Annotated in this window: 52 protein-coding genes and 2 pseudogenes (1 of these 54 cut by a window edge); 40 read left to right on the top strand and 14 right to left on the bottom strand. The window is 63.4% G+C overall.

The genetic code is table 11. The annotated features are described in order from the left end of the window. The 15 genes from ACIP1U_RS14985 to ACIP1U_RS14915 form a co-directional block, all read left to right on the top strand. Positions 1-251 carry the 3' end of a biotin-dependent carboxyltransferase family protein gene (locus tag ACIP1U_RS14985; protein ID WP_400316198.1) on the top strand. Its footprint begins 763 nt before the window's first position, so 251 of the gene's 1,014 nt are visible here — the last part of the coding sequence; the start codon falls outside the window, past its left edge; the stop codon is at positions 249-251. 26 nt (positions 252-277) lie between these two features. Then, positions 278-1,030 carry a LamB/YcsF family protein gene (locus ACIP1U_RS14980; protein ID WP_400316196.1) on the top strand — a complete coding sequence of 251 codons (753 nt, stop codon included), beginning with the start codon at positions 278-280 and terminating at the stop codon, positions 1,028-1,030. Positions 1,031-1,059: 29 nt separating this feature from the next. After that, positions 1,060-2,649 (top strand): ABC transporter substrate-binding protein, encoded by a 1,590-nt coding sequence (locus tag ACIP1U_RS14975; protein WP_400316194.1) that lies wholly within the window; start codon positions 1,060-1,062, stop codon positions 2,647-2,649. 74 nt (positions 2,650-2,723) lie between these two features. Further along, on the top strand, positions 2,724-3,713 hold the full coding sequence (locus tag ACIP1U_RS14970; RefSeq protein ID WP_400316192.1) for an ABC transporter permease: 990 nt from the start codon (positions 2,724-2,726) through the stop codon (positions 3,711-3,713). 11 nt (positions 3,714-3,724) lie between these two features. Next, positions 3,725-4,561, top strand: a complete 837-nt coding sequence (locus ACIP1U_RS14965) for an ABC transporter permease (RefSeq protein ID WP_400316190.1) — start codon at positions 3,725-3,727, stop codon at positions 4,559-4,561. A gap of 3 nt (positions 4,562-4,564) precedes the next feature. Then, a complete protein-coding gene (locus ACIP1U_RS14960; protein ID WP_400316189.1) occupies positions 4,565-6,244 on the top strand; it encodes an ABC transporter ATP-binding protein in 1,680 nt (559 codons plus the stop codon). Next, positions 6,241-7,548 (top strand): Zn-dependent hydrolase, encoded by a 1,308-nt coding sequence (locus ACIP1U_RS14955; protein WP_400316187.1) that lies wholly within the window; start codon positions 6,241-6,243, stop codon positions 7,546-7,548. Before ACIP1U_RS14960 ends, ACIP1U_RS14955 begins: the two co-directional genes overlap by 4 nt. After that, positions 7,533-8,537, top strand: a complete 1,005-nt coding sequence (locus tag ACIP1U_RS14950; protein ID WP_400316185.1) for a hydroxyacid dehydrogenase — start codon at positions 7,533-7,535, stop codon at positions 8,535-8,537. The genes ACIP1U_RS14955 and ACIP1U_RS14950 overlap by 16 nt, the downstream gene beginning before the upstream one ends. Further along, positions 8,534-9,331: an N-formylglutamate deformylase gene (gene hutG, locus ACIP1U_RS14945; RefSeq protein ID WP_400316183.1), complete on the top strand. Its 798-nt coding sequence runs from the start codon at positions 8,534-8,536 to the stop codon at positions 9,329-9,331. Before ACIP1U_RS14950 ends, hutG begins: the two co-directional genes overlap by 4 nt. A 67-nt stretch (positions 9,332-9,398) precedes the next feature. Then, the gene (locus tag ACIP1U_RS14940) at positions 9,399-10,334 is read left to right on the top strand and encodes a LysR substrate-binding domain-containing protein (RefSeq protein ID WP_400316181.1); all 936 of its coding nucleotides are present in this window, start codon (positions 9,399-9,401) and stop codon (positions 10,332-10,334) included. 254 nt (positions 10,335-10,588) lie between these two features. After that, on the top strand, positions 10,589-11,578 hold the full coding sequence (locus tag ACIP1U_RS14935; RefSeq protein ID WP_400316180.1) for an N-carbamoyl-D-amino-acid hydrolase: 990 nt from the start codon (positions 10,589-10,591) through the stop codon (positions 11,576-11,578). Next, positions 11,557-12,660: a threonine/serine dehydratase gene (locus ACIP1U_RS14930; RefSeq protein WP_400316178.1), complete on the top strand. Its 1,104-nt coding sequence runs from the start codon at positions 11,557-11,559 to the stop codon at positions 12,658-12,660. The genes ACIP1U_RS14935 and ACIP1U_RS14930 overlap by 22 nt, the downstream gene beginning before the upstream one ends. A 76-nt stretch (positions 12,661-12,736) precedes the next feature. Beyond that, positions 12,737-13,723, top strand: a complete 987-nt coding sequence (locus tag ACIP1U_RS14925; protein ID WP_400316176.1) for a Bug family tripartite tricarboxylate transporter substrate binding protein — start codon at positions 12,737-12,739, stop codon at positions 13,721-13,723. Between the two features lie 5 nt (positions 13,724-13,728). After that, positions 13,729-15,183, top strand: a complete 1,455-nt coding sequence (locus ACIP1U_RS14920; RefSeq protein ID WP_400316174.1) for an amidohydrolase family protein — start codon at positions 13,729-13,731, stop codon at positions 15,181-15,183. Positions 15,184-15,217: 34 nt separating this feature from the next. Continuing rightward, the gene (locus ACIP1U_RS14915) at positions 15,218-15,634 is read left to right on the top strand and encodes a VOC family protein (RefSeq protein ID WP_400316172.1); all 417 of its coding nucleotides are present in this window, start codon (positions 15,218-15,220) and stop codon (positions 15,632-15,634) included. Between the two features lie 552 nt (positions 15,635-16,186). Here the strand turns inward: ACIP1U_RS14915 and ACIP1U_RS14910 are convergent. Both ACIP1U_RS14910 and ACIP1U_RS14905 read right to left on the bottom strand, forming a co-directional pair. Next, a complete protein-coding gene (locus ACIP1U_RS14910; RefSeq protein ID WP_400316170.1) occupies positions 16,187-16,399 on the bottom strand; it encodes a hypothetical protein in 213 nt (70 codons plus the stop codon). Positions 16,400-16,787: 388 nt separating this feature from the next. Next, a pseudogene (locus ACIP1U_RS14905) lies at positions 16,788-18,002 on the bottom strand (CoA-acylating methylmalonate-semialdehyde dehydrogenase); the annotation flags it as partial. Positions 18,003-18,005: 3 nt separating this feature from the next. Here ACIP1U_RS14905 and ACIP1U_RS14900 point away from each other — a divergent pair. From ACIP1U_RS14900 to ACIP1U_RS14890, 3 genes and pseudogenes are all read left to right on the top strand, one after another. Further along, positions 18,006-18,656 (top strand): annotated as a pseudogene (locus ACIP1U_RS14900) (substrate binding domain-containing protein); the annotation flags it as partial. Between the two features lie 162 nt (positions 18,657-18,818). Next, a complete protein-coding gene (locus ACIP1U_RS14895; RefSeq protein ID WP_400316168.1) occupies positions 18,819-19,244 on the top strand; it encodes a FadR/GntR family transcriptional regulator in 426 nt (141 codons plus the stop codon). Beyond that, the gene (locus ACIP1U_RS14890) at positions 19,241-19,576 is read left to right on the top strand and encodes an FCD domain-containing protein (RefSeq protein ID WP_400316166.1); all 336 of its coding nucleotides are present in this window, start codon (positions 19,241-19,243) and stop codon (positions 19,574-19,576) included. The genes ACIP1U_RS14895 and ACIP1U_RS14890 overlap by 4 nt, the downstream gene beginning before the upstream one ends. 24 nt (positions 19,577-19,600) lie before the next feature. On the opposite strand, the gene ACIP1U_RS14885 is transcribed toward ACIP1U_RS14890, so the two are convergent. Continuing rightward, on the bottom strand, positions 19,601-20,506 hold the full coding sequence (locus tag ACIP1U_RS14885) for a MurR/RpiR family transcriptional regulator (protein ID WP_400316165.1): 906 nt from the start codon (positions 20,504-20,506) through the stop codon (positions 19,601-19,603). Between the two features lie 240 nt (positions 20,507-20,746). Here ACIP1U_RS14885 and iolC point away from each other — a divergent pair, with 240 nt between their 5' ends. The 4 genes from iolC (at position 20,747) to ACIP1U_RS14865 (ending at position 25,690) form a co-directional block, all read left to right on the top strand. Beyond that, entirely contained in the window at positions 20,747-22,717 is a 1,971-nt protein-coding gene (iolC, locus tag ACIP1U_RS14880; protein ID WP_400316163.1) for a 5-dehydro-2-deoxygluconokinase, read from the top strand. Continuing rightward, complete coding sequence (gene iolB / locus ACIP1U_RS14875; RefSeq protein ID WP_400316161.1) at positions 22,714-23,553, top strand: 5-deoxy-glucuronate isomerase; 840 nt, start codon at positions 22,714-22,716, stop codon at positions 23,551-23,553. Before iolC ends, iolB begins: the two co-directional genes overlap by 4 nt. An 89-nt stretch (positions 23,554-23,642) precedes the next feature. After that, positions 23,643-24,626: a Bug family tripartite tricarboxylate transporter substrate binding protein gene (locus ACIP1U_RS14870; RefSeq protein ID WP_400316159.1), complete on the top strand. Its 984-nt coding sequence runs from the start codon at positions 23,643-23,645 to the stop codon at positions 24,624-24,626. Positions 24,627-24,700: 74 nt separating this feature from the next. Continuing rightward, positions 24,701-25,690 carry a tripartite tricarboxylate transporter substrate binding protein gene (locus ACIP1U_RS14865; RefSeq protein WP_400316158.1) on the top strand — a complete coding sequence of 330 codons (990 nt, stop codon included), beginning with the start codon at positions 24,701-24,703 and terminating at the stop codon, positions 25,688-25,690. 99 nt (positions 25,691-25,789) lie between these two features. Here ACIP1U_RS14865 and araD read toward each other — a convergent pair whose 3' ends face one another. The 4 genes from araD to ACIP1U_RS14845 form a co-directional block, all read right to left on the bottom strand. Then, positions 25,790-27,517 (bottom strand): L-arabinonate dehydratase, encoded by a 1,728-nt coding sequence (gene araD, locus ACIP1U_RS14860; protein WP_400316156.1) that lies wholly within the window; start codon positions 27,515-27,517, stop codon positions 25,790-25,792. A 65-nt stretch (positions 27,518-27,582) separates the two neighbouring features. After that, on the bottom strand, positions 27,583-29,013 hold the full coding sequence (locus tag ACIP1U_RS14855) for an FAD-binding oxidoreductase (RefSeq protein ID WP_400316154.1): 1,431 nt from the start codon (positions 29,011-29,013) through the stop codon (positions 27,583-27,585). 11 nt (positions 29,014-29,024) lie between these two features. Further along, positions 29,025-29,852, bottom strand: coding sequence for an HpcH/HpaI aldolase/citrate lyase family protein (locus ACIP1U_RS14850; RefSeq protein WP_400316629.1), 828 nt, complete (start codon positions 29,850-29,852; stop codon positions 29,025-29,027). A gap of 3 nt (positions 29,853-29,855) precedes the next feature. Beyond that, a complete protein-coding gene (locus ACIP1U_RS14845) occupies positions 29,856-30,848 on the bottom strand; it encodes a Bug family tripartite tricarboxylate transporter substrate binding protein (protein WP_400316152.1) in 993 nt (330 codons plus the stop codon). A 98-nt stretch (positions 30,849-30,946) separates the two neighbouring features. Here ACIP1U_RS14845 and ACIP1U_RS14840 point away from each other — a divergent pair, with 98 nt between their 5' ends. After that, entirely contained in the window at positions 30,947-32,014 is a 1,068-nt protein-coding gene (locus ACIP1U_RS14840; RefSeq protein ID WP_400316150.1) for a LacI family DNA-binding transcriptional regulator, read from the top strand. A 314-nt stretch (positions 32,015-32,328) separates the two neighbouring features. On the opposite strand, the gene ACIP1U_RS14835 is transcribed toward ACIP1U_RS14840, so the two are convergent. Then, positions 32,329-33,849 (bottom strand): CoA-acylating methylmalonate-semialdehyde dehydrogenase, encoded by a 1,521-nt coding sequence (locus tag ACIP1U_RS14835; RefSeq protein ID WP_400316148.1) that lies wholly within the window; start codon positions 33,847-33,849, stop codon positions 32,329-32,331. A gap of 179 nt (positions 33,850-34,028) precedes the next feature. Between ACIP1U_RS14835 and ACIP1U_RS14830 the strand changes: the two genes are divergently transcribed. From ACIP1U_RS14830 to ACIP1U_RS14770, 13 genes are all read left to right on the top strand, one after another. Continuing rightward, positions 34,029-34,994 (top strand): LysR family transcriptional regulator, encoded by a 966-nt coding sequence (locus tag ACIP1U_RS14830; RefSeq protein WP_400316147.1) that lies wholly within the window; start codon positions 34,029-34,031, stop codon positions 34,992-34,994. Positions 34,995-35,256: 262 nt separating this feature from the next. Next, positions 35,257-35,451, top strand: coding sequence for a hypothetical protein (locus ACIP1U_RS14825; RefSeq protein ID WP_400316145.1), 195 nt, complete (start codon positions 35,257-35,259; stop codon positions 35,449-35,451). A 19-nt stretch (positions 35,452-35,470) separates the two neighbouring features. Next, positions 35,471-36,205 (top strand): succinate dehydrogenase/fumarate reductase iron-sulfur subunit, encoded by a 735-nt coding sequence (locus ACIP1U_RS14820; RefSeq protein ID WP_400316143.1) that lies wholly within the window; start codon positions 35,471-35,473, stop codon positions 36,203-36,205. 2 nt (positions 36,206-36,207) lie between these two features. Then, complete coding sequence (locus tag ACIP1U_RS14815; RefSeq protein ID WP_400316142.1) at positions 36,208-36,543, top strand: succinate dehydrogenase; 336 nt, start codon at positions 36,208-36,210, stop codon at positions 36,541-36,543. Continuing rightward, a complete protein-coding gene (locus ACIP1U_RS14810; protein ID WP_400316140.1) occupies positions 36,540-36,887 on the top strand; it encodes a succinate dehydrogenase in 348 nt (115 codons plus the stop codon). Before ACIP1U_RS14815 ends, ACIP1U_RS14810 begins: the two co-directional genes overlap by 4 nt. 1 nt (position 36,888) lies before the next feature. Further along, positions 36,889-38,637 (top strand): L-aspartate oxidase, encoded by a 1,749-nt coding sequence (locus tag ACIP1U_RS14805; protein ID WP_400316138.1) that lies wholly within the window; start codon positions 36,889-36,891, stop codon positions 38,635-38,637. A 12-nt stretch (positions 38,638-38,649) separates the two neighbouring features. After that, positions 38,650-39,585 (top strand): fumarate hydratase, encoded by a 936-nt coding sequence (locus tag ACIP1U_RS14800; RefSeq protein ID WP_400316136.1) that lies wholly within the window; start codon positions 38,650-38,652, stop codon positions 39,583-39,585. Beyond that, positions 39,579-40,262, top strand: coding sequence for a fumarate hydratase C-terminal domain-containing protein (locus tag ACIP1U_RS14795; protein WP_400316134.1), 684 nt, complete (start codon positions 39,579-39,581; stop codon positions 40,260-40,262). Before ACIP1U_RS14800 ends, ACIP1U_RS14795 begins: the two co-directional genes overlap by 7 nt. Positions 40,263-40,299: 37 nt before the next feature. Continuing rightward, positions 40,300-41,133, top strand: coding sequence for an amidohydrolase family protein (locus ACIP1U_RS14790; RefSeq protein WP_400316132.1), 834 nt, complete (start codon positions 40,300-40,302; stop codon positions 41,131-41,133). A gap of 77 nt (positions 41,134-41,210) precedes the next feature. Beyond that, positions 41,211-42,125, top strand: coding sequence for a LysR family transcriptional regulator (locus tag ACIP1U_RS14785; protein ID WP_400316130.1), 915 nt, complete (start codon positions 41,211-41,213; stop codon positions 42,123-42,125). A 2-nt stretch (positions 42,126-42,127) separates the two neighbouring features. Continuing rightward, positions 42,128-43,030, top strand: coding sequence for a LysR substrate-binding domain-containing protein (locus tag ACIP1U_RS14780; protein WP_400316128.1), 903 nt, complete (start codon positions 42,128-42,130; stop codon positions 43,028-43,030). A 224-nt stretch (positions 43,031-43,254) separates the two neighbouring features. After that, positions 43,255-44,349, top strand: a complete 1,095-nt coding sequence (locus ACIP1U_RS14775) for a Bug family tripartite tricarboxylate transporter substrate binding protein (protein WP_400316126.1) — start codon at positions 43,255-43,257, stop codon at positions 44,347-44,349. A gap of 250 nt (positions 44,350-44,599) precedes the next feature. Beyond that, on the top strand, positions 44,600-45,343 hold the full coding sequence (locus tag ACIP1U_RS14770) for a sulfite exporter TauE/SafE family protein (protein WP_400316124.1): 744 nt from the start codon (positions 44,600-44,602) through the stop codon (positions 45,341-45,343). A 587-nt stretch (positions 45,344-45,930) separates the two neighbouring features. On the opposite strand, the gene ACIP1U_RS14765 is transcribed toward ACIP1U_RS14770, so the two are convergent. Beyond that, positions 45,931-46,815, bottom strand: coding sequence for a LysR family transcriptional regulator (locus ACIP1U_RS14765; RefSeq protein WP_400316122.1), 885 nt, complete (start codon positions 46,813-46,815; stop codon positions 45,931-45,933). 158 nt (positions 46,816-46,973) lie between these two features. Between ACIP1U_RS14765 and ACIP1U_RS14760 the strand changes: the two genes are divergently transcribed. From ACIP1U_RS14760 to ACIP1U_RS14745, 4 genes are all read left to right on the top strand, one after another. Next, positions 46,974-47,906: a dihydrodipicolinate synthase family protein gene (locus ACIP1U_RS14760; RefSeq protein WP_400316120.1), complete on the top strand. Its 933-nt coding sequence runs from the start codon at positions 46,974-46,976 to the stop codon at positions 47,904-47,906. A 77-nt stretch (positions 47,907-47,983) separates the two neighbouring features. Further along, on the top strand, positions 47,984-48,982 hold the full coding sequence (locus tag ACIP1U_RS14755) for a Bug family tripartite tricarboxylate transporter substrate binding protein (protein ID WP_400316118.1): 999 nt from the start codon (positions 47,984-47,986) through the stop codon (positions 48,980-48,982). Between the two features lie 62 nt (positions 48,983-49,044). Further along, entirely contained in the window at positions 49,045-50,589 is a 1,545-nt protein-coding gene (locus tag ACIP1U_RS14750) for a UxaA family hydrolase (protein ID WP_400316116.1), read from the top strand. Between the two features lie 46 nt (positions 50,590-50,635). After that, positions 50,636-51,331 (top strand): fumarylacetoacetate hydrolase family protein, encoded by a 696-nt coding sequence (locus ACIP1U_RS14745; protein ID WP_400316115.1) that lies wholly within the window; start codon positions 50,636-50,638, stop codon positions 51,329-51,331. A gap of 65 nt (positions 51,332-51,396) precedes the next feature. Here the strand turns inward: ACIP1U_RS14745 and ACIP1U_RS14740 are convergent, their stop codons facing one another. The 5 genes from ACIP1U_RS14740 to ACIP1U_RS14720 form a co-directional block, all read right to left on the bottom strand. Further along, complete coding sequence (locus tag ACIP1U_RS14740) at positions 51,397-52,047, bottom strand: ABC transporter ATP-binding protein (protein WP_400316113.1); 651 nt, start codon at positions 52,045-52,047, stop codon at positions 51,397-51,399. Between the two features lie 5 nt (positions 52,048-52,052). Next, complete coding sequence (locus ACIP1U_RS14735) at positions 52,053-52,808, bottom strand: ABC transporter ATP-binding protein (RefSeq protein ID WP_400316111.1); 756 nt, start codon at positions 52,806-52,808, stop codon at positions 52,053-52,055. Then, on the bottom strand, positions 52,805-53,785 hold the full coding sequence (locus tag ACIP1U_RS14730) for a branched-chain amino acid ABC transporter permease (protein ID WP_400316109.1): 981 nt from the start codon (positions 53,783-53,785) through the stop codon (positions 52,805-52,807). The genes ACIP1U_RS14735 and ACIP1U_RS14730 overlap by 4 nt, the downstream gene beginning before the upstream one ends. Before the next feature lie 11 nt (positions 53,786-53,796). Continuing rightward, on the bottom strand, positions 53,797-54,693 hold the full coding sequence (locus ACIP1U_RS14725; protein WP_400316107.1) for a branched-chain amino acid ABC transporter permease: 897 nt from the start codon (positions 54,691-54,693) through the stop codon (positions 53,797-53,799). A 67-nt stretch (positions 54,694-54,760) separates the two neighbouring features. Further along, positions 54,761-56,086: an ABC transporter substrate-binding protein gene (locus tag ACIP1U_RS14720; RefSeq protein WP_400316105.1), complete on the bottom strand. Its 1,326-nt coding sequence runs from the start codon at positions 56,084-56,086 to the stop codon at positions 54,761-54,763. Positions 56,087-57,133: the final 1,047 nt, after the last annotated feature.

The following is a 57,133-nucleotide window of genomic DNA, read 5'->3' as shown; positions in this document are numbered from 1 at the left end:
CCGTGCAGGTGCCGCCCCGCGGCGCCCCCATCGTGCTGATGGCCGACCGCCAGAGCGTGGGCGGCTACCCGAAGATCGCCTACGTGATCAGCGCTGACCTGCCGCGGCTGGCCCAGGCCATGCCGGGCACAGCGCTGCGGTTCCGCGCCGTGACGGCCGAGGCCGCCCAACGCGAACTGCTTGCCACGGAAGACCGCTTGCGCGCCGTCGCCCTCGACGCCGCACACCTGCTAGGCCTTTCCCCCCAATAACACGAGGAACACGAGGAATCCAATCGATGCCGACTCTCGATATCAACTGCGACATGGGCGAAAGCTTTGGCGCCTGGCGCATGGGCGACGACGAAGCGATCCTGCGCCACGTCACGTCTGCCAACATTGCCTGCGGCTTTCACGCCGGCGATCCCGACGTCATGCTGGCCACGGTGCGAGCTGCCGCCAATGCCGGCGTCGCCGTCGGCGCGCACCCGGGCCTGCCCGACCTGCAGGGTTTTGGCCGCCGCGCGATGGCGATGAGCGCGGCCGAGGTCTACGCGCTGACCGTCTATCAGGTGGGTGCCATGCTCGGCGTGACGCGCGCCGCTGGCGTACCGCTGCACCACGTGAAGACGCATGGCGCCCTCTACAACATGACTGCCCGCGATGCCGCGCTGTCCACCGCCGTGGCCGAGGCCGTGCGCGACGTGGTGCCCGGCACGCTGATCTATGTCGCCAACGCCAATATGGCCGCGGCCGCAAAGGCCGCGGGCCTGCGCGTGGCCAACGAGGTCTATGCCGACCGCTCCTATCAGGACGATGCCACGCTGACGCCGCGCTCGATGCCGCACGCGATGATCGAAGATGTCGAGGCGTCGATCGCCCAGGTTCGTCGCATGGTGCTCGATGGCAGCGTGCTCGCGCTGTCCGGCAAGTCGGTGCCGATCGCGGCCGACACGCTGTGCATCCACGGCGACCAGCCCGGCGCCGTGCTGTTCGCCGAACGTATCCGCAAGGCCCTCGCAGCCGACGGCATCGCCGTCCAACCGCTTTAATTTCCCCCGCTTCCACAGGTAACCGATCCATGTCCTCCAAGCTGCCCCTGTCCGCCACGCGTCTGCTCAAGATCGCTGCATGTTCGCTCGCCCTGACCCTCGGCGTTGCCGCCACTGCCCACGCCCAGACCCGCGGCGGCACGCTGCGCGCCATCGCCCAGCCTGAGCCGCCCACGCTGATGCTGGGCCTGAACCAGCAGACGCCCACACAGTACGTGGCAGGCAAGATCTACGAAAGCCTGCTGACGTGGTCGCCAGACATGAAGCCGCAGCCGGGCCTGGCCAAGTCGTGGACCATCTCGCCGGATGGCAAGGTCTACACGTTCGAGCTGCAGCAGAACGTCAAGTGGCACGACGGCAGGCCGTTCTCGTCCGACGACGTGGTGTTCTCGATCGACAAGTTCCTGCGCACGGTACACCCGCGCGCCCGCGTGGTGATCGACCAGTTCGTGCAGTCCGTGCAAGCGCAGGGCCCGAACAAGGTGGTCATCACGCTCAAGGAGCCCTTCGCGCCATTCCTGAAGTCGTTTGTCAGCGATAACATGCCGATGGTGCCGAAGCACATCTATGACGGCACCGACTACGCGAAGAACCCGGCCAACCAGACGCCGGTGGGCACCGGTCCGTTCATGTTCAAGGAATGGAAGAAGGGCGCCTACATCGTGCTCGCACGCAATCCGAACTACTGGCAGAAGGGCAAGCCCTACCTGGACGAAATCGTCTTCAACGTGATCCCGGATGCCGCATCGCGCGCCGTGGCATTCGAGCGTGGCGACGTGCAGGTGGTGAGCGCCGGCGACGTGGACAACGTCGATATCAAGCGTCTGCGCGCGCTGCCGAACGTGCAGTACACGACCAAGGGCTGGGAGATGTTCTCGAAGCTGGCCTATATCCAGATGAACCAGCGCAAGGCGCCGTTCAACAACGTGAAGGTGCGCCAAGCCATCATGGAGGCCATCAATCGCAAGTTCGTGGTGAACAGCATCTTCTTCGGGCTGGGCAAGGTGGCCACCGGCCCGATCTCGTCGACGACGCCGTTCTACGACGGCAAGGTGCCGGCCTACGGCTTCGACCTCAAGAAGGCGCGTGCGCTGATCAAGGAGTCGGGCATCGATCCGTCGAAGCACACGATCCGCATCCTGTCCTATCCGTACGGCGCAACGTGGGACCGCCTCGGCGAGTACACGCACCAGTGCCTGGAGCAGCTCGGCTTCAAGGTCGAGATCGAGTCCGCCGATGCCGGCACCTGGGCCAAGCGCGTGTCCGACTTCGACTTCGACCTGACGTTCAGCTTCACGTCGCAGTATGGCGACCCGGCCCTCGGTGTGTCCCGGCTCTACCTTGCGCGCAACCAGGTCAAGGGCTCGGCCTTCGTGAACAACCAGGGCTATGTGAACCCGGCCATGGATGCGTTGTGGGACAAGGCTGCCGCGGCAACGTCGGACAGCGAGCGGCAGCAGCTCTACTCGAACATCCAGAAGACGCTGGTGCAGGAGGTGGCCAACGGATACCTGTTCGAGATGGAGCTGCCCACGCTCTATAGCGGCAAGGTGCACAACCTGATCCAGACGGCCATCGGCCTGAACGACACCTTCGCCGACGTCTACCTCAGCAAGTAATGCCCGTTGCAGGACGATGCACCGCCAAGGCGGCGGTGCATCGGATGTTCCAGTCCCAAGAAGGATACGATCGCGTGGAAAAGGCACTCTCCATCCTGATCGCCAGGCTAGGCAAGGCGTTGTTCGTCGTGCTGGGCGTGGTCATCATCAATTTCATGCTGGTGCGCATGGCGCCCGGCGACCCGGCCGCGGTGCTGGCCGGTGAGTCCGGCGCGTCAGACCCGGCCTATGTGGAAGAACTGCGCAAGGAGTTCGGCCTTGACCAGCCGCTGCCGGTGCAGCTTGGCCGCTATCTCTGGGGCGTGGCCCATCTCGACCTCGGCTACTCGTATCGCGAGCGCCTGCCGGTGCTCGACCTGATCCTCGACCGGCTGCCGGCCACGCTGTTGCTGATGTCGTGTGCGTTCGTGTTTGCGTTGGGATTCGGCGTGCTGTTCGGCGTCATTGCGTCGCGTGCGCGTTATGCGGGACGGCGGACCTGGCTCGACAGCGTGCTGATGACGGGATCGCTGCTGATCTATGCGACCCCGCAGTTCTGGCTTGCACTGCTGGCCATCCTGTTCTTCTCGCTCCATCTCGGCTGGCTGCCGCCGTATGGCATGGAGGCGGTGGGCGGCAACCTGTCGGGCTGGGCGCGCGTGTGCGATATCGCCCACCACCTGGTGCTGCCGACGGTGTCGCTCGGCTGCTTCTTCATGGCCGTCTACGCGCGGCTGACCCGCGCGTCGATGCTCGAAGTGCTTGGCATGGACTTTATCAAGACCGCGCGCGCCAAGGGCGTGCCGCTTGGCGAGACCATCCGCCGCCACGCCTTGCGCAATGCGCTGCTGCCCGTGGTGACGTTCGCCGGGATCCAGCTCGGCCAGATGGCCGGGGGCGCCGTGCTGACCGAGACCGTGTTCGGCTGGCCGGGCATCGGCCGGCTGATGTTCGATGCGCTGATCCAGCGCGACTACCAGCTGCTGCTGGGCGTATTCCTGGTCACCTCGACGATGGTGGTCGTCTTCAACCTGCTGACCGACCTGGTCTATCGCCTGATCGACCCGCGCATTAGCCGGGCCTGAGGAGCTGCAAGATGTCCTTACTGAAACCCTTTGGCGCCAACCGCGGCGCGGCCGTGGGCCTGGTGCTGCTGCTCGTCGTGATGGTGACCGCGGCACTGGCAACCACATTCTATGAAGATCCGCCGTGGATGATGGTGGCGGACCCGCTGCTGGCGCCGTTCCAGGACAGCGCCTATCCGCTGGGCACCGACATGCTCGGGCGCGATATCGCCGCGGGCATTGCCTATGGCGCCCGCGTCTCGCTGATGATCGGTGTGATCTCGACGCTGGTTGCCGTGCTGATCGGCATTGTGGTCGGCGCGCTGGCTGGCTACTACGGCGGCCGCACCGACGACTGTCTGATGCGCGGCACCGAGTTCTTCCAGACCATTCCGCAGCTCGCGATGGCACTGGTGCTGGTGGCAATCTTCAAGCCCTCGCTTTATTCGATCGTGGGTGCAATCGCGATCGTGTCGTGGCCACCCGTGGCGCGGCTGGTGCGCTCCGAGTTCATGACGCTCAAGGAGCGCGAATTTGTGCAGGCAGCCGTTGTGATCGGGCAATCGCCGGCACGGATCATCTTCACGCAGATCCTGCCGAATGCCGCGTCGCCCGTCATCGTCACGGCGTCGCTCATTACAGCGACGGCAATCCTGACCGAGTCGGCGTTGTCTTTCCTTGGTCTTGGCGACCGCAACCTGATGAGCTGGGGCTTCATGATCGGTGCCGCGCGCACGATGCTGCGCGAGGCCCCCTGGATGAGCCTGTGGCCCGGCATCGCAATCATGCTGACGGTGCTCGCAATCAACCTGATCGGCGAAGGGCTCAAGGACGCCCTGAACCCGCAACTGCGCAAGCGAGGAAGCTGACCCATGACTGAATCCCGAGACAAGGCGCCGCTGCTGTCGATCCGCAACCTGAGCATCGCCCTGCCCAAGGGCGGTGACCGACCCTATGCCGTGTGCGACACCACGTTCGATATCGGCGCGGGAGAGCTCGTTTGCATCGTTGGAGAATCGGGCTCGGGCAAGTCGATGAGCGCGAACGCGATCATGGGCCTGCTGCCGAACTACCTGAGGCCCGAGTCGGGCCAGATCCTGTTCCAGGGCCGCGACCTGCTAACGCAGGATGAAGCCACGCTGCGCAGCATGCGCGGCAAGGACATGGCGATGATCTTCCAGGAGCCGCTGTCGGCGCTGAATCCGTTGCACCGGGTCGGTGACCAGATCGCCGAAGTCATGCGTGTGCATGGCGAGCGCGATCCTGCGGCGCGCCGCGGGCGGGTGCTCGAACTGCTGGCCTTCGTGGGCTTGCCCGATCCGCCGTCGCTGTGCCATGCCTATCCCTTCGCGCTGTCGGGCGGGCAGCGCCAGCGCGTGATGATCGCCATGGCGCTTGCGCTCGAACCGGCCTTGCTGATTGCCGACGAGCCGACCACGGCGCTGGACGTGACTACGCAGGCCCAGATCTTGTCGCTGATCGCCCGGATCCAGAAGGAAAAGGGCATGGGCGTGATGTTTGTCACACACGATTTCGGCGTCGTGGCGGAGATCGCCGACCGTGTGATCGTGATGGAGAAGGGCCGCATCGTTGAGCAGGGGCCGGCCGAACAGGTGCTGAACCGGCCGGTGCATCCGTATACGCGGCGGCTGATCGGCAGCGTACCGTCGCACCGCCCGCCGGCCGCGGCGCCTGCGGAAGACCCCAATGGCTATCCGGTGTTGCGCGTTGAAGGGCTGCGCAAGACCTACACCACGCCCGGTGGCCTGTTCCAGCGCAAGCGCGTGGTCGAGGCCGTCAAGGACGTGAGCTTCGACATCCGCGCCGGCGAGACCCTGGGCATTGTCGGTGAGTCGGGTTCGGGCAAGTCGACGATCGGCAAGTGCCTGCTGAAGCTGACCGCCAACGACGGCGGCGTGATGGCATTCGAAGGGCGCGATATCGCGCCAATGACCGAGCAGGCGTTCCGCCCGCTGCGCCGTCATATCCAGATGATCTTCCAGGACCCGTTCGCCTCGCTGAATCCGCGCCATACCGTGGGCCGGATCCTCGGCGACGGACCGATCGCCAGCGGCGTGCCGCGTGCCCAGGCCGAGGCGCGCGCGCGTGAGCTACTCAAGCTGGTGGAGCTGGAGGCCAGCGCCTTCGACCGGTATCCGAGCCAGTTCTCGGGCGGCCAGCGCCAACGTATCGGTATTGCGCGGGCGCTGGCCATGGAGCCGCGCCTGATCGTGGCCGACGAGTCGGTCTCGGCGCTGGATGTCTCGGTGCAGGCGCAGGTGCTCAAGCTGCTGGCCGACGTGCAGAAGCGGCTTGGCATTGCGCTGATCTTCATCACGCACGACCTGCGCGTGGCCGCGCAGATCTGCGACAAGGTGCTCGTCATGCACCGTGGCAGCGTGGTGGAGCAGGGCAGTCCCGCCGAGATTTTCGAATCGCCGCGCCATGCCTACACGCGCAGACTGATCGAGGCAATGCCCGGGAAGGCATGGGATCCACACGCCGTGCAGCCGTCGAACGTGCCGGAAGCCGAAGCGATGGAGGCGTCATGAGCCTGCCAGCGGAACCGGATCACGCGCTGGCGGCATCGCTGTTCGCGCAACTGGCCGAGCAAAGCCACGACGGTGTGGGCATTACGCGCGACAGCTATGGCGCGGGCGAGAACGCGGCCCATGCGCTGGTCGCTGCGGCAGCCGAGTCGCGCGGGCTGGAAGTGCGCCGCGACGCCGCCGGCAATCTCTATATGACCCTGGCGGGACGCGACCGCATCGCGCCGGTTGTGATGACCGGCTCGCATCTCGACTCCGTGCCGCGTGGCGGCAACTTCGACGGGGCCGCCGGCGTGGTGGCCGGGCTGGCGATCCTGGCAGGTTGGCGCCGCGCGGGAGTGGTGCCGGAACGCGACGTGACCGTGATGGCCGTCCGCGCGGAAGAAAGCGCCTGGTTTCCCGTGTCCTACGCCGGCAGCAAGGCCGCCTTCGGTCTGCTCGATACCAGCGCGCTGGAGCTGTGCCGCGCGGATACCGGCCGTACGCTGGCGGACCACCTGCGTGCAGCGGGCGGCGACCCTGGCAAGGTTGCGGCCGGAATCCCCGAGTTGCATGCCGCCGATATCGATTGTTTTGTCGAACTCCATATCGAACAGGGCCCCGTGCTCGACGCAAGCGCCGATGTGCTTGGTGTGGTGACCGGCATCTGCGGCAGCCAGCGCTACCGGCACGCCACAATCCGCGGCCAGTATGCGCATTCGGGCGCCACGCCCCGCAGTCACCGCCGCGATGCCGTGGTGGCGGCCGCCATGCTCGTCACGGCGTTGCAGCGCGCCTGGGTGGCGCTCGAGGCTGCCGGCCACGAGCTGACCGTTACGGTGGGCCAATGCATGACCGATGCGGCGCAGGCCGATTTCAGCAAGGTGGCGGGACGCGTCGATTTCAGCATCGACATGCGCTCGCGCAGCCGTGCCACGCTCGATGCGATGGATGCGGCGGTTCAGGCCGCACGGATCGAGATCATGCAGGCGTGCCGCGTGGACATCGACCTCGGCGCGGCCACGTCCAGCGCGCCGGCCGCAATGGATGCGGCGCTACAGGCCATGCTGGCGGATGCCGCGGCGCAGGACGGCGTGGCGGCACGTGCCATGCCCAGCGGTGCGGGCCACGACGCGGCGCTGTTTGCCGCGCAGGGTGTGGCCGCCGCGATGCTGTTCGTCCGCAATGCCAACGGCAGCCATAACCCCGACGAGTCGATGCGGCTTGATGATTTCTCACAGGCCACGCGCGTGCTTGCCAGCGTGCTGGGCGCACGGGCCGGTGCCCCCCTTTCTACTGTCTCTTTGAAACCATGCCAGTCTGCCTGATTACCCAGCCGATTCATCCGATTGGCGCCGAACGCATGCGCGCCGCGGGCATCGAAGTGCGCCACAGCACCGCCACGAACGAAACCGAACGTATTGCCGAAGTCCGCGATGTCGATGCGGTGATCGTCCGCGAAGGCCTCCCGGCCGCTGCGATCGACGCCGCACCGCGCCTGGCCGTGATCAGCAACCACGGCACCGGCACCGACAAGATCGCGGTGGCGCATGCCCATGCGTGCGGTATTCCGGTGGTTTCCACCCCCGCTGCAAATGTCCGGGCCGTGGCCGAGCACACGATGATGCTGATGCTGGCCGTGGCGCGCGGCACGGTACAGGCCGATGCGGCCGCGCGGCGCTCCGACTGGCAGCATCGATATACCGTGCCGATGCACTCGTTGTACGGGAAGACGCTTGGCATTGTCGGCTTTGGCCGTACGGGCCAGATCGTCGCCCGGATGGCGCGTGCCGGGTTCGGCATGCAGGTGGTAGTGTGGTCGCCGCGTGTCGACGAAGCCGAGGTGGCCGCGCATGGCGCAGCGCGCGTCGATACCTTGCAGGCATTGCTTGCGGTATCCGACGCGGTCTCGCTCCATCGCCCCCTGCGTCCCGACACGCGGTACACGATCGATGCCGCAGCGCTGGCGGCGATCAAGCCGGGCGCGATCCTGGTCAATACGTCACGCGGCGGACTGGTCGATGAGCCGGCGCTCGTCGATGCACTGCGCTCGGGCAGGCTGTTTGGCGCGGGACTCGATGTGTTCGAGCGCGAGCCGTTGCCGATCTCGTCGCCACTGGCCACGCTTCCCAATGTCGTCCTGAGCCCGCATCAGGCCGGCTCGACGCAGGAGGCGCTGGCTGACACGGCCAGCCAGTGCGCCGCGCAGGTCATCGACGTGCTTGCCGGCCGCCAGCCAGAACATATGCTCGATCCGTCGGTTTGGGCGCGCCGCCGCCAGGGGGCGGCGCAACGCGCGATGGAGGTGCAGGCATGAACCCGCCCGTTTGCAAGGTGACGCGGGGCCGGTTGCCGCTGATCGTCTCGATTCCGCACGGTGGCGAGCTGCTGCCCGACTGGCTTGAGCCACGGCTGACTCCCGTGGCGCTCCAGCGCAGCGATACTGACTGGCATCTGCGGCGCCTCTACGCGTTTGCGGCCGAGCGGGGCGCATCGGTGGTCGAGGCCAACTATTCGCGCTATGTGATCGACGTAAACCGGCCCGGCGACGGCAGCAGCCTGTATCCGGGGCAGACCACCACCACGCTGTGCCCGACCGAGACTTTCCGCGGCGAACCGCTCTATGCCCAGGGCGATGGTCTTTCGGCCGAAGAGATCGACACGCGCAAGCGCGACTTCTGGCAGCCGTACCACGACGCGCTCGCCGCCGAGATTGCCCGCTTGCGCGAGCAGCACGCCAATGTGCTGGTCTGGGAGGCCCATTCGATCGCGGGCGTGCTGCCGCGGCTGTTCGAAGGCAGGCTGCCCGACCTGAACATCGGCACCCACAGCGGGGCAAGCTGCGCGCCGGCCATGCGCGAAGCCTTGATCGCGGCGGCGGCCGGCAGTCCGTTCACCTGGGTGGCTGACGGGCGTTTCAGGGGCGGCCATATCACGCGTCACTATGGCCAGCCGGCCAACGGCGTCCATACGATCCAGCTCGAAATGATGCAGGCGGTCTATATGGACGAGCAGGCGCCATTCCCGTACCTGCCGGATGCCGCGGCGCGCGTGCAGCCGGTGCTGCGCAATATGCTGGATGGGGCGCTCGCGGCCATGGCGGCACTGTAGTTCGCTATACCCGGTGGCGCGGATCTTGCTTCGGCCTGGCGGTCTTGAGCCGTACTACTGTCCTCGCATGTCCTCCTCTCCACCGCCACGCAGGCCATCCGTCACGCCTCTGAACCTGCGGCAGATCGAAGTGTTCCACGCAATCATGGTGGCCGGCTCGCTCAGCGAAGCCGGCCGCATGCTGTGCGTTTCGCAGCCGGCCATCAGCCGTGTACTGGCCACGATCGAAGCGCGCATGCGCTTCGCATTGTTCGACCGCGAGCGCGGCCGCCTGCATCCCACGCCTGAAGCCCATCGGCTGTTTGCCGAGGTCCGGCCCATCCTCGATGGCGTGAACCGCTTTAACGCCGTGGCCGCCAGCCTGGCCGAGCATGGCGACGGAAAGCTGTCGATCGTGTCGAGCCCGAGCTACAGCGAATGGCTGATGCCGCGCGCGATCCAGCGATTCCGGCATCGGCATCCGTCGGTACGCGTTCACTACCGGCCATTGCCGTTCGACGCGTTGCTGCCTTTCGTGGAGCAGGGACAGGCTGACCTTTGCATCGCGTCGATGGCGCCGCCCGACGGCTCGCAACTGCGAGCGCGCGAGATCGGCGAAGGCAACATCATGTGCGCAGTACCGCGCGGCCACACTCTGGCCGATTGCGGCGAGCTGACCGTCGACGACCTGCGCGGTTCCACCTTTATCGGCTACGGCGCCGATACGCCGTTCGGCAGGCTGTCGGCGCCGTTCCTGACGTCGGAGCGCGGCACGCTCGCCCCCGATATCGAGATCCGCTCGACACCCGAGGCCATGGCGCTCGTACGCGAAGGCGTTGGCCTGGCCCTGATGGAGTCGTTCGGATACACGCCGGAAGGCGCGGGCGATATCGTGCTCAAGCCGATCCGCCCCGCACTCACGCACAAGATCTACCTGATCCACCCGCGGCAACAGGCCATGTCGACGCTGGCCAAGGGCTTTGTTGCGACACTGTCGCACCTGCTCGAACGGCGCCCGGCCTGAGTGTGGCAGCGTTGCGACGACGGCGCGCGCAGCGGCATCAACCTTTGTCCAGGACCCATAACGCGCGGTTATGGGATGTGCGTGGCGAAGACACGAAGCGCGCCGGTTTTTGCCTTGTCAATCAAGGGCATGACGCGCCGGATGCGAAGCCGGGCAACGCTGCGTGGCGCGCGGGTCGGGCGCTTTCAGCGCGTTGGCGCGCTCCCTACACTGGACCTGTCTTCAACGCCTGATGCTCCCAGCACCCCCGATTCATGACCAGACTCATCACCGCAGCGGCTGCCCAACTTGGCCCCATCCAGAAACACGAAGGCCGCGATGTCGCGGTCGGTCGCATGGTGCGGCTGCTCGAACGCGCGCACCAGCGTGGGGCGCAGGTCGTAGTGTTCCCCGAACTGGCGCTGACCACGTTCTTTCCGCGCTGGTATCACGAGGATCTGGACGAAGCCGACGGCTGGTACGAGACCGAACTGCCGTCGCCGGCCACGCAGCCGCTGTTCGATGCGATCCGCCGCTATGGGCTGACCGTGTACCTTGGCTATGCGGAAATCGCATTTGAGCCGGACGAGACCGGCGTGGTGCGCAAGCGCCGGTTCAATACCTCGGTCGTGATCGCGCCTTCCGGCGAGATCGTACTCAAGTACCGCAAAGTCCATCTACCCGGTCACGCCGAATATGCGGCGCATCGCAAGGTGCAGCATCTAGAAAAGCGCTACTTCGAGATTGGCAATCTCGGCTTCCCGGTCACGCGCGCGCCGATCGGCGAAGTCGACGTGAACGTCGGCATGATGATCTGCAACGACCGGCGCTGGCCCGAATCGTGGCGGGTGCTGGGCCTGCAGCAGGTGGAACTGGTCATGCTTGGCTACAACACGCCCAGCATGAACCAGGAGAACCGCGGCTTCGAGGCCCATCATCTGCGCGTGTTCCACTCGCAGCTGTCGATCCAGGCCGGCTGCTATCAGAACGCGACGTTTGCCGTAGCCGTGGCCAAGGCCGGCACCGAGGACGGTCACGAGATGTTCGGCCATTCGATCATCGTCAACCCGCAGGGCGAAATCCTGGCGCAGGCAACCACTTGGGATGACGAACTGGTCGTGGCCGACTGCAACCTCGACCTCTGCGAACTGGGCCGTTCCACGGTTTTCAATTTCGGGCTGCACCGCCGGGTCGAGGCCTATGGCCGCATCACGGCACAGACCGCCAGCGAGGCGCCGCCGGTATGGACGCCCGCGTCGGTCTGAAGGGGCTGTCCATGCAAACGATCCAAGCCAAGGCCAGGCCGGCGCTTCCGGCCACGATCCACCACGAAATGCTGGGCGAGATGCGCGTGCCTGTATTCGCCGATGTCGAACGGGCCGCGCGGGCGCTGACTCCGCACATCGTCAGGACACCACTGCTGCGCAATGCCAGGCTTGACGCGGTGGCCGGCGCGCCGGTCTGGATCAAGCCGGAATGCCTGCAGGTCACGGGTTCGTTCAAGGCGCGTGGTGCACTCAACGCGTTGCTGGCGATGGACGCCGCCACGCGGGCGCGTGGCGTGATCGCGTATTCGACGGGCAATCACGGCCAGGCCATCGCCTGGGCCGCCAAGCAGCTCGGCGCGGATGCCACGATCGTGATGCCAGCCGATGCACCGCGCAACAAGGTGGAACGTGCGCTGGCGCAGGGCGCACGGGTCGTGCATTACGACCGCCGCCGCGAAAGCCGGGAGACCATCGGCATGCGGCTGCTCGACGAGACCGGCGGGACGCTCGTGCCACCCGGCGACCATCCCGATGTGCTGGCGGCGCAAGGCACGCTTGCGCTCGAGGCGCTGCAGGACCTGCCGCAGGCGGCGCGCCGGAACCTCGGGACGTTTGCCGCCCCGTGCGGTGGCGGCGGCATGCTGGCCGGCTGCGGCCTCGCGATCGAGGCCATGAGCCCTGGCACGAAGCTCGTGGCTGCTGAGCCTGCTGCATTCGACGACACCGTCCGCTCGCTGCGCAGCGGACGGCGCGAGACCAATGCACCGGGCGCGGCGTCGCTGTGCGATGCCCTGCAGGCGGTCACGCCAGCCGAACTGCCCTTCGCGATCAATGGCCGCTATCTCGATGCGGCGTTTGCGGTCAGCGATGACGAGGTTGCCGCCGCGATCCGCTTCGCGCTCGAAGAGTTGCGGCTGCTCGTGGAGCCCGGTGGCGCCGTGGCGCTGGCGGCGCTGCTTGCGGGCCGGATCGACCTGGCGCGACGCGATGCAGTGCTCGTGCTGTCAGGCGGGAATATCGACCTGCCGGTTCTACAAACGATGCTGCAGCCCACTGCAGCCGCTCCGCACGTGACTTGAGACATCCGTGCCCATGTCGGCGCGTATTAGGCGCGCCGGATGAATGCCAACCCCCGCTGATATTGGAATTGCTGTCATGACTCTCAAGTCCACCCCGTTCCGCGCGTTCGCGCGCATGGCATTCGCCGCCGTGTCGCTGCTGCTGTCCGCCCACGCCTTAGCTGCGTATCCCGACCGCCCGATCACGCTGATCGTGCCGTTCAACGCCGGCACCACGCCCGATATCGTGTCGCGCCTGTTGGCCGATGCGGTGGGCCGGGACATCGGCCAGCAAATCGTGGTCTTGAACCGCGTGGGCGCGTCCGGCATTATCGGCACGCAGGCCGTTATCAATGCGCCGGCCGACGGCTATACGATTGGCTTTGCCAATGTGGCGACGCTGGCCATCAACCAGTCGCTCTACAAGAAGCTGCCGTATGACGCCGACAAGCAGCTCGCACCCGTGGCACTGACTGGCTTCGTGCAGAACGTGCTGGCGGTGCGCAAGGACCTTGGCGTCAAGAGCGTCGCCGAGCTCGTGGCCAAGGCCAAGGGCGCGCCTGGCAAGCTGGCGGTGGCGTCTGGCGGCAACGGCACCACGGGACATCTGAGCGCGGAGATGTTCAAGTCGATGGCCGGGGTGTCGATCACGCACGTCCCGTACAAAGGCGGGCCGGAGGCCGATCTGGCGGTGCTGCGCGGTGAGGTGGATCTCGTGTTCGAGAACATCACGTCGATCTCGCCTTACCTTAAAAATGGCAGCGTCGTGCCGCTGGCCGTGACCGGCAGGCAGCGCGACAGCCGTCTGCCGCAACTGCCGACGATGGCCGAAAGCGGCCTCAAGGACTACCAGGCCGTGGCGTGGACCGGCTACGTCGCTCCCGCTGGCACTGACCCGCAGATCCTGGACCTGCTGAACCGCGCGTTCAACAAGGCGGCCAACGCCGACGCCATCAAGGCGCGCCTGGCCGACATGGCCTACGAGGTCACCACGGGCCCGCGCAGCGCACTGTTCGACCTGGCCAAGAAGGAGCGTCCGGTGTGGGCCGCGGTGATCCGCGCGTCGGGCGCGACCGTGGATTGACGTTCATGGCCGATTTCGACGTAGTGCTGCGCGGCGGCACGGTCATCGACGGCACCGCAGCGCCGCGCTTCGAGGCCGACGTGGGCATCGACGGTGAACGGATCGCGGCCATCGGCGACCTGTCCGGGTCGCGCGGGCGATGCGAACTTGACGTGCGTGGCAGCATCGTCGCGCCCGGCTTCATCGACGCGCATACGCACGATGACCGCTACCTGATGCAGAATCCGCTGATGCCGGCCAAGCTGAGCCAGGGCGTGACGACGGTTGTCACCGGCAATTGCGGCATCAGCCTGGCGCCGTGGTCCGCGGCGCCGGGGCAGGCCGTTCCGCCGCCGCTGGACCTGCTGGGCGATGACCCGTCGACCTTTCGCTATCCTGGGTTCGGGGACTACCTCGATGCGCTTGAGCGTGCCGCGCCTGCCGTCAATGCGGCCTGCCTGGTGGGCCACACCACCTTGCGCGTGGCCGTGATGGACCGGGCGGACCGTGCCGCGACCGACGCCGAGATTTCTGCAATGCAGGCGCTGCTGCGCGCTGCCATGATCAGCGGTGGCCGCGGCATGTCGACCGGCGCCGCCTATCCGGCGGCCGCGTCCGCCCCGACCAGTGAAATGGCGCGCATCGCCACGGCGCTGCAAGGCTTCGGCGGCGTGCATGCCAGCCACATTCGCGACGAGGGCGATCGCGTGTGCGAAGCCATCGACGAAGCCGTGGCGATCGGCGCAGCGGGCAGGGCCGGCACCGTGGTGTCACACCACAAGCTGATCGGACCGAAGAATCACGGGCGCTCGGTGGAAACGCTTGGCCACCTCACCCAGGCAATGCGCCACCGCCGCGTCGGCCTCGATTGTTATCCATACCAGGCAGGCTCTACGATCCTGCGCAAGGACCGTCTCGCCGTGTCGAGCCGCGTCATCGTGACGCGCTCGCAGTCGCATCCCGAGTATGCAGGCCAGGATCTCGACGCGATTGCCGCCGCGATGGGGCTGTCACCGGAGGATGCTGTCGATGCGCTGCAGCCGGCGGGCGCAATCTATTTTCTAATGGATGAGGCCGATGTCCGGCGCATCCTCGCGTTTCCGCAGACAATGATCGGCTCCGACGGGCTGCCCCACGATCCCGTGCCGCATCCGCGACTGTGGGGGACGTTTCCGCGCGTGCTCGGCCACTACAGCCGTGATGTCGGACTGTTTCCGTTGGAGACGGCGGTCCACAAGATGAGCGGCCTCACGGCTCGTCATTTCGGCCTGACCGGGCGTGGAGTACTTGCCGCAGGCAATTTCGCCGACATCACGGTCTTCGATGCCGCGAGCGTCATCGATACGGCGACGTTCGAGCAGCCGGTGGCGCAAGCCATCGGAATCGCCTGTGTTTTTGTGAATGGAAACATGGCATGGCGTGACGGGGCCACCACCGGCACGCGTGCCGGTACCGTCATCCGGCGCGGCGATCGCGCATAATCCCACTATCCGCTAAACCAGCACCTGACTAATCATGACGCAATCTGTCTTCCACCTGGCGTTCAATATCACCGATCTCGCGGAGGCGCGCCGCTTCTACGGCGGCGTGCTTGGCTGCAAGGAAGGACGCAGCACCGACACCTGGGTCGACTTCGATTTCTTTGGTCACCAGATTTCGCTTCACCTCGGCAAGCCGTTCGAGACCGCGCGCACTGGGCGCGTCGGCAATGCTCTCGTGCCGATGCCGCACTTCGGCATCATTTTGCTGCTGCCTGAATGGCGCGCGCTGGCCGACCGCCTGACGGCGGCCGGTACGAATTTCGTACTGACGCCGCAAATTCGATTCGAAGGCGAGCCGGGCGAGCAGTGGACGATGTTTTTCATCGACCCCTTCGGTAACCCGATTGAAGTGAAGGGATTCAAGACCTGGGAGGCTGTGTACGCGCACTAGCGCGTATGCGCCTTGCATGGAATGCATCCTGGATTAGGCGGCCCAACAGCGCAAGCGTGAGTGGAAGGTTGAGTTCCCGTGTCTAGTTGTGCGCCAATGGACTAAGCTAGAGACAAAATGCTGTCTTGAAGGGCCGTCAAATGCCGTTCCGCACCTTATTCTCACACGTAGGCGACGCCATGCGCTGCGCGCTGGCCGGGGGCGCCGTCATTGCCGTGCTGTCGTTTGGCTTGGCGGGATGCGAGGGCGTGCCGAGGGATACCAGGGCAACACCGCCTCCGCCGCGCGAGCCAATCGCTACCGGTGACGATGTGTACCCGGCTCCCACCTCAGTGCGCGACACGCGGCCTGCGGCGCGCGCGCCGTAGACACGTGGGGCGGGCAAACTAGAGTCAGCAAACGCCGCCATCCACCATTCTCAGCCGGTGGATGGCGCCGGCCCTCGACCTCGATCCTTAACCTCGATCCCTCAGCCAACTCAGTCGATACTTGCCCCTGATTCTTCACCAGCTTGGCCCACTTCTCCGTATCCTTGCGGATCAGCAGTGAGAACTAGTCCGGCGTTGCCGTCAGAGGCGACGCTCCCGCCTGCACCAGCTTGTCGCGCATGGATTTGTCCTGGGCGATGCGCGTGATTTCCTGTGACAGGCGAGTGGCCACTTCCGGCGGCAGGTTGCGCGGGCCCACCACGCCGAACCATACATCGACTTCGTAGCCGGTCGCCGGCCTCGCTTCGGCGGGTATGGCGGGATCGGCTACTATCACGTGTCCGACATGTACATCGCGCTCTTCAGCAACTTCATTCCATGCGGCGCCCCGCACGCGCGCGGGCGTGGTCGAGCGCCAGCGTGCGAGTCAAGATCACCACCCCACCCTTGGCTGAAGCATAGGCCGCAATGTCATTATCGCCCGCGAGGCCGGAAATTGAGGCTGACTCCCAGCACGCGGCGCCAGTCGTCGGTGCGTAGTTCAGTCACGCGGCCGTGGCCACGCTGTGCAAAAGACTCCCACCTATGTCCTCGACAAAACGCAACTCAAGATCGGCGCACTGTTAGTCTGACAACTGCAATTGGAGCGCTCTGCACCGGACCCCTATGCCTGGACACGAGCGCTAGCCACTGTTCGTGCTTTCAACGGATGGGGCGTCTTGCCATCACTTTGCTGTCGGCATTGCAAACTCAGCGCCTTTGCCGATGCTCTGCGGCCAACGCTGCATGACCGACTTTTGCTTGGTGTAGAAACGAACCCCTTCTTCGCCATATGCATGCGTGTCGCCAAAAAGGCTGCGCTTCCAGCCCCCAAAGCCATGCCATGCCATCGGTACGGGAATAGGTACGTTGATGCCGACCATGCCGACCTGAATGCGTCGCGAGAACTCGCGGGCCACACCGCCGTCTCGCGTATAGCAGGAGACGCCATTGCCGAACTCGTGAGCGTTAATCAGGGAAACAGCTTCAGCGAAGTCCTTGACACGAACGCACGCCAGAACTGGCCCGAAGATCTCTTCCTTGTAGATGCGCATCTCAGGCGTGACGTTGTCGAACAGCGTACCGCCGGTAAAGAAGCCTTCCTCGAGGCCGACTACGCGCAAGCCGCGACCGTCGACGACCAGCCTGGCGCCTTCCTCAAGGCCCAGGGCCACATACCCTTCGATACGCTCAAGCGCTTGTCGGGTAACGATGGGGCCCATTTCAGAGGTAGCGTCCATACCGTTGCCGATGACAAGGTTGCGAGCGCGTTCGGCAACCAGAGGGACGATTTTGTCGGCGACATCGCCAACCAGCACAGCGACGGAGATCGCCATGCAGCGTTCGCCTGCGGAACCGTAGGCAGCACCAATGAGCGCATCCACGGCTTGATCGATATCCGCATCCGGCATCACCACCAGATGATTCTTCGCGCCGCCCAGGGCTTGGACGCGCTTACCATGATGAGCCGCGCGTTCGCTGATGTAGTGGGCGATGGGCGTCGAGCCGACGAAGCTTACCGCGCGCACTTCTGGGTGCTCAATCAGCGCATCGACTGAGACCTTGTCACCTTGGACGACATTGAACACGCCTTTCGGCAGGCCGGCTTCCGCGAGGAACTTGGCCATGAACAGGCTGGCGCTGGGATCCCGTTCACTCGGCTTCAGTACGAAGGTGTTCCCGGCGGCGAGCGCAATGGGGAACATCCAGCAAGGAACCATGCACGGGAAGTTGAAAGGAGTGATGCCCGCGAGGACGCCCAGCGGCTGGCGCATGGTCCAGTTATCCATGCCCGTGCTGACTTGGTCTGTGAAATCACCCTTAAGCAGTTGCGGGATGCCGCAAGCAAACTCGATGATATCGATGCCGCGGGCGACTTCCCCTTGTGCGTCACTAAATACTGAGGGCTTCTGCGTGTGACTGCGCCAGTCGCGCTTGGGCGTCAGCAGATAGTTCCTCGCATCCCGGAGTTCCTTCGGCGCTACCCGGATATGCGAATTGAGCTCGAGTTGTCCGACCGCTTCACGTCCTTGGCGCAAGAGGGCTTCGACCTGGCGGTACGACATTCCTCGACCGCACCGGACACGCATGTTGCATGGTCGCTGTGTCGCACACATTCCGTGCTAGTGGCCACGAGCAACTACTTGCGGCGTCACGGTACGCCTGAACAACCCGAAGACCTTGCACAACATACATGCCTGCACTATTTTCGACGTGGCGATACACCTACATGGAGCTTTGAGTCGACCCGGAAGAGTGGTGCGGGAGCCCGTCGAAGCGTGTCGATTCGTGGCAGCTTCGCCGCGAATAACAGTGAAGCGCTTCGGGAAGCGGCAGTTGGCGGATTAGGCATAGCATTGCTGCCAGATTTCACTGCGCAAGCAGATTTGGCGGATTGGAAGCTCGTCAAGGTCCTGCCTCAATGGCGACCCGTGGGGTCCTTCGGCGACCAATTGTTTGCAATCCGCCCCTACAGTCCATACTTGCCCAGGACTGTGCGTGTTTTCGTTGACTACCTGCGCGCCGAGTTGAAATCTGGTTTTGGCACGGAGTGAAGGGACACCCGGTCCCAGCAGGGCCGGCACGCCACGCTTACCGGCCTTGCTTAGTGTTGCAGGTTCAGGAGCGGGGCGCCCGTGCGCAACCGCTCGATATTGTCTGCCATGAAGGCGTAGCGTCGCCGGAGCAGCCCATCGGTCCAGCCGGAGATATGCGGCGTGCAACGCGCATTGGGCAGCGCATGGAAAGGAAAGTCAGCGGGCGCTAGCTCACCTTGCTCTCTGCTCGGGTACTTGCACCCCGACACTAGTCCAGTTCTTTCAAACCAGCCGTTGAGCGAGCGTGTCTATCTCCAGTTGCGGCAGATGCTGAAGACGGTTCCAAGGGACACGCGGCTGCCGGGCGAGCTGGAGATGGCCGGTCGCTTCGGGGTCTCGCGGCCGGTGTTGCGCCAGGCGCTGGAGCGGCTGCGTGCCGAAGGGCTGATCTATGCGCGCAAGGGTTCGGGCAATTTCGTCGGGTCGCCGCCCCAGGTGGTTCCGTTCGGGCCGCTGACCTCTATCGCCGATGTGCGAAGTTTCCTTGAGTTCCGCTGCAACCTGGAGAGCGAGATGGTCGCGCTTGCCGCGCGGAACCCGAAATGACGGCAATCCGGGCCGCTCGCAAAGCGCTGGAGCGTGCCATCGCCGCCGGCCAGCCGGGCATCGAGCATGATATCGCCTACCATGCGGCTATCGCGCAGGCTAGCCACAACCGCTTCTACATGCTGACGCTGGCCGCGCTGGCCGAGCAGACCCGCTACAGCGTGCAACTGATCCGCGAGCTGTCGGACCGTCCGGTCCAGCAGCACACCCTGCACGTGCGCGCCGAGCATGCCGCGATTGAGCGCGCCATCGCCGCCCGCGATGCCCAGGCGGCGGCCGAGGCGATGAAATCGCATCTGCGCGGCGGAATTCAGCGGCTGTTCGGTACGTAGTCGGCCAGCCAACGGAAAAGCCGCTTACGTCGGCTTGGTCACTGCCTTGCGCGGCGCCGTGACCGCCACTGTCGGGGCCGACGGCTGCGTGTAGGCGATTTCCATCCGATACGCCAATGCCAGAAACAACGACTGCGCCAGACACAGCGTACTGGTCAGCGAGCGGAAGCCAAACGTTGCCGCATCCTGCACCGGCAGCAGCACCTCCGCATGGTCTGCAAGCGGGCTCAGCGGACTATCGCTGATGGCGACAATGCGAGCGCCGCGCGCCGCGGCATCCTGCACCGCCAGCAAGGTCTCCTGCGCATACGGCTCGAACGACACCGCGATCATCACATCGCCGGGCTTGAGCGCGCGCAACTGCCCCTGCTGCATCTGCCCGAGGCCGTTGAGCCAGTGGATCGGCTTGCCGGTGTGCTGCAGGGCATAGGCCAGGTACGCGCCCACCGGAAAGGCCCGACGCGAGGCCATCAGCCATACCGACGGCGCTTGCACCAGCAGTTCCACCGCCTGGTCGAACGGCATGTCGGCCGCGCCGCGCTGCAACGCTTCCAGGCTTTCGATGCTCCCGGCAATCACTTCCTGCGCGATGCCGCTGCCTGACAGCGGCCCCTCGCTTGTGCGGATCAGGTCGCGAAGCCGGTCCTGGTAGTTCGGGTTGGGCGCCAACTGGCGCGCGGCGCCGTCGCGGAACAGCCGCTGCATCTGCGAGAAGCCAGAGAAGCCGAAATGCTTGGCAAAGCGGATGATCGCGGACGGCTGCACGTCGCATTGCCGGGCGATGTCATTGACGCCCTCCAGCACCAGCCGCTCGCGGTTGGCCTCCACGTATTGGGCGATGGCCTTCAGCTGCTTGCTGAGCGACGGAAAGCCGCTCTGCATGGCGGCCAGAAAGGCATCGGCGTTGGCGTAGGGTTGGTCAGAGCTCATGAGCGGTGTCGGGGAAGGAAGATAGGCGACGGTTCCGGCGCAGCCAGATCCAAGTGATGAATAGAAATTATTTTCGCACAAATAACAAAACAGAACAAAATTTCTACAGACTGGGCTATGATGTCCTCAGTGTGAACGAGGGGTATGGCATCTCAACCTCTTGCCAGACCTTCCAGCTCATTGAAGCCACTTCCAGCCTTTGCCGACGCCGGCGGCGCCAGACCCGAACACAGACTACGCATGCGCACTCCCCATTTTCCCGCGGACCGGGACTTCGACGTTGCCTGCCTCGGCCGCCTCGCCGTCGATCTCTACGCCCAGCAGATCGGCTGCAGCCTGGAATCGGCCAGCACCTTCGTCAAGTATCTCGGCGGCTCGTCGGCCAATATCGCGTTCGGCACCGCGCGGCTGGGGCTGCGCTCGGCCATGATCTCGCGGGTCGGCAACGAACAGAACGGCCGCTTCCTGCTCGAGACGCTGCGCCGTGAAGGCTGCGACGTCAGCCAGGTTCAGGTCGACGCCGCGCGTTTGACCGGCATGGTACTCCTGGGCATCAAGGACCAGGACACCTTCCCGCTGCTGTTCGCCCGCGAGAACTGCGCGGACATGGCGCTGGACGCCGACGCGATCGACGCCGGCTTCCTGGCGCGCTGCCGCAGCCTGATCATCACCGGCACGCACCTGAGCACACCCGGCGTGCTGGCGGCGTCGCGGCGCGCGCTCGAGATCGCCGGGCGCCACGGCGTGGTGCGCGTGCTTGACATCGACTATCGCCCGGTGCTTTGGGGCCTGACCGGCAAGGGCGACGGCGAGACCCGCTATATCGGCAACGCCGAGGTCAGCCGCCATCTTCAGGCGCAGCTTGGCGTCTTCGAGGTCATCATCGGCACGGAAGAAGAATGGCTGATTGCCGGCGGCTCGGACGACCTGATGGCCAGCCTGCGCCAGGTGCGCACGTGCACTGGCGCGACGCTGGTGGTCAAGCGCGGCCCCCTCGGCTGCTCCATCGTGCAGGGCGAGATCCCCGCGCGCATCGATGACGCGCTGACTGTGCATGGCGAGCGTGTCGAGGTGCTCAACGTGCTGGGCGCAGGCGATGCGTTTGCTTCCGGGCTGCTGTCCGGCCTGCTGCGCGGCAAGGATTGGCGCGAGTCGGCGGCAATTGCCAATGCCTGCGGCGCGATCGTGGTGTCGCGCCACGGCTGCGCGCCGGCGATGCCGACGCCCGCCGAACTGGCGCACTGGTTCTCCGGTAACCGCCATCCGCGCCCGGACCAGGACGCGCAGCTGGCCCACCTGCACCGCGTGTCGGTGAACCGCGCGCAATGGCCGGAACTGTATGTGCTGGCCTACGACCATCGCGCCCAGTTCGAGGACCTGGCGCACGCGGTCGGTGCCGACCCGGCCCGCATCCCAGTGCTGAAGAAGCTGATCAATGAAGTCGTCGCCGACGTGGAGAGCGACGACGGCTGCCGCGGCAAGATCGGCGTGCTGGTCGATGGTAGGCTCGGCGAAGCCGCGCTGCACGACGCCACTGGCCGCGGCTGGTGGGTGGGGCGCCCGATCGAGCTGCCGGGTTCGCGGCCGCTGCGCTTCGACGGCACGCGCTCGCTTGCCTCGGAGTTGGCGCACTGGCCGCGCGAGCAGGTGGTCAAGTGCCTGGTCTTCTACCACCCCGACGATCCGGCCTCGCTGCGCGCGGAACAGGACGAGCAACTGCGCGTGGTGTGGGAAGCCACGCGGCACAGCGGCCACGAACTGCTCCTCGAAGTGATCCCGCCCAAGGACACGCTCGCGGCCGATGACGAAGGCCATGCCGTGGTCGGCGCCATCCGCCACTTCTACGACCTCGGGTTCAAGCCGGAATGGTGGAAGGTCGGCGCAATGTCGGCGCGCCAGTGGCAGGCGCTGGAAGCGCTGGTGCAGGAGCGCGATCCGTGGTGCCGTGGCGCGGTGATCCTGGGCCTGAACCAGCCGCTGGAGCAGCTGGTGGCGGGCTTCGCGCGGGCGACCTCGCCGCTGGTCAAGGGCTTCATGATCGGTCGTACGGTGTGGGCCGATGCCAGCCTGGCATGGCTGCGCAACGAGATCGACGACGCCGCGTTCCGCCGCCGGGTGGCGGCCAACTTCCGCCGCCTGATCGCGGGCTGGCAGGCCAGCCGCGCCGCCGCGCCGGCCGACGTCGCAGCAATCACACAGGGGGTGCAATGAACCACGCCGACGTTATCTCCAACCGGCCGACGGCTGCCGCGCGGCCGAGCCTGCTGGTCAAGGCGCAGCCGGGCGGGCGCGTGATCGTCGACGTCACGCCCCAGTCGGCGGGATGGGCGCATGTGGGTTTCCGGGCGCTGCGGCTTGGCGCCGGCGAGACCGAGGCGCTGGCCACCGGCGCGCGTGAACTGTGCGTGACGGTGCTGTCGGGACAGGTCGACGTGCTGGTTGGCAGCGAGCGCTACACGGCGCTCGGCAACCGCCAGTCCGTGTTCGAGGACCAGTCGCCCTATGCAGTGTACGTGCCGCCGGGGCGCGAGGTCCGCATCGACGCACGCGGCAGCGCCGAGGTCGCGCTCAGCACCGCGCCGGCGCGGGGGCGCCTGCCCGCGCGGGTGATCGAGCCGGGCCAGATGCGCCGCAGCGTGCGCGGCGAGGGCGCCAATACGCGCTACGTCTGCGACATCCTGCCCGATAGCGAGCCGGCCGAGGCGCTGCTGGTGGTCGAAGTCATCACACCGTCGGGCCACGCCTCGAGCTATCCGCCGCACAAGCACGACAGCGCGGGCGACGCGGAAACGGCGCTCGAGGAAACCTATTACCACCAGCTCAACCCTTCGCAGGGGTTTGCGTTCCAGCGCGTCTACACCGATGACCGCAGCCTGGATGAAGCGATGGCCGTGGAGCACCGCGACACCGTGCTGGTGCCGCGCGGCTACCACCCGTGCGCCGCGCCGTACGGCTACGACCTGTATTACCTGAACACGATGGCGGGTCCCGAGCGGCGCTGGGCGTTCAAGAACGATCCGGCCCACGAATGGATGCTGGCCCGCTGAATGCCTGCGCGCCTGCGCTGCGACCCACCAAGCCGTACCACAAGGGAACGTACTGATTCCCGCCTTCACAAGACCGAGGAGACCACACCATGAAGCGCATCCTTGCCTGCGTCCTGGCCAGCACCGTGCTGGCCGCTGTCTGCGCCGCCGGCGCGCACGCCGAAACCAGTCCCGGCTACCCCAGCCAGCCGGTCAAATGGATCGTGCCTTACGCGCCGGGCGGCACCACCGATGTGATCGCGCGCGGCCTGGCGGTGAAGATGGGCCAGGACATGGGCCAGCCGGTGGTCGTCGAGAACCGCCCCGGCGCCGCCAGCATCATCGGCGCGACCGCGATCGCGCGTTCGGCCCCCGATGGCTATACCGTGGGCACCGCCGATTCCGGCACGCTCGCCTTCAATCCGGCGATGTACGCCTCGCTGACCTACAACGCGGACAAGGACTTCACCTTCATCGGCGGCTTGGGGCGCATGCCGCTGGTACTGGCCGTGCATCCATCCTTCCCCGCGCGCGACCTCAATGAATTCATGGCGCTGGCGCGCAAGACGCCCGGCAAGATCAGTTCGGCGTCGTCCGGTCCGGGCTCGCCGCTGCACGTCGCGCTGGAGCTGTTCAAGCAGCGCACCAAGCTGGATATCCTGCACGTCCCTTACAAGGGCTCGTCGCCGGCGCTGCAGGACCTGATGGCCGGGCAGGTGCAGTCGATGTTCGTTGACCTGCCGCCGAGCCTGTCGCTGATCCGCACCGGCAAGCTCCGCGTGCTGGCGGTGGCCACCCCGAAGCGGCTGCCCATCCTGCCTGATGTGCCGACCATGGCCGAGGCCGGCCTTGCCGGATTCGAGGCGTACGCATGGCAAGGTTTCGTCGGCCCGGCCCGGATGCCGGCCCCGGTGGTGGCGCGCCTGAACAAGGAACTGGTGGCAGCGCTGCAGCATGCGGAGACCCGCACCAAGCTTGAAGAGCTGGGCATCCAGCCGATGCCGATGTCGGTGCAGGAGTTCACCCAGTTCGCCCGCAGCGAGCAGAAGCAGTGGGCCGGCGTGATCAAGACCGCCGGCATCCGGCTGGACTGATACCCGTCCGCACCGCCTTCCCCAGCTTCCAAGCCTGAATACCAGTCAAAGTCATCCGCATACAGAGTTCCATCATGAGCCGACCGAATCACCAACGACGCGGCGCGCTGCGCGCCATCACTGCCCTGGCCGCCACGGCGGCAGGTCTTCCCCTCGCCGCCCTCGCGCAGGGCGGCACATATCCGTCCCGCCCGATCGAGTTGATCGTGCCGTTCGCGCCGGGCGGGGGCACCGATGTACTGGCCCGCGCCTTCGCCGAGGCCGCACGCAAGCACCTGCCGCAGAACATCGTGATCCTGAACAAGTCGGGCGCCAGTGGCGCGGTGGGCTGGTCCGACCTGGTCAGCGCCGCGCCCGACGGCTACCGGCTCGCGGTCATCACGGTGGAGCTGACCATGATCCCGCACCTGGGGCTGGCCAAATTCACCGCCGACGACATGGTGCCCATCGCGCGGCTGAACGCTGACCCCGCCACCATCGCCGTGCGCGCGGATTCGCCACACCAGACCATCGAGCAGTTCCTGGCAGCAGCACGCAAGCAGCCGGCCGTGGTGCGCGTGGGCAATGCCGGTCCCGGTTCGCTGGGGCACCTGTCCGCTGCCGCGCTCGAAGAAAAGGCTGGCGTGCAACTCAGCCACGTGCCGTTCCGTGGGGCCAACCCGGCCGTACTCGACCTGCTCGGCGGCCATATCGAAGCGGTGGCGGTCACGCCGGTCGAGGTGGCCACCTATGTCGCCGCCGGCAAGATCCGCCCGCTGGCAGTAATGTCGGAACAGCGCATCAAGGCGGGTTGGGAGAACGTGCCCACGCTGAAGGAGCGCAAGGTGGACTTGGTGATCAACGGCTGGCGCGGCATCGCCGCCCCCAAGGGCACGCCACCGGAGGTCGTCGCCGTGCTGCGTGCCGCGATCGCCAAGACCATGCAGGACCCCGCGATGCGCCAGACCCTGGCCAAGCAGAACATGGGTGAGGGCTACCTCGACGAGCCCGACTTCAAGCGTGTGATCGCGCGCGACAACGCCACCTTCAAGGAGCTGATCACCCGTCTCGGCATCAAGACCTGAGGCGGCTAGCACTCCTGCCGGCACGTACCGCGTGCCGGCTGCGTAGCGTTCCACCGCTGGCGGTGCCGCCGACGGCGGCACCATGCATGAGTGACTATGTCAATAAATTGCAGGCTCGCCCGGTGAGCGCCCAAAGGCGGTTTCCAGGTAGTCAAAGTCGCATCCTTTGTCGGCCTGGAGGATGTGCTGAGCGAACATCCACCCATACCCCCGCTCGAATTTGCACTCCGGCGGCGTCCATCGCTCGCGACGGCGCTCCAGCTCCTCAGCGCTGACCAGGAGCTCCAGCTTGCGCTCAGCAACGTCAATCGAGATCTGGTCGCCGGTCTGCACGAAGGCAAGCGTGCCGCCTACAAACGCCTCGGGTGAAACGTGGAGAATGCAGGCGCCATAGCTGGTGCCGCTCATCCGGGCATCCGAAATGCGCAGCATGTCCCGGACGCCTTGCTTGACCAGTTTCCCGGGGATGGGGAGCATGCCCCATTCGGGCATGCCAGGGCCGCCTTGCGGGCCGGCATTCCGAAGGATCAGGATGTCGTCTGCGGTGACATCGAAGTCGTCGCTGTCGATGACTTCCTTGAGCGCAGGGTAGTCGTCGAACACAATCGCCTTGCCCGTATGTTGCATCAGGCGGCTTTCCATCGCACAAGGCTTGATGACGCAGCCTTGCGTGGAGAGATTGCCCTTCAGCACCGCCAGGGCGCCCTCCGGGTAGATGGGGTTGTCGGTGTCGCGGATGACGTCATCATTGTGGCAGGCGGCATCCTGGATGTTCTCCCCGAGCGTACGTCCATTGACAGTGCGCTCAGTCAGCGACAGCAAGCCACCCAGCTTGCGCATGAGGGCAGGGAGACCACCTGCGTAAAAGAAGTCCTCCATCAGGTATTTGTCGCCCGTCGGCCGTACGTTTGCGATGACGGGCACCTTCCGGCTCGCGCGGTCGAAATCGTCGAGCGTCAGATCATGGCCGGCGCGCCGCGCCATGGCAATCATGTGAATGACGGCGTTGGTCGAACAACCCATGGCCATGGCGACGGTGACCGCGTTGTCGAAAGCGCCTCGGGTGAGAATCTGGCGCGGTACCAGGTCCTCCCAGACCATTTCGACGATTCGGCGTCCGGAGGCGGCGCACATCCGGATGTGCGCCGCCTCCGGTGCGGGAATCGACGATGCACCCGGCAAGGTCATGCCAATCGCTTCCGCTACGCCCGTCATGGTCGACGCCGTGCCCATCGTCATGCAGTGACCGTGGCTGCGGGCGATGCCGCCTTCGATCTCTTGCCAATCCTGGTCATTGATCACGCCGGCGCGCCGTTCATCCCAGAACTTCCAGGCGTCGGAACCAGAGCCGAGGACCTTGCCATGCCAATTGCCGCGCAGCATGGGTCCAGCCGGGATGTAGATGGCGGGCAGCCCTGCGCTGATTGCGCCAAGCAGCAGCCCCGGAGTGGTCTTGTCGCAGCCCCCCATGAGCACCACGCCATCGACCGGATGCGAGCGGATGAGTTCCTCCGTTTCCATCGCGAGCATATTCCGGTACAACATGGTCGTCGGCTTGACGAAGTTCTCAGACAGCGACAAAGCCGGCAGTTCAAGCGGAAATCCGCCAGCCTGCAGCACGCCACGTTTCACATCTTCGACACGAGTCTTGAAGTGTGCGTGACAGGGGTTGATGTCCGACCAGGTGTTGATTATGGCGACGATCGGCTTGCCGGCCCAGTCAGCCGGGGCATAGCCCATCTGCATGATGCGGGAGCGATGGCCGAAACCACGGAGGTTGTCTGGCGCAAACCACCGGGCGCTGCGCAAGTCTTCTGCTTTCTTCATGGCAAATATGGAACGTGGGTCTCTGATTTGTCTATCGCTATGCTGCGACCTGCGTTCTGGCGCTGCTAGGTACTGAGTACCTTGCCGGGGTTCATCAGACCCTGTGGGTCCAGCGCTTTCTTGATGCGGTGCATCACTTCCATTTCCACCGCGGTCTTGTACTGCAGCAGTTCCTCGCGCTTGAGCTGGCCGACACCATGTTCGGCGCTAATGCTTCCCCTCAACGCCACCGTTGCATCGTGGATGATTTTGTTGACGGCTTCAGTCCTGGCCTGCCACGCTTTTGAATCCACGCCATTGGGTGCGCTAACGTTGAAGTGCAGGTTCCCATCTCCAAGGTGGCCGTAGATGATGGGCCGCACGCCTGGAAACGCCTTCTCGAGTTCGGGAAGCATTCCTTCAACAAATGTGGGGATCCGCGAGATGGGCAGGGCGATATCGTGTTTGATATTGCCGCCATCCATCTGCTGGGCGTGCGTGACGTTCTCGCGAAGGTCCCACAGAACCTTGGTTTGCGCCACGCTGGACGCGAGCGCGACGTCGCAGATGATGCCTTGCTCAAGGCATGCCATCAGGGCAGTTTGCATCGCGTCATTCAACGCGGCTTCATCGCCTCCGTCGGCCGCCTTCATCAGGAGATACCAGGAACAGTCTTCCTCAAGTAGCCTGGGCGTTTCCGGAAAGTACCGCCGAACCAGCAGGAGGGCTGGGTGGGAAATGAGTTCGAAGGCAGTGAACCGGTCGCCCATGGAGGCACGCATTGCCTCCAGAACGCTGACCGCATCTTCCAGTGAATTCACTCCTGCGAACGCCGAAGCTTCTGCCGTTGGCAATGGGAACAGCTTCAATGTGGCTGCGGTGATGACGCCTAGCGTACCTTCCGAGCCGATGAACAGCTGCTTCAGGTCATAGCCGGTATTGTCCTTTCGAAGTGCGCGTAGCAGGTCCAGGACTTCGCCATTGGGCAGTACCACTTCCAGTCCGAGAACCAGATCCCGCATATTGCCGTAGCGTAGGACCTGCATGCCGCCTGCATTGGTGGCGAGGTTGCCCCCAATCTGGCACGAGCCTTCGGCGCCCAGCGACAGCGGAAAGAGCCGTCCAGCCGAGGCCGCGAGTTCCTGCAGTTGCTGCAGGATGTAGCCGGCTTCGACCGTAACGGTATTGTTCCTTACGTCCAATTCCCGCAGCTTGTTCATTCGCCCAAGCTGCAACACTACCTGCCGACCCGTGTTGGTGGGAACGGAAGCCCCGCAAAGTCCGGTGTTGCCGCCTTGCGGCACGACCGCTACGCCGGTTCCTGCCGCTAGCCGGACAATAGCCTGCACTTCGGCGGTCGTTGCGGGCCGCAGTACGGCGAGTACAGGTCCTTGGAATTTGCCCCGCCAGTCTTTCACGAAAGAACTGAGGTCTTCGCCGCGGTCTTCCGTCAGCACATTCGCATCGCCGATTAGCGAGCGGGCCTCGGCCAGCCAGGCTTGAACTTCGAACGTCACGATGGCAATCCTCAATAGCTGCTGGTAGCTGGCGTGCCAGCCGATTGTGCGGCCCCGCGAAAGCGCATTGCAGCGCCATCAAGGCCATTTCTTAGCATGACGGTATCGAGCGCGACCGCGATAAACTGCGCTCCGAGTTCCAGGCACTCGCGCGCGCGAGGTTCGTCCACCATCAAAATTCCCGGCGCCTTGCCGCAGGCGCGAATGCGCCGGATTGCGTTGTCAATGGTCTTGCTGACTTCGGGGTGATTCGCCTTGCCGGGGTAGCCAAGGCTGGCCGAGAGATCCGCCGGGCCAATGAAAATTCCGTCAATCCCGTCAATGGCGGCGATGGCTTCAATCTGGTCCAGGGCCTCAGCGGTCTCCACTTGGACGAGAACGCAGAGTTCCTCAGCAGCACGTGCCACGTAGTCAGCCGTGCGGCCGAAATTGGCCGCGCGCGTCGAGCCGCCCATGCCCCTGATGCCGGCGCCGGGGTATCGGGTCGCTTTTACGGCAGCCTGAGCTTCATGGACGTTCTGGACAAACGGCAGCAGGATAGTCTGTGCGCCGATGTCCAGGTAGCGCTTGATCAATACCGGGTCGTTCCACGCCGGGCGTACCACCGGATGCGTGGGCAGCCTGCCTTGGGCCGGTTGAGCTGCGGCGGTAGCCTGGAGCTGGCTCAACATCAGAGGGACATCTGTGGGAGTGTGTTCGGTGTCCAGCAATACCCAGTCGTAGCCGGCGCCGGCAATCAGTTCAGATACGTAGGGCGATGGAATGGTCGACCATACGCCAATCTGGGCGCGCCCTTCCTGGAGGGCGCGTTTGAAATGGTTGGTGGGCAGCATATGTATGACTTAGTTCGTCCTAATGTTTGCGCTCTTGACGACAGGGATCCAGCGACCAACCTCAGTCGAAATGAAGGTTGCGGCCTGTTCCGGGGTTCCCGGGGTCGGCGTGCTGTTGATTTTGGCGAGCTGAGCGATGACTTCTGGCTGCTTCAGGATTTCCTGGCAAGCCTTGTTCAGCCGTTGGACGATGTCCGCCGGCATGCCCGGGGGGCCTTGCAGGCTCGTCCACGAGTAGTTCACGATGCGTGGCTGGCCAGCTTCGGCCATGGTGGGCGTGTTGGGCAGCGACTCCAGTCGTTGGGCGCCGGCGACGGCCAGCGCCTTCAGCTTGCCGCCTTGTACAAACGTCACTGCGGAGGTCGCGGGAACGAACAGCAGGTCCAGCTGACCTCCAATCAGGTCAGTCATTGCGGGCACGTCGCCCTTGTAGGGCACGGGGTTCAACGTAATCCCCGCCGTTTGCTTGAATAGCTCCGTGGTCATGTGGCTCGATGAGCCAATCCCTGTAAGCGCGACGTTCAGCGAATTTGGACGGGACTTAGCCAGTGCGATGACCTCAGCCACGCTGTTGGCCTTGAATTGCGGCGCCGCCACCAGGAGCATAGGGGCGCGGCTTAGCATCGCGATATGGGTGAAATCCTTTCGGGCGTCATAGCGGACGTTCGCATTCACCAGCTGGTTCATAGCGTGAGTGCCTGGCCCGCCGATCACTAGCGTGTAACCGTCAGGGGTTGCGCGAGCCACCATGTCCGATGCCAGTGAGCCGTTGACGCCCGGCCGGTTCTCGACGACGAACGGCTGACCGAGCGACTTGCTGAGTTGGTTGGCAATCAGCCGTCCAACGACGTCCGTCTGGCCACCGGGAGGAAATGGAACTACCAGCGAGACCGGCCGCGAAGGGTAGTTGTCCGCGAACGCGCTACCAACCTGAGCGAGCAAACCTGCTGTCAGGCAAACCAGGACCGTGCGGCGGGATATCTTGTGTGAGCTATGACGCATCTGTTTGTCTCCTCTAATGATTGCGCAATCATAGACCCATAGGACGCCGATAAAGCCAGTGGTTTGCCGGATTTGAGATGATATTTTGTGTTAGCTTCATGATTGCCGTAACATTGCAATCATTTGCTGCCTCAGAGGCGAAGATGGCTACTCGACGCTCGAGCGTGGCTCCCACGCTGAAAGACCTGGCTCGCTTGGCGGGCGTTTCCCCCATGACTGCATCGCGTGCGTTGCACCGGCCGGATTTGGTCGCGGAGGAGACTCGGTTGCGCGTGGAAGCAGCCGTGGAGCAGACGGGCTACGTTCCGAATTCGCTTGCCGGTGGCCTGACGTCGCGGCAGACGCGCCTGGTTGCGGCAATTGTTCCTTCCGTGGGTCACTCACTGTTCTCAGACATGCTGGACGAGCTGGTGGGCACGCTGGAAGCGGAGCGCTATGAAACGACATTGGGGATCTCGCGATACGACCCGATGCGAGAGGAGAGCTGGCTCGCGACCATGCTCAGCAGACGTCCCGATGGCGTTGTGCTTACCGGAATTGAGCACACCGCGCGTAGCAGACGGTTGGTGCTCAATGCGGGCATTCCCGTGGTGGAGCTATGGGACTACACGCCGCATCCGCTTGATGTTGTTGTTGGCTTTTCGCAGGAAGACGCAGGTCGGGCAGCCTATCGCCACTTGAAGGCTTGCGGCTATCGAAGTGCAGCGCTTCTGCGCTCCGATGATGGTCGAGCCGGGAGGCGCGCACTAGGGTTTAAACGCGCGGCCATGGAGGAGGGCGCTCCAGAGCCCGTCGAGATCGTATTCCCGGAGTCGAATCCTCAAGCCGGCCGCGGTAGGGCAGCAATGAAGGAGTTGCTGCAACGGGCACCGGAGACAGATGCTGTCTTCTGTAGTTCCGACGCGTTGGCACTAGGCGCCCTGGCTCACGCGCATTCAATTGGCTTGAAGGTTCCTGAGGGACTTGGCGTCATGGGCTTTGGAAATCAAGCTTTAGCAATGGATGCAGTGCCCGCACTATCAACCATATGGGTCGACGGAACCCGCATTGGCAACCAGGCGGCACGTGCGCTTTTGGTCCGAATGCGAGGAGACACTGCTTCGCTAGCGCTGGACGTCGGGTTCGAAACCATCGCCAGAGCGAGTACTCGTAAGAATCAACGCTGACGCATTGTCGCGAAGCCAGAGCATCGGCAATCGTACCCGTCCTTGGGGACGCATATGATATGCCGTCTCGCACCTGCGACGACTGACCCAGTACCAATTCGTTGCAGAACTCCCCGCCGAATTGCAGGAAAGCCTGCCGAGCGTCGAACATTGACACGAGGCGCGGAAATGGCGGAACGAGGGAACGCATGCCATAGCGGAAGGAATGAGGCCCAAGCAAAGTTTGGACCCTAGGCGGACAGTGGAGGGATTAGAGACTATGCGCCGCTGGGATCGGCGCTAGGCTATTCGCCCAACCCGATCCCTTCGCAGAATTACTTTGCAGTGGGCATTGCGAACTCTGCTCCACGGACCGTGTCGTTGGGCCAGCGTTGCATGATGCTCTTCTGGCGGGTGTAAAAGCGCACGCCTTCTTCACCGTAGGCGTGCATGTCGCCGAACAGCGAACGCTTCCAGCCACCAAAGCCATGCCATGCCATCGGCACCGGGATGGGAACGTTGATGCCGACCATTCCCACTTCGATGCGGCGGGCGAATTCGCGGGCGATTTGTCCATCCCGCGTATAGCAGGCCACGCCATTGCCGAATTCGTGTTCGTTGACCAGCTTCACGGCTTGCGCGAAGTCATCCACGCGCACACACGACAGCACGGGACCAAAGATTTCTTCCTTGTAGATGCGCATGTCGGGCGTCACGTTGTCGAACAGAGTGCCGCCAGTAAAGAACCCTTGCTCGTGGCCAGGCACCTTGTAGTTACGGCCATCGACAAGAAGCGTCGCGCCTTCTTCCACGCCGTGGGCTATATAGTTCTCGATGCGTTCCAGGGCTTGGCCCGTGACGACGGGGCCCATTTCAGCATCAGCCTCCATGCCGTTCTTGATCACCAGCTCTTGTGCACGGGCCTTGAGCTTGGGCATGAGCTTATCGGCCACGTCGCCGACGAGCACTGCCACGGAGATCGCCATGCAGCGCTCCCCGGCCGAGCCATAGGCGGCACCGATCAGTCCGTCGACAGCCTGGTCGATATCGGCGTCTGGCATTACCACCATGTGGTTCTTGGCGCCTCCCAATGCCTGGACCCGCTTGCCGAGCCTGGCGCCCGTTTCGTAGATGTAGTTCGCAATAGGCGTGGAGCCGACGAAGCTCACGGCCTTGACGTCGTTGTGATGAAGCAGCGCGTCCACGACGGTCTTGTCACCCTGGATGACGTTGAAAACCCCATCGGGAAGTCCCGCTTCCTTGAGCAGGCGTGCCATAAAGAGCGAGGCCGAAGGATCGCGCTCGCTGGGCTTCAGGATGAAGCAGTTGCCTGTGGCAATGGCGACCGGGAACATCCAGCACGGCACCATGCAAGGGAAGTTGAACGGCGTGATGCCTGCGACGACGCCCAGGGGCTGACGCATCGTCCAGTTGTCCATGCCGGTCGAAACTTGGTCCGTGAAGTCGCCCTTGAGCAACTGAGGCACGCCGCAAGCGAACTCAATGATGTCGATGCCGCGGCTGACTTCACCGGCAGCATCGCTGAGCACCTTGCCGTGCTCGGCCGTGATGATCGCGGCCAGATCGTCCTTGTGCCGGTTCATCAGTTCCAGAAACTTCAGCATGACCCGCGCTCGGCGAATGGGCGGCGTGTCGGCCCACTTGGGGAACGCAGCCACTGCAGAGGCCACAGCGGCATCGACGTCCTCGGCCGTACCCAGGCGGACTTGGCGCGCCACGGCGCCGGTGGCGGGATTGAACACCGCCTGCGATCGCGTGCCATTGCCTTCGTATGGTTCGCCGGAAACAAAATGAATCACGTCTGCAGGGTTGGTGTAGGGCGCAGTCACGGGCATCTCCTGTCAGTGCTGAGCGGGATACGAATGCCCGCCGCGTTATCGATGCCTGGAGTGTATGGACGGCAACGACCACGGGGTAGTCGTCTGGCGCCGAACTCACTGTTCATGAAATTTATCCGCCACCATGCTATAGATGCGAAATGTGCTCAGCTAAAAGTGCCGATTAAGGAGGGGGAATGAGCAAAGAGAAGGTTGAGGAACTCTGGGAACACCTGCACTGGCTAGTTGTGCTGCAGCAGCAGGGCAGCTTTAGCAAAGCTGCTGCGCGTCTTGGCGTCAGCAAGGCGTCCATGAGCCAGCACATTACGGATCTTGAGAAAGCGGCCGGCATTACCTTGGTACAGCGGACAACTCGCAGTGCGAGCTTGACCGATGCGGGACGGCAACTGGTGGAATCCACGCGCGGAGCGTTTGAGCAAATCGCGACCGGTTACGCGAATGTTCGCGACCTGGCGGGTGCGCCACGAGGCTTTCTTCGCGTAACCGCGCCGGTGGCATTTGCACGGCAACAGTTGGTTCCTCGCCTGCCAGATTTCCTGCGCGAGCATCCCCAGATCCAGCTTGAGCTCGACATGTCGGATCGCTTGCGGCCGCTGGCTCAGGAGGGATTCGACATCGCCGTCAGGCACACGTCCGCACCGCCAGAAACCCATGTGGCATGGACATTGGCGGCGACACGCACAGTTCTCGTGGCAAATCGTGCATATCTGCGCAACAGGGGGGCGCCAGAGACGCCGCAAGCCCTGGTCGATCACGCGTGTCTTCACTATCCACGGCTGCAAGGAACACCCACTTGGACATTTGTTCCTGCCGTTGTGGAGCCTAGTGCCAGGCACGCTGACCCCGTTACAGTCCCCGTCACCGGCCCCTTGGCCGTCAACAACAGCGAAGCGTTGCGCGATGCCGCAATCGAAGGTTTAGGCATCGCGTTACTTCCCGACTTCAGTGCTCAATCCGCCTTGGCTACGGGCCGACTTGTCGAGGTCTTGCCACAGTGGCGTTCAACTGGCGCATTCGGAGACTGGCTCTACGCCATCCGGCCGTATTCCGCGCACGCCTCGCGGGTCTCGCAGGTGTTTGTGGACTACTTGCGAGAGACCTTCTCGGAAGGCTTTACGTCCACGCCGCCCACGCTGATTTAAGGCAAAGCGAAACAAGTATCTCATGCGTCATTTTTTGGCAATTAGTTCAAAAAATATCGAGTTATGAATTATTGATTAAGGAATATCGATTACTTAAACTTGTTTCAATCCAACCACAAAAGACCCCCGGCCGAAAATCCGTCGGGTACGGAGACAAATGCTCGGTTCCGAACGCGTCATTGGAGCGCTGCGCGCCGCAGTGCCACCCCGATCTTCTGCTTCTCGGGCAACAAGATCATGCTGCTCTAGGACGCTTGCATCGATGCCCGCCTCGGCGCGCTATGACGCAGCCGTGCCCCAGGGCGGCTTAGGCGCATCCGCCCAGCGCCTCGGCGAACTGGTGGCAGCCCTCAAGGCGGCGCTCGACAGCCCTCTGCCTGCCTGCATCAACGTACAAATGGAAGGTCATCCCGCGCCGCTCTTCGCGCGCAACCAGGTTGGCGCGTCAGCGCATTGAATTGAAACAGGAGAGAGTGATGGAGGCGACAAAGACCGCGCAACGCACGCTTACGGTACGCATTGCCCGCGGCACCGAGGAGGGCAAACTCACGGCCTATGAGGTGCCATGGCGCGAGAACCAGACTGTTCTCGACGTGGTGACGGAGGTGCAGCGCCGCATCGATCCAACGCTGTCCTACCGATTCGCATGCCGGGTGGGCGTATGCGGATCCTGCGCGATGACAGTGAACGGCAAGCCGCGCTGGACCTGCCGCACCCACGTCAGCCGGGTGGAGGAGGATGGTGTGATCGTCATTGAGCCGCTGCGGAATATGCCGCGCATCAAGGACCTCGTGGTCGACATGTCGGAGTTCTTCGACAAATGGAAAAAGGCCGGCAACACGTTCGTCGGCACCGCGACGCGTCACGATCCGCCGGCAGCAGTGTCCCCGACCAGCAAGAAGCGAAAGATGGCCGACGCCGCCATCGAATGCATCAACTGCGGCGTCTGCTATGCCTCGTGCGACGTCGTGACATGGGACAAGGAATACCTCGGGCCCGCTGCGTTGAATCGCGCATGGACGCTCTTCAACGACGAACGCCATGCCGATCCTAAGGACGTGCTGAAGAAGGCAACCTCTGGCAGTGGATGCAATTCCTGTCATACGCAGGGAAATTGTATGACGCACTGCCCGGTGAGCCTGAGCCCGACCGGCAGCATTGCGGGTCTGAAGAAGAACGCCTTGCTGCAATTCCTGAAGGGGGGTGACTGATCATGGAGCAGCGTCTGTTCGCACTCCAGCGTCTCAGCGCGATGGTCATGGCGCCGTTCGTGCTGGTCCACCTTGGCGTCATCCTTTACGCGGTGCGAGGCGGGCTGACCGCAGCCGAAATCCTCTCCCGCACGCAGGGTAGCTTGCTCTGGATCCCGTTCTACTCGCTGTTCGTGGTCAGCGTCGCGGTTCATGTGCCAATCGGCCTGCGCAACATCCTGATCGAATGGGCGCGGCTGAGCCGCAGCGCTGCATCGGTGTTCTGCTTCTTGTTCGGACTGTTGCTGCTTTCGATGGGTCTGCGCGCCGTGGCCGCAGTGGGAGGGTTTCTGTCATGAGGTCTCCGAGAAACCACCGGGCCTATTGGGCCTTCCTGGGGCACCGTCTGTCGGGCCTGGCGCTTGGCATCTTCCTGCCTGCGCACTTCTATGTCCTAGGGCTCGCGCTGGATCAACGGGCCCGCATGGACGCATTCCTGAAGTTCGCCGATATGGGCGCGGTCAAATTTGGCGAATGGGGCTTGGTGCTGCTGTTGTCCATTCACATGTGCTTTGGCCTACGACTGCTGGCGCTCGAGCTCCTGCCATGGAGTTCCGCCCGCGACGCGCGCCTGTCCTGGATCAGTTGGGGTGGCGCGTTGTCGCTGTGCGTAGGCGTGATCTTTGCCCTGGGGGTAATCTGAAATGCAAATCGAGAACCACAAGACAGACATCTTGATCCTGGGTACGGGCGGGGCAGGGCTTTTCGCTGCGCTGCATGCCAAGAAGGCAAATCCTGCGCTCAAGGTTTCCTTGGCGGTCAAGGGGCTGCTCGGCAAGTGCGGCTGCACGCGGATGGTCCAGGGCGGCTACAACGTGGCGTTGTCCACTGGCGATTCGGTCGAGCGCCATTTCATGGACACGATCGAGGGTGGCAAGTGGCTCCCGCGCCAGGATCTGGCGTGGCGGCTCGTCGAAGGTGCGGTCGAGCGCGTGCGCGAACTCGAGAACGAGATCGGCTGCTTCTTTGACCGGAACCCGGACGGCACGCTGCACCAGAAGGCATTCGCAGGGCAGAGCTTTGATCGCACGGTGCACAAGGCTGACCTGACTGGGATCGAGATCATCAACCGCCTGATGGAACAGGTGCGGGCCCTCGATGTGGAAGAGATGGAAGAGCATCGGGCCATCGAACTGATCCCGGCCGCGGACGGATCAGGCATCGCCGGCGTACTGTTTATCGACATGCGCCATGGCACCTATCGCTTTGTACAGGCCAAGGCTGTGCTGCTGGCGACCGGTGCCGGTCCGACGATGTACCGCTACCACACGCCCTCCGGTGACAAGACCTGTGATGGACTAGCGATGGCCATGCGCTATGGCCTGAGTCTGCGCGATATGGAAATGGTGCAGTTCCATCCGACGGGCCTGCTGGGTGGACCGGATACCCGCATGACCGGCACGGTGCTCGAAGAAGGCCTGCGTGGAGCCGGCGGCTGGTTGATCAATGGCAACGGCGACCGCTTCATGACCAACTATGACTCGCGCGGTGAGCGTGCGACGCGGGACGTGGTCAGCCGCGGCATCTACGCTGAAATGCGCGCAGGCCGGACCGGCCCGATGGGTGGCATCTATATTCAGATGAGCCACCTCGGGCCCGAGAAGGTGGCCAAGACCTTCCCGGGGATGGTCAACCGCTGCAAGGATTGTGGCTTCGACCTGGCCGGTGGTCGCGTGGAGGTGGTGCCCACTGCGCACTATCTGATGGGCGGCGTGGAGTTCAACGTGGATTGCAGCACTGCTTCGCCGGGCCTGTTTGCCGCCGGTGAAGACTGCGGCGGTGTTCACGGCGCCAATCGCCTCGGTGGCAACGGCGTGGCGAATTCGACCGTATTTGGCGGTATTGCCGGCGATTCGATGGCCGCGTACGTATCGAAGGTGCAGCACTGGAAGGAGCCGGACAAGCGAGTCATCCTGAGCGGCATCGAACGTGCCGAGTATCCCTTCTCGAAGACGCCGGGCGCGATTCACGAGTTGCGCGATGCGCTCGCGCAAACGATGTGGACTGACGTTGGCGTGCTGCGCAACGAACAGGCGATGCGGCGCGGGCTTGATTCCGTCGCCACACATCGCGATGCCCTGCTGGCCATGGGCGTACCCGATGGCGACCGCCGCTACAACGTGACCTGGCATGACTGGCTTAATCTGCAAAGCCTGATGGACATGTCCCGCGTGATCACCGTTTCTGCACTGGCCCGCGAGAACAGCCGAGGCGCCCATGCTCGCGAGGACTTCCCGGAACCCGGCGATCTGCACAGCAGCCGCTACACCCGTGTGACGGCGGATGGTGACGACATTCGCCTGGAAATGGTTCCGGTGAAGTTCGACATCGTCAAGCCGGGCACGTCACTGATTACCGGTGAGGCCGGTCAACCCCCCAAAGTTGCAGCATAGAGGACCGCTACGATGACCATCTCTATCGATCGGGTCGAGGAAGCCGCGTTCGAGATCATGAAACGCGCCGCGATCGAGATCCCCACAGACTACAAGCAAGGCATCCAGGCGTTGCAAAAGACCGAGACCGGCAAGCTGCCGCGCTTCGTGATCCACGCGATGCAGGACAACTGGCAAGCCGCCGATCAGGATCGCCGGCCCATGTGCGCCGATACCGGACTGCCCCGCTACTACGTCAAGGTCGGCAACAATGCCTCGGTACAGCGCGGTTTCATCGCTGTCGAACGCGCGCTGCGCAGGGCCACGGCCGACGCTACACAGGCGATCCCGCTGCGCCCAAATCGGGTGCATCCGCTCTGGCGCACGGATAACAACAACAACGTAGGCATCAATGCCCCCGAGATCGAATGGTCATTCGAGCCCGATGCCGACTGGGTGGACATCACCACGGTGCACAAGGGCGGGCTGTTCGGGACCGATTACCGGATGCTCTTTCCCGGCGACGGGATTGATGGGATCAAGCGATTCGTGCTCGATACCCTGATTGCATTTGGCAAGCGGGGCCTGGCCTGCCAGCCGGCTATCGTCGGCATCGGCCTCGGCGGATCGAAGGATACGTGCATGCAGCTCGGCAAGCAGGCAGCGTGTTTGCGCGTGGTGGGAGACCGAAATCCCGATCCAAAGATTGCCGAACTGGAACTTGAACTGATGAAGCTCGGCAATTCGATTGGCATGGGTGCCATGGGGTTCGTGGGATCCTCGATGGTGGTGGACTGCCATATCGAGGTGGGCCACACCCACACAGGCGGGATGCCGATCAGCCTCCACACGTTCTGTCTGTCGTCGCGACGCGCCACAGCGCGCATCTATGCAGACGGCAATATCGAATATCGCACGGACCCCCAGTGGTTCACCCCTTATCTGCGCAGGGAGACGGTCGAATGGTAAACCCCCAAGACGATGAACTGAAAGTCTTCCACATCAATCTGCCCGCCACGACGGAAGACATCGCAAAGCTCGAGCTCGGATCCGCCGTCTATCTGACAGGCGTGATTTACACCGCCCGGGAAGGCGTTTACAAAAAGGTGCTCGATGAGGGCCTGGAGCCACCGGTTGAGCTGCGGGGGCTCAGCAATGTCAACTTTCATTGCTCGCCAGCCGCAGCACCCAATGAGGACGGCAGCTACAACGTAGGCGCCGTGACCGCCACGGCGAGCTTCCGATTCTCCAAGTGGATTCCAAAGTGGATGGAAAAGACAGCGTGCCGCATCTTTATCGGTAAGGGTGGCATGCCCGCCGACGACTACAAGCGGGTGCTGGCGCCCGGCGGCGCGATCTATCTCACCACCGTTGGCTATGGCACCGGCGCGCTGCTCGGCCGCGGCATCAAGCAGGTGAAGGACGTGTTCTGGCTGGACGAACTCGGTATCGCGCAGGCGATGTGGATGTTCGAGGTTGAGAACTTCGGTCCGTTCATTGTCGAGAGCGACCTGGAAGGCAATTCGCTGTTCGCGCAGCACGCCGAGATCATCAACGCTGGAATCGAAAAGCTCTACGCCGGCCTGAAGCCGCCAGCGCTGCACCGGTACGGTGAGACCAATGATCGCAAGAACGAGGTGATGTAAGGACAATCCCGCAGCAAACCAGAGCCAGGAACAAGACATGATCATTGACTTCAGACTCCGTCCGCCGGTCGGTGGCTTCCTCGATACGCTGATGTACTCGGCCGGAGAACGCCGCGACGGCTTCACCCGCACCGTTGGCTTCGAGCCTTCACCGGCCGCCCAACAGCAGTCCATGGATCTGCTGCTCAAGGAAATGGACGAGGCCAGCGTCGACAAGGGCGTTGTCGTTGGGCGTCTTGCCGGAACACTGGGCAGCGTTTCGAATGAGGATGTCGCGCGCATCGTGAGCGACTACCCGCAACGCTTCATTGGTGCCGCGTCTATCGACCCGACAAACCGCGTGGCCGCGTGCAACACGATTTCGGATGCGGTCGCCAGCGGATTCAAGGCCATCAACATCGAACCGGGCTCCTATCCGATTCCGATGTATGCCGATGACCGGCGCCTTTATCCGATCTACGCGCATTGCGAAGATCTGAATGTGCCGGTGATCATGATGGTGGGCGGTACGGCCGGGCCGGACCTGAGCTACTCCGACCCCGTGCGGACTGATCGTGTCCTGACGGACTTCCCCAAGCTGAAGGTCGTCGTCGTACACGGCGGTTGGCCGTGGGTGACGGAGATCCTGCACATCGCGTTCCGTCGCCCGAATATGTACCTCTCGCCGGATATGTATTTCTCGCGGATGCCTGGCTGGGAGGAATACGTGAAGGCCGCAGATTCCTTCCTAGCGGACCGGATGCTGTATGCAAGCTCGTTCCCGTTTTGCCCGGTGCGCGACTACAAGCAGTGGTTTGAGACGTTGCCAATCCGTCCCGAGAACATGGAGAAGGTGATGGGTGGAAACGCCCGTCGCTTGCTGGGACTCTAGCCTCGGTGCGTGCGTCCATGCGGCAAAATGACTGCGCAGTACGCTAGCGGGTTGAACCACACATCAATTTGTCAGACATGGACGTTAAGACGCTTTACACACTGGTAGCCATCGCCGACCGAGGCAGCTTCGCCGAGGCGGGCAACGCCATCGGGCTGACGGTCTCGGCCGTCAGCATGCAGATGCGCGCACTCGAGGAAGAACTGGGCATCACGATCTTCGATCGCAGTCGCAGGCCGCCTGTACTGACGGACGCAGGCCTCGCGTTCACGAATCGTGCGCGCGACCTGCTGACGCATTGGGAGAGCATGAGCGCAGCGCTCAAGCGCGAAGCGGCCGGCGGCGTGCTCAAGCTCGGGTCCGTGCATACCTGCGTCTCGGGCGTATTGCCTCTAGCCCTGAAGCGCCTGCATCAGCAGGGGCACCGCATTGACATTCATCTCACCACAGGTCTCACCCATGACCTTGAGCGGGCCGTATATCGACGGCAGCTCGACGTAGCTGTCGTGACCGAGCCAGAGGTTCCGCGCCTGGATCTGCAGTTTATGCCCTTCTTCAACGAAGAGTTTGTGGTGATCACACATGTCACGACCCGAGGAGACTCGGACAAGGGAGTGCTGGAAACCACACCTTACGTGCGATTCAACCGCACGGCTCGCGTAGGCCTACTTGTCCAGGAGGAGATGGTGCGGCGCCAGATCGCCGTCCGGTCAACCATGGAGATTGACACGCTCGAAGGCGTCATCGCCATGGTGGCCAATGGCTTGGGTTCATCTGTAGTGCCGGCCCGCGGTGTCGAGAACGAGTTCCCACCATCCATCCGCACCATCCCGTTCGGTTCGCCGCCGCTGATGCGTCGACTCGGCATCCTGGTGCCCCGCGACAACCCTCGCGCGCATCTGTCGCGGTTGTTGCTGGATGCACTGACCGCTGTCACGACGCCGGCGCTTACGCCGGACGACGGCCGCCCGAGACTGGTTCAGAAGAGCTGATCATGGCGACCGTGAGATTCTCCCTCCGGCAGTTGGAACTGTTCTCGACCGTGGCGAGGACGGGGTCCACTTCCGCCGCGGGGGAAGAAGCGGCACTGTCGCAGTCAGCGGTAAGCTCGGCCGTCAATGAGTTGGAGCAGACACTAGGGGTAACTCTGTTCGACCGCATCTCGAAGCGGCTCATCCTAAACGACGCCGGGCGGGCGCTGCAGGAACGCGCGATGCGGCTTATATGGGAAGCGCGCGCAATTGAACGAGAGTTCTCTGGTGGGCAACCACCGGGTCATTTGAAGGTCGCGGCGAGCACGACCATTGGTAATTACCTGATCCCGAAGATCCTGGCGAACTATCAAGCCAGCTATCCTGAACGCCGCGTGGATACGCAGATCGGGAATTCACACGAAGTCATTCGGCTGGTTTCCGAGGCGCGAGTCGATGTCTGGATCATTGAGGGGCCGAGCCCTGCACCGGACTTGGTCAGCCATAAATGGCGCGACGATGAACTGATTATCGTCGCATCGGCTCACGACAGCCTCGCTGTGGCGCAACGGGAATCCGGTCAGTCTGTTTTCGGCGCGCAGGCTCGGGAAGCAAATTGGCTTTTCCGAGAAGAGGGATCCGGGACCCGGGATGCCGTCAGAGGCGCCTTGCATCCTTACCTGGGGCCGCTCAGTCCCAAAACTGTGCTCGGAAGCTCCGAGGCGATCAAGTATGCCGTCGAACTCGGCCTTGGTATCAGTTGTCTCTCGAGGATCCTGGTGCAATGCATGTTGGATAAGGGGACGTTGGTCGAGTTGCGCACGGATTTTCCCAGGCTGACACGACCGCTATCCATCGTTTCACATCCGGCACGTCCAGTTTCGACGTCGATGTCGGAATTTCTGAATCCGTATCACACGGGTTAGATGGAATAACAACCGCTTTTTTTGTCTAATTTCTTTCATCGCCAGTTTTGTGGATGAGAATAGGGCCGCTTTGCAGAAATAAATAAGATAAGAACTTTAGCTGTTAAACATAAGCGAAATAATACGTTTCCTTCCCACAACGCATGTAATTAAGATTAATAAAGAGGGCAGCGAATAAGCGTACACGATAGGCGAATCATAACGACGTCACAAAGGAGACAACGATGAACTCACAAGGCACAGGAAAGGCCATCGGACATTGGCTTGGGCGGGGACGAGAGTGGTTGCGCCTGATACGCCAGAATGCCATCGTTAAGGAGTTGTGCCGGGATGCAGATGCGCCGAGGTACAGGAGATCGACCGCAGCGGCAATGTTTGCGTTCGCAATTGCGCCTCTGGGCATGGCGCCTGCCCACGCGGGGGAATGGCCAAGCAAGCCGATCCGCCTTGTTGTTCCGTTTGCTTCAGGCGGGGCGACGGATCTTCTGGCGCGTGCGGTTGCCCTCGAACTCGGAAAGCAATGGAAGCAGCCCGTTGTCGTGGACAACCGGCCAGGCGCCGGTGGCGCCGTCGGGGCCGAAGTCGTCGCCAAGGCCGCACCGGACGGCTACACGCTTTTGCTCGCATCTGGCAGCATGTTCACGGTCAATCCGTTTATCTACCAGAAGCTTCCCTACTCCGCCGAGAGTTTCGAAATGATCAGCAAGATCGCCAGTGGTCCGATGGTGCTGACGGTCAACACGAAGGTTCCGGCAAAATCGATGGCCGAGTTCATCAGTTATGCAAAGGCCAATCCAGGAAAATTGACGTTCGCTTCGGCAGGTAACGGCAGCCAAGTACATATCGCCAACGAGGCCTTTGCCGAAGCCGCCGGCATTGAGGTCGTGCACGTGCCATATAAGGGCGAAGGGCCTGCTTATTCCGATCTGATGGCGGGAACGGTGGACATGACAGTGGGCAACATCAATGCCATCTCCCCACTGCTCAAGGGCGGTCGTCTTCGCGCGCTCGCCGTGACGGGCAAGGAACGATCTTCGTTGCTTCCCGACGTGCCCACTGTTGCGGAGGCGGGTCTGCAGGGCTTTGCGTTCTATGGCTGGTTTGCGCTGATGGCACCGGCCGGTACACCGAAGGAACTGACAGCAAAGATGTACGTGGATCTCGAGAAGGCTGTTGCTGAGCCGAGCATGCAGCGCTATCTGGCCACGCAGGGTATGACCAAGACCTTGACGCCGAAAGGCCGGCTTCCCGAAGAGATCGCCCAGGAATCGGGCCGCTGGAAGGTACTGGTTGCAAAGCGGAAGATTTCCGCCAACTAGTCGAGTCCACAGAGCAGAACTCCGGCGACTGTTCAAGAATTGGGCAAGCGTCCTGATATCTGGGTCCATCGACGCCCGCTGGATTCCCGCCAATGCGACGTACGGTGGTATTCCCCGCGTGCTGACACCCGCAGGGGCGGTCAGGTACGTGTCGGAGAACTTTAGTGCGTATTAGTCGCTCTGCAAGAACGCGGGAATCAAGTCGCAGTAGACGCTGCAAAGCAATTTCGACGACACGAGCCGGCAATCTATGGGAACGGAACACTACGCGGTGCTGGGGGCGACCGTCGCGGGGGCCTACACGGTATTCGGACTCACTGGCTTCGGCGCGGCGATGGTGGCCGTGCCGATCCTGGTCCAGTTCATCCCGCTGCAGTTTGTCGTTCCGATGCTACTCCTGCTTGATCTCGTGACGACGTCGATGGTCGGCATGCGCAACTGGAAGTCGGTGTCTAGTCGGGAACTGCTGCTCCTGATGCCCTTCATGATAGTGGGCGTGGCGCTGGGCACGACGGTGCTGGCGAAGGTCGAGTCGCGTTGGCTCCTGGTGGGGCTCGGGCTGTTTGTACTTGTCATGACGGGACGGGCGCTTATGAGCTTCACGGCAAAGGCAGAAGAAGTGGCAAGAGGATGGTCGTTGCCTGCCGGCGTTGTAGGCGGCGTATTCAGCGCGCTGTTCGGAACGGGCGGGCCCATCTACACGATGTACCTGTCCCGACGACTCCCCCAGATTGACGCATTTCGTTCCACGATCGCGGCTGTCATTCTCTTCAGTGCGCTTGTGCGCCTGGCAGCGTTTGCAAGCAGCGGGCTGCTGCAACAAGGAGACCTGCTGCGCAGCGCCGCGTTTGCGATGCCATTCAGCCTCGTCGGCCTCGCGGTTGGATCGCGCCTGCGAAGAAGAATTTCAGCCGATGCTGTGCGGCGAGTGCTGCTGATTTTCCTCTGCGCCAGTGGCGTATTGGTGCTCTGTCGTGGCCTATTGATGCACTAAGACAAGACGCCTTGGCCAACCATTCCGAAGGGCCCACTAGCCCTCGCTGCATTGGTTTTTGCGTGGCTGATCATCGGAGGGCTTGGCATCAACTGGGCGGCAGTCCAGCAGGCGAGCCAGGCTCGAGATTTGTTCTTATCAGCGTGGCGCAGTGTTTGACCGCCCCAGTGACACGGATCACCATAACGCGGAAGAAGCACGTCTGGCATTCCTACGCACACAGGACTTTCTACGTGCGACTATCCGGCACGAAAACGACTAACTGAGCGCGAGCTTCGGCCAGGACAATCCGGGCAATCACACCGCCGATCGATGGGATGGTGGTCAGGAGGCGGGCGCACTGGCGGATCGACGCCAGCAGCTATTTCCCCCTTGGAGTATTGATGACGCCTGGATGGACCCCGAGTAGAGCACGGTCTTGAAAGTTGCCGTTGCCGTTCCAGATATGACCGGCTGCATCCTCGTAGTGGATGATCTGCGCAGGACTGTAGTTTTGGGGCGGAACTACTTGGCTGCTGGCGGGGGCGGTTCTACCCGCGCCCACCATTCGTTGATGATCGCGGCATGCGCACAGGGCTGGGCGGCACCTATGCGCGCTTACCCCCGGCGGCGTGTGTTACGCCCGATGCCAGGAACGCCCGCGACAACGCGGCATGCGGCCCGCGCGATGACCACAGGAACCCGACTTGCCGTACCGGAGCGCGGCCCGGCAGGGGGATGCGCGCCACGCTTAGTCCTTCAGGCCAGGGCGGAGTCCAGTCGGGTACCAGCGAGACGCCGATACCACGGTCCACCATCGTGGCGATCGCGTTCAGCGCGTCGATTTCCAGCCGTTCCTGCGGCACGATGTTGTGTTCATGGAGATAGCGATCGGCCACCATGCCACCCCACATGCCGCGGTCATAGCGGATGAAGGGCTCGCTGGCCAGCAGGTCATGCGCGTCACGATGCGCCATTGCCCTGGGGGCCAGCACGATAAAGCGTTCTTCGGCCAGCAGTTGCCACGCGAATGCCTTGGGAATGGCGAACTGCGGTGCGACGATGATGCCGGCGTCGAGGTCGCCGGACACGATGCGCCGGTACAGGTGCGATGACGTGCCCGGTTCGACGAAGATCTTCAGCCGCGGATGCGCGGCGTAGAGCCGCTCCAGGATCGGCGGCAGCAACCCAGTCAGTGCAGAACTCGACACCCCCAGCCGCAGTTCGCCCAGCAGGCTGTCGTCATGTGCCACCGCGCTGAGATCACGCACGTCTCGGACCACGGCGGTGGCCTTGTGCAGAATGCGCAAGCCGCTCTGTGTGGGGAGCACGGTACGGCCGGCGCGCTTTACCAACGGTGTATCGAGGTGCTCTTCCAGCGCTTTTACGCGGGCGGCGATTGCCGCCGGTGTCAACCCCAGGCGCCTGGCCGCCTCGGCAAATGAGCCGTATTCCACCACGGCGACAAAACTCTGCAGGTAACGCGTGTCCACGCGGGCTCCTCCAATTGGCTGGCAGCGGCGGCAAACAATAAAAATTTTATGGTTTGAACTAGCCATTTGCTGCTGTTTCTAAATTCTGCCAGTTCCTAGAATCTGTCTCAACGCCTCGACGGCTACGTCGCGAGCCACGACATCCACAGGAGACCGCAATGACAGATTCTTCTCGCCCCGCCGGTGTTTTCTCGCCGGTCGTGACGCCCTTTGGTGCTGACTACGCGCCAGACACCGACCGTTTGATCCGCCATTGCCGCTGGCTGGTGGCGCAGGACGTGGGCCTAGCCGTGTTCGGCACCAACTCGGAAGCGAATTCCCTGTCGGTGGACGAGAAAAAGTGGATGCTTGATGCGCTGCTGGACGCGGGTATTCCCCCCAGCCGGTTGATGCCGGGCACGGGCGCTTGCGCACTGCCCGACGCCATTGACCTGACCCGCCATGCGGTGGCGGCAGGATGCGCTGGGGTCCTGATGCTGCCCCCGTTCTACTACAAGGGCGTCTCCGACGACGGCCTGTTCCGCGCGTTTGCGCAGGTGATCGAGGGCGTCGGCGATGCGCAGCTGCGCATCTACCTCTACCACATCCCCGCGGTGAGCCAGGTGCCCCTGAGCCATGCGCTGATCGACCGCCTGCTCACCGCCTACCCCGGCGTGGTGGCCGGCATCAAGGACAGTTCCGGCGACCTGGATCACGTACAGGCGCTGGTTGATCGCTTTGGGGCGAGAGGCTTCGATGTATTCGCCGGCACCGAGGCGATTCTGCTGGAAACGATGCGCGCCGGCGGCGCCGGCTGCATCACCGCCACGGGTAACGTCAATCCCGCTCCGATCGTTGCGTTGTACCGGCACTGGCAGGACGCCGACGCCGAGGCGAGGCAGGCTGGCCTGAACCGCACGCGCGCGGCATTCCAGCAGTTCCCACTGATTGCAGCGATGAAGGAAGCGATCGCCGTGCAAAGCGCCGATCATGCGTGGCGCAACGTACGTCCGCCGCTGACTGAACTGGCACAGCCGCAGCGCGTTGCGCTGATGCAGGCGCTCGACGGACTCGGCTTCGTCATGCCAGACGCGCATCTGCTGGCGGCATAGCATGGCGCGGCACTGCGCCGCCTGCGTCGTCAGCCAGATCGGCATCACCACAAAAAAGCACAAACTGGAGACTCCCCATGAAACACCGAACCGTAGTGGCGTCCCGCCGACGCATGCTCTGCGCTGCACTGCTGGCCCCCGTGGCGATGCTGTCCGCAACGATGAGTTTGGCCAACGATGCCTACCCAAGCAAGACTATTCGCATCGTGGTGGGCTTTGCGCCGGGCGGCGGCGCCGATATCGTCGCCAGGCAGATCGGAGCACAGCTTTCGAAGCAGATGGGCCAGCCGGTGATCGTTGAGAACCGACCCGGCGCAACGGGCACCATCGCGGCCACCAACGTATCGCAGTCCAGCGCCGACGGATACTCGCTGATGTTGGCGTCGCAGTCGACCATGGTGATCGCGCCCAGCATGTATGCGCGGCTGCCGTTCGACCCGATCAAGGATTTCAAGCCGGTCACGCAACTGGTTTCGATGCCGCTGGTGATGGTGGTCCATCCGTCCGTGCCGGCCGGCTCGGTCCGGGAAGTGATCGAACTGGTCCGCGCCGGCAAGCTGGCCAGCTATGCGTCGTCGGGCCCAGGTGGTCCGCAGCATATCGCCGGCGAGCTGTTCAACACGATGAGCGGCATCAAGCTGACGCACGTGCCGTACAAGGGAGAGTCAGCCGCGCTGACCGATGTGATCGCCGGCACTGTGCCGGTGATGTTCGCCAACGTGCCGGTGGTGGCGCCATTCATCAAGTCGGGCAAGCTCAAGGCGATTGCGGTGTCGAGCCTGAGCCGTGCCCCGGGCTTGCCGAACGTGCCCACGGTATCCGAAGCGGGCCTCAGGAACTTCGAGGTCTTGACATGGTACGGGCTGTTCGCCCCGGCCAATACGCCGTCGGCGGTGGTGCAGAAGCTCAGCGACGAAGCCACCGTCGCGTTGAAGCAGCCCGAGCTTCGCGCCAAGTTTGCGGAGCAGGGGCTGTCGATTCTTGGCACCACCCCCGCGCAGTTCGGCAAGTTCATGACGGCGGAAGTGCCGAAGTGGGCCGGCGTGGTCAAGGCCGCCAATATCCAGGCCGAGTAAACAGGCCGTGTCCCAGCCCAGTCATTCAGGCCGCCGAGACAACATCGCTCAGGAACCACAGAATGGAAACCACAAGCAAGAGCCTTATCGGACCCTGTATTCGTCTGCACCCCGCGGACAACGTGCTGGTCGCGCGCACTAACGTCAGCCTGGGCGCGGCCGTGCCCGGCGAAAGCTGGAGCATCCGGGGCCAGGTTCCCGCCGGTCACAAGATAGCCGCGCGCTTGATCCGGGCGGGCGAGCCGATCATGAAGTACAACGTCTGCATCGGCTTTGCCGCCACGGATATAGCGCCTGGCAGCTACGTGCATTCGCACAACATCAGCTTCCGTGAGTTCGAGCGCGACTATGGCCATGGCCGCGACTACGTCCCCGTGGTGCCGGTCGATGCCAGCCAGCAGGCGATGTTCCAGGGCATCGTGCGCGCCGATGGACGCGTGGCGACGCGCAACTACGTCGGCATCCTGTCCACGGTGAACTGTTCGGCCACCGTGGTGCGCAAGATTGCCGACTGGTTCACGCCCGAGCGGCTGGCGGCCTACCCGAACGTGGATGGCGTGGTGGCGTTCAGCCATTCGCTCGGCTGCGGCATGGAAATGTCGGGCGAGCCGATGGACCTGCTGCGTCGGACCATGGCCGGCTATGCGCGCCACGCCAACCTGGGCGCCGCGTTGGTCGTGGGACTGGGCTGCGAGCGCAACCAGCTCAAGGGACTGATGGAGACGCAGTCGCTGGAAGATGGCCCGTTGCTGCGCAGCTTTGTCATGCAGGACACAGGCGGCACACGCAAGACGATCGCGGCCGGCATTGCCGCGATCGAGGAACTGCTGCCGTTTGTTAATCAGGTCGAACGACGCCCGGTGCCCGCCAGTCACCTGACGGTGGGCCTCCAGTGCGGCGGCTCCGACGGGTTTTCTTCGATCACCGCGAATCCCGCGCTGGGCGCGGCGGTGGACCTGCTGGTGCGCCACGGCGGCACCGCAATCCTGTCGGAGACGCCCGAGATCTATGGCGTGGAACACACGCTGACCCGGCGCGCCGCCAGCCGCGAGGTAGGCGAGAGGCTGGTGGAACGCATTCGCTGGTGGAAGGAAGAGTATTCGGTGGGGCGCGACGTGCAGATCAACGGCCAGGTGAGCCCGGGCAACCAGATGGGCGGACTTGCCAACATCTTCGAGAAATCTCTCGGCTCATCGATGAAAGGCGGTACCGGCCCGCTGATGGAGGTGTACCGCTACGCGGAACCGGTGACCCGGCACGGCCTGGTCTTCATGGATACGCCGGGCTATGACCCGGTGTCAGCCACGGGCCAGATCGCCGGCGGCGCGAACCTCATCGCCTTCACCACGGGCCGCGGCTCGATGTTTGGCGCCAAGCCGGTGCCCAGCCTGAAGCTCGCCACCAATACCGCGATGTATCGCCGGCTGGAGGAGGACATGGATCTGAACTGCGGCACCATCCTCGACGGCGAGAAGACTATCGGCCAGGTGGGTGAGGAGATCTTCCATCTGATGCTGCGCACGGCATCGGGACAAGCCTCGAAGAGTGAGCAGCTTGGCCTGGGCGACAACGAGTTCGTGCCGTGGCATATCGGCATCATGAGCTGAGCGAAGCTTCCCACCACTCCCCATCCACTCACAGGCTGAGTTAGACATGACCGATTTCGTAATCCGTCCCCCCCAGCAGGCCAGCGTGGCCGTCTCGGGCGGCCAGGCCCGCTTCCCGATCCGCCGCGTGTTCTGCGTTGGCCGCAACTATGCCGCGCATGCGCGCGAGATGGGCAAGGACCCTGAGCGCGAGCCGCCGTTCTTCTTCACCAAGCCGGCTGACGCCATCGTGCCGGCCGAAGGCAGCGTGCCCTATCCGCCGTTGACCGGCAACCTGCACCACGAGATCGAACTCGTGGTCGCGATCGGCAAGGCAGGCGCCAACGTGAGTTCAGCCCGCGCGCTGGACCTGGTGTGGGGCTATGGCGTTGGCGTGGACTTGACGCGCCGCGACCTGCAGGACGTAGCAAAGAGAATGAGCCGCCCGTGGGACTGGTCGAAGGCGTTCGATGCTTCGGGGCCCTGCGGGCCGCTGCAACCGGTTGCAGAGACTGGCCATCTTTCGCAGGGCGAGATATGGCTCAAGGTCAATGGCGAAACGCGCCAGCAAGGCGATCTGGCCGATCTGATCTGGCCGGTGGGCGATGTCATCGCCTATCTCTCCGAGGCGGTGGTACTGGAGCCGGGAGACCTGATTTTCACCGGCACGCCAGCCGGCGTCGGCGCGTTGCAGGTTGGCGACGCCGTTACCGCAGGCATCGAACGTCTCGGCGAGATAGCCTTCACAATCGGCACCCCTTGACTTAGAGCCGGAAGTCCGATCCCGGACGGTAGTGAATTATGATGATTTCGCCTATGTAGGTGGCCTTACTGGACGCCGCCACTATTGGCACCGCGCTCAATGGTGTACTCCAAATCGACGATACGCCGGGAATGATTCAAGTCACTCTGGGAGATGAATATCGACAGATCGCTCGCCTTAAGCTTGAGGATCACTTCGGCCAGACGCTTGCTGAGCGCGGGCGCCACGCCTTCAAACGGCTCGTCAAGAAGGAGGAGTCGCGTGCCCACAGCGAGTGCACGACCCAGCGCGACGAGCTTCTGCTGCCCCCCCGACAGCAGCAAAGCCCGCCGGTGGCGCATTTCCTTCATCTCGGGGAGGATGTCATAGACGAATGCAAGCCGTTCGCCAGCCGACAGCGTTCGACTTGCCCACACGGGCAGCAGGATGTTTTCTTCGACGGTCAACTCAGGTACCAGACCACGGTCCTCCGGCATGTATCCGATCCCCAGTCCGGCGCGCTCGTGCGAAGCCAAGGTCGAAAGGTCACAACCGTTAAACAGCATGCGCCCTTGCGACAGTCGCAAATGCCCCATCAGGGACCGCATCAAGGTGGTTTTGCCGGCACCGTTGCGTCCCACCAGCCCCACCATTGTTCGATCGGGAATCGTTAGGGAAAGTCCCCGTAGTACCGCGGTGGACTGAATCGACACGTGGATTCCTTCAATGCTGAGCATCCTGATCACTCCATTGCAAGTTCGCCGGTGACATACCGGCGCACATCATCCTGGGCCAAGGCGGCCTGCGGCGCGTCGTCGGCGATGACTCGGCCGCTGTAGAACGCGATGACGCGTGTCGCGTGCCGTTCGATGATCTCCATGTCATGCTCGACGAAGAGGACAGGAGTGTCCGGATCTTCTTTCAGCGCAGACATTATGGTTTCCATCATCTGAAACTTCTCGTCGGCCGCGACCGCACTGGTCGGCTCGTCGAGCAGCAGCAGCTTGGGCCGCGCTGTCAGTGCCATAGCAATGTCCAGCAGTTTGCGTACACCTCCTGGCAACTCGCCGACACGTCGGTCGCGATGGTGATGAAGGCGAAAGCGCTGTAGCAGTTCCTCCGCCCGATCGACTGCCAACGGATCCCGGGCGGGCCGCAAGAAGCCGGAGCGGCTGGCATGGCAGGCCAGTGCCACCAGCATGTTGTCGATGACGGATAGGTCGCCAAACAACTGCGGAATCTGGAATGACCGCGCAACACCGAGCGCGCTGATGGCACGGGGGTTCATCCGCGTGATGTCAGTCCCGGCCAGCTTGATCTGCCCTTCGTCGGGCTTGAGATACCCGGTAATCATGTTGACAAAGGTCGTCTTGCCTGCGCCGTTGCTGCCAATGAGACCGACACGCTCGCCGGGACCGACCTTCACGTTGATGTCTGAGGCCGCAACGACGGCACCGAACCGCTTGGCGACACCGTTAGCTTCAAGAATGGTTTTCATTTGCATTCCTCCCTGTTCCAGAGCGAGCCGATGCCACGCGGCAGGAATCGGATGATCAACAGCAGAAACAGGCCGAGCGCGAGTTGCCAGGTGTTCGGAAAGTAGGCGCTCGAGAATGAGCGAACGATCTCGAGCATGACGCTGGCCACGAACACCGCTGGAACGCTTCGATATCCGGCCAGGATGGCGACAAAGACGAACTCGCCCGAGGTGGTCCAGTAGCTGAAGCCGGGCTCAACGTGGCCGAGTGAGATTACGACCAACGCTCCTCCGACACCGCCGCAGAACGCGGCGAGCAGGAAGTTGACACCCATGAGTCGTCGCACGGAGGTGCCGAGGTACTCGACTCGCAGCTCATTGTCTCGGGCTGCGAGCGTCACCAGTCCGTTTGGCGAATCGAAATTGACCCTGGCTAACAGCCCCATTCCCAACGCGAATGCGATCGTGAGGAGGTAGAGTCTGTAGGAGCCTGAGGCGCCGTCGAGACGCTCTCCCAGCAGGGTGGGTCTGCCGACGGAGAAGCCGTCGGACCCGCCGAGCTCTGGCACCTTCATCAACACGCCGTAGGTGACCATCGATAGCGCCAGCGTTAGCGTTGCGAAGAAGATACCGCGGTAGCGCGCAAGCAGTGGTGCGAAAGGCAAGGCCAGCAGCAAAGCCACGCCACCTCCTGCGATAGATAGCACCAGTGCGTCCGTCCACCCGAAGTGGGTGAACAGCAACGCTGCTCCATAGCCTCCCGCGGCAAAGAACATGCCCTGTCCAAATGAAACGACGCCACCGCGCATTAGGCCCACGATGCCGATCGAGACGAGGGCATTGCCGGCCGCCATGGTTATCAAATAGGTGAGCCAAGTGGGCGCGTGGAAGCCGGCTACGGCGAGCAAAGCGAATGTCCCGACCGCATACGCTAGCACGCGGGGTGATAGAAGAGCTGGCGCTTGCCGGGAGGCGTTGGCGTTGATTGTGGTATTCATTTGTAGTCGCGTTAAATCTTGCGTGCTTGAATGCGCTGGAACAGACCTTCCGGCCGAAACACCAGCACGACAGCCATGACCGCGTAGATGACGAAGAGCTCGGCCGAGGGCGCCACGTGCACCGCGACAGACCGGGCGAGGCCAACGAGAAGCGCCCCGATGGCCGCGCCTTCGATGCTGCCCAGGCCCCCGATGATCACGACCGCGAACGACAGGACCACGACTCCGACCGAAACACCGGGCTGCACCGAGATCATCGGAGCGGTGAAGGCGCCTGCGACGGCCGCCAGAAACACGCCGGCGCCGAAGGCTAGCGTGTAGACACGGGAGACATTGACTCCCATGCTGGAGGCCATCTCCGCGCTGTGGATTACAGCTAGGACGATCTTGCCCTGGCGAGTGCGATTCAAGGCCCACCACGTTGCCAGCCCCGAAACCACCGCTAAGCCCACCAGCGCGAAGTCGTAGCCGACATAGGACATCTGCCCTAAATCGACGCTGCCGAAGAGGGCGTAGGGCTCAGACACAAAGTAGGGATTCGCGCCCCAGATCAGCTTCGTGAGGTCCTCCATGACGAGAAACAAGGCATAGGTCACCAGCACGAGCAACACCTCGTCCCTTCCATAAAAGAAGCGAAGTAGGCCTCGTTCGATGACCGGGGCGATCGCCACCGCGACCGCGACGGCCGCCAGTAGCATTGCGACGAGTGACATCCATGGTGCGAACTTCATGCTTGCTGCCCACCCGACGAAGCTTGCGGCGGCATAGGCACCGAGAGCGTAGAAACTGCCGTGGGCGATGTTGAGGATCTTCAAGACACCGAACACCAGCGTGAGACCGAGGGCAACGATGAACAGCCAGGACGCGTAGTTCAGACCGTCAATAAGCAGGGTCAGTAGATTGTCCATGTGCGGACTCCTTGGCGACAAAAAAGCAGAGCCCGAAACTCGCACACGCGAGGTCGGGCGCGTGGGCTCAGGGGCAGCCCTTTGCGCCGGGAAAGCCGGCCTTGATCCATTCTTCGGCGGTGGTACCGCTAGGCGGATTCACGCACTCCGCGGGGAAGCGCACAACATCTTCGAGCACGACCATCTTGCGTGTGGCGTCATAGCGGGTACGCGCAATTGCCGTGTCCTGGATGCCTTGCTGACCTTGGGCAACCGCCATGCGGATGCGCCCGCCCGGAGAGTCCCACTCGCTGCCCCGCAGTGCCGCGGCAAGCTGCTCGGGAGACGGCTTCTTTCCGCCATTGCCGGCCATAGCCTTCTCCACCGCGAGCTTGAGCCCCAACAAGGCCTGCGCCATCCGATAGGGTGCGTGCAGCGGCGGGCTGTTGAAAGTCTTCGAATAGACATCGTTCCACCAGTCATTGAGGGGCGATTTCGGGGCGAGTTGTCCGTAGGCGCCCCGCGCGCCGAGGATTACGCCGTCGGGCATCCGTTCGCCGAGCACCGGCAGCACATGGTCGCCCGCCGAGATCACCAGCTGCGTCCGCTTGAACAGGCCACGGGGAGCGGACTGCAGAATCAGCGCCTGCAGATCACCACCCCAAAGGCTCGTTTGAGTCACGTCGGCCGGCTTGGACATGAGGGCTGAGATCTCAGTGCCATATTGCCCCGCGCCGAACTTGGGCAGCAGGTTCTGGCCCACCTTCGCGGCCGGATAGAACTTGGCCATGGCAGAGACGAAGTCCGCCTTCGAGTCATGTCCCCATGCGTAGTCCTGATTTATCAGGTTGAGCGAATCAACCTTGACGCTGCGGGCCTTCAGATAACGGGCGAGAGCCACGTTGTCCATGGTCGCGTGAGACGCTGTCCGGAAGACGTAGGAGAGCTTGTTGTCCTCAAAGATGCGCGGCGTACCGCAGTCGTGCAGGATCAGGAAGCGCTTGAGCTCTTCGGCCACCGGCGCCACCGCCAGGCAGTCGCCCGAGCCGATGTAGCCGACGACGGCGTCGACCTTCTCGCGGTCGTACAGCGCGCGAAGCTCCTGAACCTGCTTGGTTGCGCCTCCGGCCTCGTCAACATAGACCGCTTCGATCTTCAGGCCGCCGAAGCCGGGTTTGTTGTATGGGGATGGCGCGGCGCCGCGATTGAATGCTTCCACGAGGACTTTGGCACCATTTGCCGCTGGAATGCCGAAACTTTCGGCCGCCTGTCCCGAGAGATAGGTCACGATGCCGATTTTGAACGTCTCCTGAGCTTGCGCGACGCCACCCGCTAGAAACGCGGCTGCCGCAGTAGTGGCCCCTAAAATTATCGAGCGGAAGGTGTAGCGGCGTTCCGGTGAGGTTGAATGCATGAGTGTCTCCTCTTATGTGTATGAACTTCTGCGAGGAGATTACGAGAACATGCCATGCGACTTAGCCACTCCGGCGGGGGGCGATGGCGCCTTCTTCAGGGGGGCAGGGATAACCCGCCCCGCGATATGGAAAGGCCCTTGTCAGGAGTGGTCGATCTGCTCGTCTGCTTACTCGCGTGGCACCATGGCTTGGGAAGAGTCCAACCAGGCCGTTCGGTACAAATGAGAGCACCGGCGCAATGTCATTGGCTATGTGAGCCCCTGGCACGGTGAAGCGTTGGAGACGTTTGGGCGATTTTTCAATCTTTCCTTCCGTACTACTCGCAGGCCCGTGGACCCAGTGCAGGCTTGCGCGTCGAAACGCTGATTGTTCTGCACGGTGGCTCATTGGTCATGCCCCATCGATTTTTCCAGCACCAGTCATGGAGGTCTGCGTCAAAGGGGTCCGTTCTATTTCCTGCCAGCAGAGATGAGATTCCACGGTGAGTTGATCCCAAGCAAGGCAGGCGCCGCGCTGATCAATTGCGTCCCCAGCGGTGATGTGCAGGGTCTCAAACCTTGACGGTACCTCGTTTCTGAGGGAGTCAGTGTCCCTGCTGCGATCTCGCCCTAGACGGTGGATACACGGCCAGCTAGCGCTGATGTCCCCGCCGCCCCCCGGTCCCCCCCGACGAGAAGCCACTTGGCCGCTTGTCCCGGCGGGATGAGGCACATAGAATTTCTCCAACTTATAGGGGCCCGAAGTTCCGCACGAGTTGCCGTCATTCTCGGGAGTATTCTTTGTCGTGCTTATGAGCTCTACGCGGTTGGAGTGGCTCATTGACAAAAGTCTTCTTCTACGGGAGGGCCGGTGCCAGCTTGGCGATTCTCTCAGAACATCACTCGTTTTTGATTTATTTCCTTCGCTTCGAAAGCGATAGATATGAAACCTTCAAATGTGAAAGCCACGTTGTCGTTCTCCGATGGTTCCCCCAGCGTTGAGCTGCCGATTTATACGGGCACCGTTGGCCCGGACGTGATCGACATTCGCAAGCTGTACGGACAAAC

Origin of the sequence: Cupriavidus sp. NPDC089707, assembly GCF_044748965.1 — a bacterium.
In the GTDB taxonomy this organism is placed as follows: domain Bacteria; phylum Pseudomonadota; class Gammaproteobacteria; order Burkholderiales; family Burkholderiaceae; genus Cupriavidus.
Note: the sequence above shows the minus strand (reverse complement) of the source record. Positions and strands in the feature narration are given on the sequence as shown.

Coding starts and splice junctions, on each gene's coding strand:
- ACIP1U_RS14760 (WP_400316120.1), top strand. CDS start 46,974: ATGACAGATTCTTCTCGCCCCGCCGGTGTTTTCTCGCCGGTCGTGACG.
- ACIP1U_RS14885 (WP_400316165.1), bottom strand. CDS start 20,506: ATGAGCTCTGACCAACCCTACGCCAACGCCGATGCCTTTCTGGCCGCC.
- ACIP1U_RS14840 (WP_400316150.1), top strand. CDS start 30,947: ATGATTGCCGTAACATTGCAATCATTTGCTGCCTCAGAGGCGAAGATG.
- ACIP1U_RS14920 (WP_400316174.1), top strand. CDS start 13,729: ATGGCCGATTTCGACGTAGTGCTGCGCGGCGGCACGGTCATCGACGGC.
- ACIP1U_RS14965 (WP_400316190.1), top strand. CDS start 3,725: ATGTCCTTACTGAAACCCTTTGGCGCCAACCGCGGCGCGGCCGTGGGC.
- ACIP1U_RS14725 (WP_400316107.1), bottom strand. CDS start 54,693: ATGGACAATCTACTGACCCTGCTTATTGACGGTCTGAACTACGCGTCC.
- iolB (WP_400316161.1), top strand. CDS start 22,714: ATGAACCACGCCGACGTTATCTCCAACCGGCCGACGGCTGCCGCGCGG.
- ACIP1U_RS14865 (WP_400316158.1), top strand. CDS start 24,701: ATGAGCCGACCGAATCACCAACGACGCGGCGCGCTGCGCGCCATCACT.
- ACIP1U_RS14785 (WP_400316130.1), top strand. CDS start 41,211: ATGGACGTTAAGACGCTTTACACACTGGTAGCCATCGCCGACCGAGGC.
- ACIP1U_RS14810 (WP_400316140.1), top strand. CDS start 36,540: ATGAGGTCTCCGAGAAACCACCGGGCCTATTGGGCCTTCCTGGGGCAC.
- iolC (WP_400316163.1), top strand. CDS start 20,747: ATGCGCACTCCCCATTTTCCCGCGGACCGGGACTTCGACGTTGCCTGC.
- ACIP1U_RS14870 (WP_400316159.1), top strand. CDS start 23,643: ATGAAGCGCATCCTTGCCTGCGTCCTGGCCAGCACCGTGCTGGCCGCT.
- ACIP1U_RS14755 (WP_400316118.1), top strand. CDS start 47,984: ATGAAACACCGAACCGTAGTGGCGTCCCGCCGACGCATGCTCTGCGCT.
- ACIP1U_RS14720 (WP_400316105.1), bottom strand. CDS start 56,086: ATGCATTCAACCTCACCGGAACGCCGCTACACCTTCCGCTCGATAATT.
- ACIP1U_RS14730 (WP_400316109.1), bottom strand. CDS start 53,785: ATGAATACCACAATCAACGCCAACGCCTCCCGGCAAGCGCCAGCTCTT.
- ACIP1U_RS14770 (WP_400316124.1), top strand. CDS start 44,600: ATGGGAACGGAACACTACGCGGTGCTGGGGGCGACCGTCGCGGGGGCC.
- ACIP1U_RS14835 (WP_400316148.1), bottom strand. CDS start 33,849: ATGCCCGTGACTGCGCCCTACACCAACCCTGCAGACGTGATTCATTTT.
- araD (WP_400316156.1), bottom strand. CDS start 27,517: ATGAAGAAAGCAGAAGACTTGCGCAGCGCCCGGTGGTTTGCGCCAGAC.
- ACIP1U_RS14845 (WP_400316152.1), bottom strand. CDS start 30,848: ATGCGTCATAGCTCACACAAGATATCCCGCCGCACGGTCCTGGTTTGC.
- ACIP1U_RS14805 (WP_400316138.1), top strand. CDS start 36,889: ATGCAAATCGAGAACCACAAGACAGACATCTTGATCCTGGGTACGGGC.
- ACIP1U_RS14935 (WP_400316180.1), top strand. CDS start 10,589: ATGACCAGACTCATCACCGCAGCGGCTGCCCAACTTGGCCCCATCCAG.
- ACIP1U_RS14800 (WP_400316136.1), top strand. CDS start 38,650: ATGACCATCTCTATCGATCGGGTCGAGGAAGCCGCGTTCGAGATCATG.
- ACIP1U_RS14915 (WP_400316172.1), top strand. CDS start 15,218: ATGACGCAATCTGTCTTCCACCTGGCGTTCAATATCACCGATCTCGCG.
- ACIP1U_RS14780 (WP_400316128.1), top strand. CDS start 42,128: ATGGCGACCGTGAGATTCTCCCTCCGGCAGTTGGAACTGTTCTCGACC.
- ACIP1U_RS14735 (WP_400316111.1), bottom strand. CDS start 52,808: ATGAAAACCATTCTTGAAGCTAACGGTGTCGCCAAGCGGTTCGGTGCC.
- ACIP1U_RS14820 (WP_400316143.1), top strand. CDS start 35,471: ATGGAGGCGACAAAGACCGCGCAACGCACGCTTACGGTACGCATTGCC.
- ACIP1U_RS14980 (WP_400316196.1), top strand. CDS start 278: ATGCCGACTCTCGATATCAACTGCGACATGGGCGAAAGCTTTGGCGCC.
- ACIP1U_RS14950 (WP_400316185.1), top strand. CDS start 7,533: ATGCCAGTCTGCCTGATTACCCAGCCGATTCATCCGATTGGCGCCGAA.
- ACIP1U_RS14740 (WP_400316113.1), bottom strand. CDS start 52,047: ATGCTCAGCATTGAAGGAATCCACGTGTCGATTCAGTCCACCGCGGTA.
- ACIP1U_RS14815 (WP_400316142.1), top strand. CDS start 36,208: ATGGAGCAGCGTCTGTTCGCACTCCAGCGTCTCAGCGCGATGGTCATG.
- ACIP1U_RS14890 (WP_400316166.1), top strand. CDS start 19,241: ATGACGGCAATCCGGGCCGCTCGCAAAGCGCTGGAGCGTGCCATCGCC.
- hutG (WP_400316183.1), top strand. CDS start 8,534: ATGAACCCGCCCGTTTGCAAGGTGACGCGGGGCCGGTTGCCGCTGATC.
- ACIP1U_RS14795 (WP_400316134.1), top strand. CDS start 39,579: ATGGTAAACCCCCAAGACGATGAACTGAAAGTCTTCCACATCAATCTG.
- ACIP1U_RS14745 (WP_400316115.1), top strand. CDS start 50,636: ATGACCGATTTCGTAATCCGTCCCCCCCAGCAGGCCAGCGTGGCCGTC.
- ACIP1U_RS14775 (WP_400316126.1), top strand. CDS start 43,255: ATGAACTCACAAGGCACAGGAAAGGCCATCGGACATTGGCTTGGGCGG.
- ACIP1U_RS14790 (WP_400316132.1), top strand. CDS start 40,300: ATGATCATTGACTTCAGACTCCGTCCGCCGGTCGGTGGCTTCCTCGAT.
- ACIP1U_RS14960 (WP_400316189.1), top strand. CDS start 4,565: ATGACTGAATCCCGAGACAAGGCGCCGCTGCTGTCGATCCGCAACCTG.
- ACIP1U_RS14925 (WP_400316176.1), top strand. CDS start 12,737: ATGACTCTCAAGTCCACCCCGTTCCGCGCGTTCGCGCGCATGGCATTC.
- ACIP1U_RS14940 (WP_400316181.1), top strand. CDS start 9,399: ATGTCCTCCTCTCCACCGCCACGCAGGCCATCCGTCACGCCTCTGAAC.
- ACIP1U_RS14975 (WP_400316194.1), top strand. CDS start 1,060: ATGTCCTCCAAGCTGCCCCTGTCCGCCACGCGTCTGCTCAAGATCGCT.
- ACIP1U_RS14955 (WP_400316187.1), top strand. CDS start 6,241: ATGAGCCTGCCAGCGGAACCGGATCACGCGCTGGCGGCATCGCTGTTC.
- ACIP1U_RS14930 (WP_400316178.1), top strand. CDS start 11,557: ATGGACGCCCGCGTCGGTCTGAAGGGGCTGTCCATGCAAACGATCCAA.
- ACIP1U_RS14825 (WP_400316145.1), top strand. CDS start 35,257: ATGCCCGCCTCGGCGCGCTATGACGCAGCCGTGCCCCAGGGCGGCTTA.
- ACIP1U_RS14830 (WP_400316147.1), top strand. CDS start 34,029: ATGAGCAAAGAGAAGGTTGAGGAACTCTGGGAACACCTGCACTGGCTA.
- ACIP1U_RS14750 (WP_400316116.1), top strand. CDS start 49,045: ATGGAAACCACAAGCAAGAGCCTTATCGGACCCTGTATTCGTCTGCAC.